The 57,671-nt window shown below is 43.6% G+C and carries 60 protein-coding genes (2 of these 60 running past the window's edge); 19 read left to right on the top strand and 41 right to left on the bottom strand.

Annotation, left to right across the window (positions count from 1 at the left end; genetic code table 11):
• The 3 genes from ilvD to AC58QC_RS18530 all read right to left on the bottom strand — a co-directional run.
• On the bottom strand, positions 1-129 hold the beginning of the coding sequence (gene ilvD / locus AC58QC_RS18520; RefSeq protein ID WP_497416595.1) for a dihydroxy-acid dehydratase. The gene continues 1,557 nt to the left of window position 1, outside the view; 129 of the gene's 1,686 nt are visible here — the first part of the coding sequence; the start codon lies at positions 127-129; its stop codon lies beyond the left edge, outside the window.
• Positions 130-278: 149 nt separating this feature from the next.
• Complete coding sequence (gene rnhA, locus AC58QC_RS18525; RefSeq protein ID WP_497416596.1) at positions 279-926, bottom strand: ribonuclease H; 648 nt, start codon at positions 924-926, stop codon at positions 279-281.
• Between the two features lies 1 nt (position 927).
• Positions 928-1,425, bottom strand: coding sequence for a hypothetical protein (locus AC58QC_RS18530; protein ID WP_497416597.1), 498 nt, complete (start codon positions 1,423-1,425; stop codon positions 928-930).
• A 156-nt stretch (positions 1,426-1,581) separates the two neighbouring features.
• On the opposite strand from AC58QC_RS18530, the gene AC58QC_RS18535 reads away from it, so the two are divergent.
• A complete protein-coding gene (locus AC58QC_RS18535; protein ID WP_056613391.1) occupies positions 1,582-1,818 on the top strand; it encodes an alpha/beta-type small acid-soluble spore protein in 237 nt (78 codons plus the stop codon).
• A gap of 77 nt (positions 1,819-1,895) precedes the next feature.
• Here the strand turns inward: AC58QC_RS18535 and AC58QC_RS18540 are convergent, their stop codons facing one another.
• Entirely contained in the window at positions 1,896-2,891 is a 996-nt protein-coding gene (locus tag AC58QC_RS18540; RefSeq protein WP_497416598.1) for an ABC transporter substrate-binding protein, read from the bottom strand.
• Positions 2,892-3,079: 188 nt separating this feature from the next.
• Between AC58QC_RS18540 and AC58QC_RS18545 the strand changes: the two genes are divergently transcribed.
• Genes AC58QC_RS18545 through AC58QC_RS18555 form a run of 3 tightly spaced genes read left to right on the top strand, consistent with a single transcriptional unit; the run spans position 3,080 to position 6,011 of the window.
• Positions 3,080-4,102: a FecCD family ABC transporter permease gene (locus AC58QC_RS18545; protein ID WP_497416599.1), complete on the top strand. Its 1,023-nt coding sequence runs from the start codon at positions 3,080-3,082 to the stop codon at positions 4,100-4,102.
• A complete protein-coding gene (locus AC58QC_RS18550; protein ID WP_497416600.1) occupies positions 4,099-5,148 on the top strand; it encodes a FecCD family ABC transporter permease in 1,050 nt (349 codons plus the stop codon). The genes AC58QC_RS18545 and AC58QC_RS18550 overlap by 4 nt, the downstream gene beginning before the upstream one ends.
• 32 nt (positions 5,149-5,180) lie before the next feature.
• Entirely contained in the window at positions 5,181-6,011 is an 831-nt protein-coding gene (locus tag AC58QC_RS18555) for an ABC transporter ATP-binding protein (protein WP_497416601.1), read from the top strand.
• A 37-nt stretch (positions 6,012-6,048) separates the two neighbouring features.
• On the opposite strand, the gene AC58QC_RS18560 is transcribed toward AC58QC_RS18555, so the two are convergent.
• Positions 6,049-6,402, bottom strand: coding sequence for an O-methyltransferase (locus AC58QC_RS18560; protein ID WP_497416693.1), 354 nt, complete (start codon positions 6,400-6,402; stop codon positions 6,049-6,051).
• A 298-nt stretch (positions 6,403-6,700) separates the two neighbouring features.
• Here AC58QC_RS18560 and AC58QC_RS18565 point away from each other — a divergent pair, with 298 nt between their 5' ends.
• Positions 6,701-7,960: a methyl-accepting chemotaxis protein gene (locus tag AC58QC_RS18565; RefSeq protein ID WP_497416602.1), complete on the top strand. Its 1,260-nt coding sequence runs from the start codon at positions 6,701-6,703 to the stop codon at positions 7,958-7,960.
• A 116-nt stretch (positions 7,961-8,076) separates the two neighbouring features.
• On the opposite strand, the gene AC58QC_RS18570 is transcribed toward AC58QC_RS18565, so the two are convergent.
• Positions 8,077-9,894, bottom strand: coding sequence for a M3 family oligoendopeptidase (locus AC58QC_RS18570; RefSeq protein ID WP_497416603.1), 1,818 nt, complete (start codon positions 9,892-9,894; stop codon positions 8,077-8,079).
• Positions 9,895-10,041: 147 nt separating this feature from the next.
• On the opposite strand from AC58QC_RS18570, the gene AC58QC_RS18575 reads away from it, so the two are divergent.
• From AC58QC_RS18575 to AC58QC_RS18585, 3 genes are read left to right on the top strand one after another with little or no spacing between them, the layout of a single operon-like run.
• Positions 10,042-10,206, top strand: a complete 165-nt coding sequence (locus AC58QC_RS18575) for a YycC family protein (RefSeq protein ID WP_497416604.1) — start codon at positions 10,042-10,044, stop codon at positions 10,204-10,206.
• 3 nt (positions 10,207-10,209) lie between these two features.
• On the top strand, positions 10,210-10,455 hold the full coding sequence (locus AC58QC_RS18580; RefSeq protein WP_497416605.1) for a hypothetical protein: 246 nt from the start codon (positions 10,210-10,212) through the stop codon (positions 10,453-10,455).
• A 27-nt stretch (positions 10,456-10,482) separates the two neighbouring features.
• A complete protein-coding gene (locus tag AC58QC_RS18585; RefSeq protein WP_497416606.1) occupies positions 10,483-11,592 on the top strand; it encodes a GGDEF domain-containing protein in 1,110 nt (369 codons plus the stop codon).
• 61 nt (positions 11,593-11,653) lie between these two features.
• Here the strand turns inward: AC58QC_RS18585 and AC58QC_RS18590 are convergent, their stop codons facing one another.
• Both AC58QC_RS18590 and AC58QC_RS18595 read right to left on the bottom strand, forming a co-directional pair.
• Positions 11,654-12,355, bottom strand: coding sequence for a DUF2225 domain-containing protein (locus tag AC58QC_RS18590; RefSeq protein WP_497416607.1), 702 nt, complete (start codon positions 12,353-12,355; stop codon positions 11,654-11,656).
• Positions 12,356-12,400: 45 nt separating this feature from the next.
• Positions 12,401-12,793: a globin domain-containing protein gene (locus AC58QC_RS18595; RefSeq protein ID WP_497416608.1), complete on the bottom strand. Its 393-nt coding sequence runs from the start codon at positions 12,791-12,793 to the stop codon at positions 12,401-12,403.
• A gap of 276 nt (positions 12,794-13,069) precedes the next feature.
• On the opposite strand from AC58QC_RS18595, the gene ylbJ reads away from it, so the two are divergent.
• The 4 genes from ylbJ to AC58QC_RS18615 all read left to right on the top strand — a co-directional run bounded on the left by ylbJ (position 13,070) and on the right by AC58QC_RS18615 (position 18,533).
• The gene (gene ylbJ, locus AC58QC_RS18600) at positions 13,070-14,308 is read left to right on the top strand and encodes a sporulation integral membrane protein YlbJ (RefSeq protein ID WP_497416609.1); all 1,239 of its coding nucleotides are present in this window, start codon (positions 13,070-13,072) and stop codon (positions 14,306-14,308) included.
• Position 14,309: 1 nt separating this feature from the next.
• Positions 14,310-16,904: an alpha-glucan family phosphorylase gene (gene glgP, locus AC58QC_RS18605; protein ID WP_497416610.1), complete on the top strand. Its 2,595-nt coding sequence runs from the start codon at positions 14,310-14,312 to the stop codon at positions 16,902-16,904.
• Between the two features lie 133 nt (positions 16,905-17,037).
• Complete coding sequence (locus tag AC58QC_RS18610; RefSeq protein ID WP_497416611.1) at positions 17,038-17,709, top strand: flagellar brake protein; 672 nt, start codon at positions 17,038-17,040, stop codon at positions 17,707-17,709.
• Between the two features lie 11 nt (positions 17,710-17,720).
• Positions 17,721-18,533, top strand: a complete 813-nt coding sequence (locus AC58QC_RS18615) for an NAD kinase (protein ID WP_497416612.1) — start codon at positions 17,721-17,723, stop codon at positions 18,531-18,533.
• Between the two features lie 98 nt (positions 18,534-18,631).
• Here the strand turns inward: AC58QC_RS18615 and AC58QC_RS18620 are convergent, their stop codons facing one another.
• Both AC58QC_RS18620 and lipA read right to left on the bottom strand, forming a co-directional pair.
• Positions 18,632-18,952, bottom strand: a complete 321-nt coding sequence (locus AC58QC_RS18620) for a YutD family protein (RefSeq protein ID WP_497416613.1) — start codon at positions 18,950-18,952, stop codon at positions 18,632-18,634.
• Positions 18,953-18,994: 42 nt separating this feature from the next.
• Positions 18,995-19,903, bottom strand: a complete 909-nt coding sequence (gene lipA / locus AC58QC_RS18625) for a lipoyl synthase (RefSeq protein ID WP_497416694.1) — start codon at positions 19,901-19,903, stop codon at positions 18,995-18,997.
• A 124-nt stretch (positions 19,904-20,027) separates the two neighbouring features.
• Between lipA and larE the strand changes: the two genes are divergently transcribed.
• Genes larE through larC form a run of 3 tightly spaced genes read left to right on the top strand, consistent with a single transcriptional unit; the run spans position 20,028 to position 22,591 of the window.
• Complete coding sequence (gene larE / locus AC58QC_RS18630) at positions 20,028-20,876, top strand: ATP-dependent sacrificial sulfur transferase LarE (RefSeq protein ID WP_497365365.1); 849 nt, start codon at positions 20,028-20,030, stop codon at positions 20,874-20,876.
• Positions 20,873-21,646, top strand: coding sequence for a nickel pincer cofactor biosynthesis protein LarB (gene larB, locus AC58QC_RS18635; protein WP_497416614.1), 774 nt, complete (start codon positions 20,873-20,875; stop codon positions 21,644-21,646). Before larE ends, larB begins: the two co-directional genes overlap by 4 nt.
• Positions 21,647-21,655: 9 nt before the next feature.
• On the top strand, positions 21,656-22,591 hold the full coding sequence (larC, locus tag AC58QC_RS18640; RefSeq protein ID WP_497416615.1) for a nickel pincer cofactor biosynthesis protein LarC: 936 nt from the start codon (positions 21,656-21,658) through the stop codon (positions 22,589-22,591).
• A gap of 26 nt (positions 22,592-22,617) precedes the next feature.
• On the opposite strand, the gene larC2 is transcribed toward larC, so the two are convergent.
• Positions 22,618-23,112: a nickel pincer cofactor biosynthesis protein LarC2 gene (larC2, locus tag AC58QC_RS18645; RefSeq protein ID WP_497416616.1), complete on the bottom strand. Its 495-nt coding sequence runs from the start codon at positions 23,110-23,112 to the stop codon at positions 22,618-22,620.
• Positions 23,113-23,228: 116 nt separating this feature from the next.
• On the opposite strand from larC2, the gene AC58QC_RS18650 reads away from it, so the two are divergent.
• On the top strand, positions 23,229-24,275 hold the full coding sequence (locus AC58QC_RS18650; protein ID WP_497416617.1) for a M23 family metallopeptidase: 1,047 nt from the start codon (positions 23,229-23,231) through the stop codon (positions 24,273-24,275).
• Positions 24,276-24,285: 10 nt separating this feature from the next.
• Here AC58QC_RS18650 and yunB read toward each other — a convergent pair whose 3' ends face one another.
• On the bottom strand, positions 24,286-25,017 hold the full coding sequence (yunB, locus tag AC58QC_RS18655) for a sporulation protein YunB (RefSeq protein ID WP_497416618.1): 732 nt from the start codon (positions 25,015-25,017) through the stop codon (positions 24,286-24,288).
• A 375-nt stretch (positions 25,018-25,392) separates the two neighbouring features.
• Between yunB and AC58QC_RS18660 the strand changes: the two genes are divergently transcribed.
• Together AC58QC_RS18660 and AC58QC_RS18665 are read left to right on the top strand one after the other, a co-directional pair.
• Complete coding sequence (locus tag AC58QC_RS18660) at positions 25,393-26,262, top strand: IS1595 family transposase (RefSeq protein WP_497416619.1); 870 nt, start codon at positions 25,393-25,395, stop codon at positions 26,260-26,262.
• 349 nt (positions 26,263-26,611) lie between these two features.
• Positions 26,612-26,740: a hypothetical protein gene (locus AC58QC_RS18665; protein ID WP_497416620.1), complete on the top strand. Its 129-nt coding sequence runs from the start codon at positions 26,612-26,614 to the stop codon at positions 26,738-26,740.
• A 22-nt stretch (positions 26,741-26,762) separates the two neighbouring features.
• On the opposite strand, the gene AC58QC_RS18670 is transcribed toward AC58QC_RS18665, so the two are convergent.
• The 20 genes from AC58QC_RS18670 to AC58QC_RS18765 form a co-directional block, all read right to left on the bottom strand.
• Positions 26,763-27,326, bottom strand: coding sequence for a 5' nucleotidase, NT5C type (locus AC58QC_RS18670; RefSeq protein WP_497416621.1), 564 nt, complete (start codon positions 27,324-27,326; stop codon positions 26,763-26,765).
• A gap of 26 nt (positions 27,327-27,352) precedes the next feature.
• Positions 27,353-27,997, bottom strand: coding sequence for a pentapeptide repeat-containing protein (locus AC58QC_RS18675; RefSeq protein WP_497416622.1), 645 nt, complete (start codon positions 27,995-27,997; stop codon positions 27,353-27,355).
• A gap of 56 nt (positions 27,998-28,053) precedes the next feature.
• A complete protein-coding gene (locus AC58QC_RS18680; RefSeq protein WP_497416623.1) occupies positions 28,054-28,662 on the bottom strand; it encodes a sigma-70 family RNA polymerase sigma factor in 609 nt (202 codons plus the stop codon).
• Between the two features lie 262 nt (positions 28,663-28,924).
• Positions 28,925-29,947 (bottom strand): ATP-grasp domain-containing protein, encoded by a 1,023-nt coding sequence (locus AC58QC_RS18685; protein ID WP_497416624.1) that lies wholly within the window; start codon positions 29,945-29,947, stop codon positions 28,925-28,927.
• Positions 29,944-30,777, bottom strand: coding sequence for an HAD family hydrolase (locus AC58QC_RS18690; protein ID WP_497416625.1), 834 nt, complete (start codon positions 30,775-30,777; stop codon positions 29,944-29,946). The genes AC58QC_RS18685 and AC58QC_RS18690 overlap by 4 nt, the downstream gene beginning before the upstream one ends.
• The gene (locus AC58QC_RS18695) at positions 30,774-31,907 is read right to left on the bottom strand and encodes a cysteine protease StiP family protein (protein WP_497416626.1); all 1,134 of its coding nucleotides are present in this window, start codon (positions 31,905-31,907) and stop codon (positions 30,774-30,776) included. Before AC58QC_RS18695 ends, AC58QC_RS18690 begins: the two co-directional genes overlap by 4 nt.
• Positions 31,880-33,295, bottom strand: coding sequence for a phosphoribosyltransferase family protein (locus AC58QC_RS18700; RefSeq protein WP_497416627.1), 1,416 nt, complete (start codon positions 33,293-33,295; stop codon positions 31,880-31,882). Before AC58QC_RS18700 ends, AC58QC_RS18695 begins: the two co-directional genes overlap by 28 nt.
• The gene (locus tag AC58QC_RS18705; RefSeq protein WP_497416628.1) at positions 33,240-34,343 is read right to left on the bottom strand and encodes an HpcH/HpaI aldolase/citrate lyase family protein; all 1,104 of its coding nucleotides are present in this window, start codon (positions 34,341-34,343) and stop codon (positions 33,240-33,242) included. Before AC58QC_RS18705 ends, AC58QC_RS18700 begins: the two co-directional genes overlap by 56 nt.
• Before the next feature lie 64 nt (positions 34,344-34,407).
• A complete protein-coding gene (locus tag AC58QC_RS18710; RefSeq protein WP_497416629.1) occupies positions 34,408-35,154 on the bottom strand; it encodes a TerC family protein in 747 nt (248 codons plus the stop codon).
• 218 nt (positions 35,155-35,372) lie between these two features.
• Entirely contained in the window at positions 35,373-35,954 is a 582-nt protein-coding gene (locus tag AC58QC_RS18715; RefSeq protein ID WP_497416630.1) for a TerD family protein, read from the bottom strand.
• A gap of 38 nt (positions 35,955-35,992) precedes the next feature.
• A complete protein-coding gene (locus tag AC58QC_RS18720) occupies positions 35,993-36,592 on the bottom strand; it encodes a TerD family protein (RefSeq protein WP_497416631.1) in 600 nt (199 codons plus the stop codon).
• Between the two features lie 351 nt (positions 36,593-36,943).
• Positions 36,944-38,293 (bottom strand): TrkH family potassium uptake protein, encoded by a 1,350-nt coding sequence (locus tag AC58QC_RS18725; protein WP_497416632.1) that lies wholly within the window; start codon positions 38,291-38,293, stop codon positions 36,944-36,946.
• A 30-nt stretch (positions 38,294-38,323) separates the two neighbouring features.
• The gene (locus AC58QC_RS18730) at positions 38,324-39,124 is read right to left on the bottom strand and encodes a sugar phosphate isomerase/epimerase family protein (protein ID WP_497416633.1); all 801 of its coding nucleotides are present in this window, start codon (positions 39,122-39,124) and stop codon (positions 38,324-38,326) included.
• Positions 39,125-39,215: 91 nt separating this feature from the next.
• Complete coding sequence (locus tag AC58QC_RS18735; protein WP_497416634.1) at positions 39,216-40,340, bottom strand: Ger(x)C family spore germination protein; 1,125 nt, start codon at positions 40,338-40,340, stop codon at positions 39,216-39,218.
• Positions 40,337-41,449: a GerAB/ArcD/ProY family transporter gene (locus AC58QC_RS18740; RefSeq protein ID WP_497416635.1), complete on the bottom strand. Its 1,113-nt coding sequence runs from the start codon at positions 41,447-41,449 to the stop codon at positions 40,337-40,339. Before AC58QC_RS18740 ends, AC58QC_RS18735 begins: the two co-directional genes overlap by 4 nt.
• Positions 41,442-42,962: a spore germination protein gene (locus AC58QC_RS18745; RefSeq protein WP_497416636.1), complete on the bottom strand. Its 1,521-nt coding sequence runs from the start codon at positions 42,960-42,962 to the stop codon at positions 41,442-41,444. The genes AC58QC_RS18740 and AC58QC_RS18745 overlap by 8 nt, the downstream gene beginning before the upstream one ends.
• A 148-nt stretch (positions 42,963-43,110) precedes the next feature.
• Complete coding sequence (locus tag AC58QC_RS18750; RefSeq protein ID WP_497416637.1) at positions 43,111-43,956, bottom strand: ATP-dependent DNA ligase; 846 nt, start codon at positions 43,954-43,956, stop codon at positions 43,111-43,113.
• 489 nt (positions 43,957-44,445) lie between these two features.
• Entirely contained in the window at positions 44,446-45,624 is a 1,179-nt protein-coding gene (locus AC58QC_RS18755) for a benzoate/H(+) symporter BenE family transporter (RefSeq protein WP_497416638.1), read from the bottom strand.
• Between the two features lie 122 nt (positions 45,625-45,746).
• Positions 45,747-45,965, bottom strand: coding sequence for a hypothetical protein (locus tag AC58QC_RS18760; RefSeq protein ID WP_497416639.1), 219 nt, complete (start codon positions 45,963-45,965; stop codon positions 45,747-45,749).
• A gap of 380 nt (positions 45,966-46,345) precedes the next feature.
• Positions 46,346-46,933 (bottom strand): hypothetical protein, encoded by a 588-nt coding sequence (locus AC58QC_RS18765; protein ID WP_497416640.1) that lies wholly within the window; start codon positions 46,931-46,933, stop codon positions 46,346-46,348.
• A 637-nt stretch (positions 46,934-47,570) separates the two neighbouring features.
• Here AC58QC_RS18765 and pdxR point away from each other — a divergent pair.
• Positions 47,571-49,004: a MocR-like pyridoxine biosynthesis transcription factor PdxR gene (gene pdxR, locus AC58QC_RS18770; RefSeq protein ID WP_497416641.1), complete on the top strand. Its 1,434-nt coding sequence runs from the start codon at positions 47,571-47,573 to the stop codon at positions 49,002-49,004.
• Positions 49,005-49,214: 210 nt separating this feature from the next.
• Here pdxR and cyoE read toward each other — a convergent pair whose 3' ends face one another.
• From cyoE to AC58QC_RS18815, 9 genes are all read right to left on the bottom strand, one after another.
• Positions 49,215-50,093 (bottom strand): heme o synthase, encoded by an 879-nt coding sequence (gene cyoE, locus AC58QC_RS18775; protein WP_497416642.1) that lies wholly within the window; start codon positions 50,091-50,093, stop codon positions 49,215-49,217.
• Between the two features lie 57 nt (positions 50,094-50,150).
• Positions 50,151-50,471, bottom strand: coding sequence for a cytochrome o ubiquinol oxidase subunit IV (gene cyoD, locus AC58QC_RS18780; protein WP_497416643.1), 321 nt, complete (start codon positions 50,469-50,471; stop codon positions 50,151-50,153).
• Between the two features lies 1 nt (position 50,472).
• A complete protein-coding gene (gene cyoC / locus AC58QC_RS18785; RefSeq protein ID WP_497416695.1) occupies positions 50,473-51,066 on the bottom strand; it encodes a cytochrome o ubiquinol oxidase subunit III in 594 nt (197 codons plus the stop codon).
• Between the two features lie 26 nt (positions 51,067-51,092).
• The gene (locus AC58QC_RS18790) at positions 51,093-53,063 is read right to left on the bottom strand and encodes a cbb3-type cytochrome c oxidase subunit I (RefSeq protein WP_497416644.1); all 1,971 of its coding nucleotides are present in this window, start codon (positions 53,061-53,063) and stop codon (positions 51,093-51,095) included.
• Between the two features lie 21 nt (positions 53,064-53,084).
• Positions 53,085-54,035 carry a ubiquinol oxidase subunit II gene (gene cyoA / locus AC58QC_RS18795; protein ID WP_497416645.1) on the bottom strand — a complete coding sequence of 317 codons (951 nt, stop codon included), beginning with the start codon at positions 54,033-54,035 and terminating at the stop codon, positions 53,085-53,087.
• Between the two features lie 636 nt (positions 54,036-54,671).
• Positions 54,672-55,580 (bottom strand): ATP-dependent DNA ligase, encoded by a 909-nt coding sequence (locus AC58QC_RS18800; RefSeq protein WP_497416646.1) that lies wholly within the window; start codon positions 55,578-55,580, stop codon positions 54,672-54,674.
• Between the two features lie 245 nt (positions 55,581-55,825).
• Positions 55,826-56,356 (bottom strand): S-layer homology domain-containing protein, encoded by a 531-nt coding sequence (locus tag AC58QC_RS18805; protein WP_497416647.1) that lies wholly within the window; start codon positions 56,354-56,356, stop codon positions 55,826-55,828.
• Between the two features lie 229 nt (positions 56,357-56,585).
• Entirely contained in the window at positions 56,586-57,353 is a 768-nt protein-coding gene (locus AC58QC_RS18810) for an ABC transporter permease (RefSeq protein WP_497416648.1), read from the bottom strand.
• A protein-coding gene (locus tag AC58QC_RS18815) for an ABC transporter ATP-binding protein (protein WP_497416696.1) crosses the window boundary here: on the bottom strand, positions 57,354-57,671 show its 3' end. 444 nt of this gene lie beyond the right edge of the window; the window shows 318 of its 762 coding nt (coding positions 445-762); the start codon falls outside the window, past its right edge; its stop codon occupies positions 57,354-57,356. It abuts the gene before it with no gap.

Here is a 57,671-nt window from a genome sequence, read left to right on the forward strand (position 1 = left end):
GTTACAAACCGCAATAAATGGTTTGCCGAAATCTTCCTCTTTAACGCCGGCTGCACGTAGTAAGCTACGGTGTGGAGCGCGGTCGAAACCTTTTTTGATCATGTCACTGCGCTGTTTTGGATGTGCCATTCTTTATTCCTCCTAGAATTCATATCTGTTATGAAAACAATGAAACTATCATACCACACTTCTCGTAATATTTCTCCCTTTAGTGTGATAACGCATCAACGTGAGAGTAAACAAGTTTACATACGAGACATCGATTCCTATTTATTAACTTACTTCCTGCCAAAATCCGCCTTGATTTCGCCCCACTTTTTCGTATCCCATTTGACGATTTTATTCGTGTAAGTATTCGTATGCAGCCATTTCAAGGCCCGATCCACCAAGGTCCAAATTTCTTCCGTAGACGCATCACGAACTAAATTTGTTGATACTTCCTTCTTGCGAATCCAGCTGAGCGCTGTAACCGAATCGGTATAAATGGTCTGTTTACTGCCCTTTTTCTTCAGGTAAGCAAGTCCATGTACAATGGCTAGAAACTCACCAAGGTTATTCGTTCCCTTCGAGATCGGTCCCTGGTAGAAAATAATTTCACCTGTCCGTGTATCCACACCCTTGTACTCCACGATGCCCGGATTTCCTGAGCAGCCTACATCGACAGAAATACTATCATAATCCACCTCTGGAGCTGACTCTGGTGTCGCTGACTTTTTGCCCGTTGTCGAGGCAGCCGTGCCTTTACCGGTAAAATTAAGAGATTTCTGCCAGCCCTTCTCCAGCGCTTGACGTGCTTCACCTTCGGATTCATAAGATTTGAATTTCGCTTGCGGATACCCGTTGGTCTGCGCTTGGCATTCTGCCCATGTACGGTAAACGCCAGGCTTATGTCCTACCCAAACCACGTAAAATTTCGATGCAGCCATATTATTCACTCCGTAATTTTAGTTGTAATTGTCCTACAAGCTCTTCCACGACCTTCACCGTATCTTGAAAATACGGGCGGTAATCCAAATCTGCAATGAATCGAAGATACGTTTCACCAATGTCTACAATTTGTTCGCGATACTCACGGCAAGGAATGACATGCGACTCAAGTTCGCGGTATGTACCGTTCGTCCGCTCTTCCACGGAAGAAAGCTCTATCTGTTCCTCCGCTAGATGACGCACAACGAATGAGAAGCCTCTGCACTCCGGGTCGCCGCAGCCGCATACGAAGAACGGCATCCGCTCCCATTGATCGGCAGGGGCGAAGCGGTTCGGTGCTGTGTCGTGCAGCGCGCTATACAATAAGGCTGGCAAGCCAACGTCAATGCATAAAGGTTCTTCAATAATCAAACTATCCGCCACTGACAGATGGACATCCGCTTGAATGATCTGTAAATCTTTATCTAGGGACCAGCCCTTAATCGCTAGTTCAAACATGCTTTCTCCCCGCTTTCCCGACTTCCATTTTCCCATTATAACAAAGTCGAAACGTTCCTGCTTTTAGGCTTTTAAAAAAAGGATTAAATTTCCAATAAAAAAATGAGTAATATTTATAAAACAGTTCATACTACCTACTACTGGAGGTGATATCAGATGGCTACAGGACAATCTCGCAGCAGTAACTCCTTAGTAGTTCCTCAAGCTTCATCGGCCCTAGACCAATTGAAGTATGAAGTTGCTCAAGAATTGGGCATCCAAATTCCTCAAGATGGCTACTACGGTTATATGACGTCTTATGACACAGGATCTATCGGGGGCAGCATCACTCGTCGTCTCGTTCAAATTGCTGAGCAACAACTTGCTGGTACAAGCAATAAATTCAGCAGATAATTACGATCCAAAATACTTAAGCAACAAAAGGGCCTTCTTCCGGGTAGATACTCGGAGAAAGCCCTTTTTTATCTCATTTATTTGATGTCGTAGATTTTATATAAATCATCCAACATGATGTTAGCTGATCTAACCCCGCCGCCTGTATTCCACGTTGCATCATTTACTTTAATTAATTTGTTTTCTTTCACCACTTTAAGATTTTTCCAAAGTGGATCATTCATCCATTCTTGCTCTTGTTTATTGCCTTTGCCATCGCCGATTTCATACGTAAAGTAGAATACGCGATCAGCTGCATCCAGCTCAGTTAAACGTTCCTTCGTAATGTCTTCGAATGACTTCTCGCTACTTTTAGCATCTGAACGAGCAATGCCAAGTTGTTTGAAGACTACACCTGAGAACATATCATCATAATAATATCTCGTTTTACCACCCATAAACCGAATGACAGCTACTTTTTCCTTCAGCTTATCGCCCGCTTTTGCTTTGAAATCATTAATTCGTTTATCGAAACTAGCGATCACTTTGTCGCCTTCTGCCTTCTTATTCAAAGCATCTGCATACAGACTGAAGTTGTTTTTCCATTCACCACGCAGTGTTTCTGAGAAAACCGTCGGTGCAATAGCTTTCAATTGCTCATATACTTTCTCTTGACGAAGCTTATTACCAATAATTAAATCGGGCTTAAGCGATGCGATGACTTCCAAATTCGGTTGCCCTTCGACACCTACTGTAGTTACACCTTGCATGTCCGCTTTAAAATGCTCAAACCAAGGGTTACCGTAAAACGATTCAACAGCGCCAACTGGTTTAATCCCAAGTGAAAGCAATGCTTCTGTTCCTTCATTTGTCAAAATTACAACACGTTTGGGATTCGCAGGGACTACAGATTCTCCCATGGCGTGTTTAATTGTGCGTGGAGCTTCTGCTTTCACAGTTTCTTGCGGAGCTGTAGAGGCAGACGACTTCGTTTCTGCTTTTTCTCCACATGCTGTTACGACCATACTAAAAACAAAGAGACATGCAATAAGAGCCCACGCTCTTCCAAACGTGAGGTGTTTTTTACTAAACATAATAATGGTGTTCCCCCTAGTTGACTTGTTTTGTGATAATCATTCTCACTATCCTAGGACACATATTACTAGAATATATCCAACTTTGTCAACTCATTTGATAATGATTATCATATTCGTTGACTTCCCGTACGGATAACTTTAAAATATACGAAGCAAGAAAGGTTGGAAGGAAGCAGGTAACTATCATGCACATATCAACGTCAGAACGCCTCTCTCATCTTTATAAAAGTATTGGATTACTAGCAGCAGTTTGTGTTCTCCTAGCATTAATACTTAGCAGCGTCCGCTTCGGACTCCATGCGTATTCCTGGGATCAAATCATGACTTCCTTTAATCCTTCTGACAAACCAACGAATGAATCGATTATTATTCAAACTGTACGTATACCTAGAGCTTTGATTGCCGCGCTTGTTGGCGGCAGCTTGGCAGTCGCAGGCGCATTAATGCAAGCGATGACGCGCAATCCACTCGCTTCGCCTAGTATCTTCGGGATAAATTCTGGAGCAGCATTTGCCATTGTCGTAGCTGTTGGCTTTTTCAATGTATCCAGCCTTACGCAATTTGTTTGGATTGCTTTTTTCGGTGCCGCTATCAGCGCATCACTGGTCTATGGGCTCGGATCACTGGGCCGTGACGGCTTAACACCAATGAAAATCACGCTCGCAGGTGCTGCGATGACAGCCTTTTTCGCTTCGCTTACACAAGGTATTCTGCTTGGCAATGGCAAAGCCTTTGAACAAGTGCTGTACTGGCTTGTTGGTTCTGTTGAAGGGCGGACCATGGCGATGCTGCAATCGGTGTATCCCTATATGCTGATTGCTTGGATCGGCGCAATCCTGTTATCTCCTCACATTAACATTCTATCGATGGGTGACGATATTGCCAAAGGGCTTGGGCAGCAAACCGTATACATAAAACTAATTACTGCACTCATTATTGTTATTCTTGCTGGTGGTTCTGTTGCCGTTGCTGGTCCAATTGTGTTCGTTGGCCTTATGATTCCTCATATTGTCCGCTTTCTCGTGGGCATTGACTATCGATGGGTTATTCCCTATTGTGCGATTCTAGGCGGTATCTTGTTGGTCAGTGCCGATATTGGGGCTCGCTTTATTATCATGCCGAAGGAAGTTCATGTTGGCGTCATGACAGCTATTCTTGGCGTTCCATTCTTTATTTACATTGCACGCAAAGGGGGACTCCTCAAATGAGTGCTTCCAAGCAATTTGTTACGATTCGAAGCAAAAGCTACTCTTTTTTAATAAACAAAAAATCCATCCTGATTACACTAGCCCTCCTTGTTGCTGTCATCCTCATGATGATTGTGAGCACGGGTGTAGGCAGTATTACGATTAAACCTTGGGATGTCGTGCGCGCAGTGTTCGGCTATGGGACAGATCCAAGTACGATGATTGTTCGAACACTGCGTTTACCTCGTGTTATTGTGGCAGTCCTGATCGGTGCATCTTTAGGCGTTGCCGGTGCCATTTTACAAGGGATCGTGCGCAATCCGCTAACTTCACCCGACACAATTGGTACAACAGGCGGAGCAACGTTGGGCGCTGTTTCTTTTTTCTTCTTTTGCTCGGATAAACTAAGTATTCATTGGCTGCCCGTTGCAGCTATTCTAGGGGCATTCTTAGCAACCTTAATGGTTTATTTCTTTTCTTGGAAAAATGGCATTACACCACTGCGACTCGTCCTCATTGGGACTGGGCTCACAGCCGCAATGAGCGCCGTATCTTATCTCATGATGCTTACCGGCCCCATTGTACTCGCCAATCAATCCCTTACTTTTATGACTGGCAGCATTTACGGAGTATCTTGGGCTAAAGCAGTGTATCCCTTGCTTCCTTGGGTGGCTGTGCTGTTACCCGTTATTTTCTTCTACGCGCGGCACATTACAATCCAATCCTTAGGAGAGGATATTGCACAAAGTGTTGGAAGTCACGTTCAGCGTCAACGTTTTCTGTTAATTATGCTTAGTGTCGCCCTGTCAGGGGCTGCTGTCGCTTTTGGCGGAGCAATCAGCTTCATTGGGCTCATGGCTCCACACATTTCACGCAAGCTTGTCGGTCCTAGCTTCGGTTCTTTGATTCCTGTCGCTGCACTCACGGGCTCCCTGCTGCTGTTGCTAGCAGACTTAGCTGGTCGTTTCCTATTCAAGCCGCTTGATATACCAGCAGGCGTCTTCACAGCAGCCATCGGCGCACCTATTTTTATCTACATCCTATATCGCAGTAGAAATCGCGGATAACCTCCCACGTCTACGAAAAGGAGAAACAGCCCATGACAACCTTAGACCAAGCACTCGAAGCCCAATCGCTTCAATTGACATATGGAGATACAACGATTTTCCAAAGCTTAAATCTGCAAATCCCTAAAGGGAAAATAACCGTATTTATCGGCAGTAATGGTTGTGGTAAGTCCACGTTACTGCGCTCCCTTGCGCGACTTATGAAACCAACCTCGGGAAGCATTCTACTGGACAGCCATGAGATTGCTAAGCTCTCTACCAAAGAAGTCGCTAGACGTATGGCGATCTTGCCTCAAGGACCTACAGCACCAGAAGGACTCACGGTCAGACAACTCGTCAAACAGGGACGCTATCCTTACCAAAGCTGGCTCCAGCAATGGTCCGCGGAGGATGAAAATAAAGTTATGAGCGCTCTCGAGCTTACCAATATGCTTGAGTTTGCCGATCGCACCGTCGATTCTCTCTCCGGGGGACAACGCCAGCGCGCTTGGATTGCCATGACTTTAGCTCAGGACACTCCTACTTTACTCCTAGATGAACCTACTACCTATCTCGATCTTACACATCAGATTGAGGTACTGGACTTATTATTTGAGCTGAACGAGAGAGAACAGCGCACAATCGTCATGGTTCTACATGACATTAATCTAGCGTGTCGCTACGCGCACCACATTGTTAGCATCAAGAAGGGCTCTGTTTATGCAGAAGGAAAGCCTGAGGATATCGTAAATGCACCATTGCTGCTTGATGTGTTTGATATGGATTGCCAGGTAACGACGGATCCCATCTTTGGAACCCCGATGTGCATCCCTTATGGCAAGGGTCGCATTTTACTCAAAAAAGAACCCCAGTCACAATTGTGATCGGGGTTCTTTTTTGAGCTATAGAAAGGTATGAGTGCTATATCGTTCTTGCATATGTAGCCATATTATAGTTACTCTCGAACATGATACTAATTGAAATAACATTCTTTCTTACCGTGAAGTCGAACAAAATTTCCCCGTGCGTCCAGCTCCTCTTGCGCTTGAGTGATTCAATTGCCATTTGGCGAAAAGATTGAAATTGCAATTCAGTCAGTCCCAAGTTAGTCACAGCAGGTAATACTCCCTCAGAGCTTTCAAATGGGAGATGCTTTATCCCAAATTTACCAATCTCATTGTTGCGAATGTGCACAAAAACTGTACCTGAATTCACATTAGAAAGCTCTTCCTTAATCTTGCGAAAAACCACATCAATTTGTCTCGCGAGTGTCATCTGTTCCAATTTTGTATTACTCCCCCTTAAATTATGTTTATTTACTAATTATGTTAATTTTTGTGACTGTAGACCCATTATACCCATAGGGTTTACATAATTCAACAGTTTATTTTGAATATTCTAACAATTCAGAATATTATTAATGTTTTCTTGATATAAATTCCATTTTTCTTGTAAATATCCAACGATTGTTGTCGAAAAACTGTAGAATGTTTCCATGTTCAGTGATATAATTTTCGAATATACCTATTTTTTTCTCCATAAGTAAACAAATTTTGCAGAGGAGTCGGTCGGATTGGAACAATTATCATCCTTATCGTTTAGAAAGAAACTACAAATTGGTTGTTTTGCACTAATTGGCTTAAATTCACTTTTCATGATGATTGTATCTTTTGCCACAGACTGGAATCGCTTACTTGGTATTATTTTCCTAGTTATTATTCTAGCTGGCAGCTATCCTTTCATTCGTTGGTTTGAAGGTCAACTGACTGAGCCAATCGATGGTATCTCTCGCATTGCACTTAACATTTCCAAAGGTGACTTCTCTCAAAAGGTTGCGATCACTTCTGATGACTCTCTTGGTCAACTAGGCCAATCCTTTAACAAGATGATTGATAAGCTCCGTGATATTTTGCGTGATACAGGCTCTATTTCTAAGCAAGTTTTCCAGACAAGCCGTGATATCTACGTAAAAAATGAAAGCTTCCGTACCGTGCTTGAGCAAGTGAGTATTTCGGCCCATGAGCTAGCAGCAGGTGCGGGACAAATCTCCGAGGAGATTTCTGGTGTATCCATCACCTCCAAAGATATCGAAGTGAAAATCGTGAACTATGCTGGATCAGCAAAGGAAATGAAAAACCGCTCGGATCAAATGATGACTCTCGTTGAGAAAGGTCGCACATCCGTTGAAAGCCAAGGCGTCGGTATGAAACGAAATGTTGAAGTAACTAGACAGGTATCGGATACGATCGACATGTTGGCTCGTCAAGCAGCTGGAATTACGAACGTTACTCGCTCCATTTCCGAGATTGCGGAACAAACAAATCTGTTGTCCCTGAACGCATCCATTGAAGCTGCAAGAGCGGGCGAGCATGGACGAGGCTTCGCTATCGTAGCGCAAGAAGTACGTAAGCTTGCTGAAGAATCCACATCCCTAACACGTGAAGTGTTCGGCTTCGTCAAGAGTATTGAGCAAGGCATTCAGGATGCAATTCGCAGCATTCAAGTCAATGAAGACGTCGTCAAGAAGCAAACGGTCTTAATCGACCAAACTGAAATTGTATTTGCTGAGATTGTCGGCAGCGTTGGATTCATTTCCGAGGAAATTACACGCTTCGCTGAAGAAAGCGAAAGCATGCTTCAAAGCTCCGGTCAAATTGCGGCAGCGATGGAAAATATTTCAGCAATTACTGAAGAGTCCGCGGCTGGTACGCAAGAAGTGTCCGCTTCCATGAATGAGCAAATTTCAACGGTACAAGGCATTGTGACACAAGCGGAAGAAATGACGCGTGTTGTGACCCAATTGCAGCAAACGATTCAGATCTTTAAGCTATAAACGATAAAACAAACAGCCCCTCTGAGGTCTACCTCAGGGGGCTGTTTAATTTATCCGATGAGCGACGCGTACGAGGCGGGGATAGCAGTGTGAGCGACTCCCTCAACCAACCCTTCCTACGCGCGAATCTTCGATTCTGTTAGCTCCATGAACTGCTTCACGTCTTGCACTGCCATGTCAACGGCACTTTGCCAGAAATCCGGCTCGGTAAGGTCCACACCCAGATGCTTCTGTGCGAGCTCCTCCACGTTCATGCTGCCTGTATCTCTAAGCAAGGAGATGTACTTATCTTCGAAGGTTGCGCCTTCCTGCACAGCTCTTGCATAAATGCCAGCACTGAACATGTAGCCGAAGGTATACGGGAAATTGTAGAACGGAACATCCGTCGCGTAGAAGTGCCCCTTCGCTGCCCAGAAATGCGGATGATAGCTGCTTAAAGCGTCTCGATAAGCAAGCTTTTGCGCATCAACCATAAGCTCGTTCAGACGAGCAACGCTCACTAAGCCTTGACTGCGTTCTGCATAGAAGTTCGTTTCAAAAATAAATCGCGCATGAATATTCATGAAGAAAGCGATAGCTCGTTGAATTTTATCCTCGAGCAGAACAATGCGCTCATCATCTGTCGACGCACTCTTCACGACAGCATCCGCTACGATCATCTCAGCGAAGGTAGATGCGGTTTCTGCTACGTTCATTGCATACTCCTGCGCGAGAGCTGGCATATCCGTCATCACATGCTGATGGTAACCATGTCCTAGCTCATGCGCCAGCGTAGAGACGTTATTCAGCGTCCCGCCATATGTCATGAAGATACGTGTCTCACCCGCTAGCGGGAATGAGGTACAGAAGCCGCCAGGGCGCTTACCAGGACGATCCTCTGCTTCGATCCAGCGCTTCTCGAACGCATCCTCAGAGAAGGCAGCAAGCTTCGGACTAAACCGCTTGAATTGATCAATGATGAGACTCGCACCTTCGTCGTATGAAATCTTCTTGGACGAATCGCCAAGCGGCGCATCGACGTCTACCCATGCCAGCTTGTCAACGCCTAACAGCTTCGCTTTTCGATTTAGATACTCCACGAAGAGACCTTTATTACGGTCAATAACGTCCCACATTACGTTCAACGTTTTTTCTTCCATCCGATTAATTGCAAGTGGTTCTTTATGTATGCTTTTCCAGCCTCTTGCCTTATAAACCTGAAGACGGAAGCCAGCCAAGTGATTCAATGCTTCGGCACAATATTCCTCTTTATCTGTCCAAGATTTTTCCCATTTCTCAAATAGCTCTAAACGCTCTTCACGATTCTCTGTATGCAGCTTATTAAAAGCTTGACCTGCTGATAACTCAACCTGCTTACCATCGACTTCAACTGTCATGCTAAATTGACCTACGGTCGAATTATACAAATCGCTCCACCCATGATAGCCGTCAACGGCCAAATCATTAATTAATGCCTCTTGTTCAGGCGGTAACTTTTCTTTAGCAAGTGAGCGACGTTCATCCAACGAAAAGGCGATGGCCTGAAAGGGCTCTTGCTGCAGCATCGTTGTCCAAACCTGATCTGGAATCCCAGTTAGAATCTGATCAAAATGTGTGAGGGAAGATAAATGCTCGGCATATAAGCTTTTGACTTGTCCACTTAGTACAGGCGCTTTCTTGTCCTTCTGATTATCCGCTTGCAAACAACCCACGAATGAATCAGCCTCATGAATATGCATCACATTGTGCTGGAGCAATTCAATCAATTGTGCCAGATCTCCGGTATTCTCCACGCTTTGAGGGGAAGCCGTCTGACTTACCTGCTCTTGAAAAGATGCAATAGATTCCTGAAGCTTCTTCAGGTGTGCAGCGAATGCAGGAGAATCACTTCCTCCAGGGAAAAATGTTTCAAGATTCCATGTTTGATTAAGAGGTAATGTTAACAATGCGATCACCTTTCCTTTCCACTTTTAATTAAATCATATCCGATAGCTAATCGCCAACTATCCTCATCTTGCTCATTGCTTCTCTTCACAAAGTATGATTCAATTATGTATAGTTCCTTCGGACTAAATTGGAACAGGATGGGTGATTTCTCAATAATGAAACCTTTGCAAATATCTCCTGAAACTGCTGTTAAGTTAGCTGAGCAGCTTAAAGTACCTTTAGAACATCTCATGCATATGCCACAACATATTCTCCTGCAGAAATTAGCTGAGCTCGCGAAGAATACTTCTTCAGAAAAAAGCGAACCGGAATCGAAGTAGACCTTGATCCCTTTTGCTAACACTTGGCCTTACGACATCATCATGAAGGACATTTACGTGGCCCAATGTCCATTCTGTCTTAGCTCAAATGTCTTACTGCCGCTCAAAATTCATGAACTCACCTCCATACATGAAGGTAAAAAGAAGCTGCTCGTCTTCCCTTGTTGTCATAACAAGCTGACGCTTGTGGATACTGACCGGGATTATTTATTAGCGGACACCGCGGTACGAAACAGACATAATTCGTAGTTCATTGCAAGGAGCAAACGAACCTTTATGAATGAGTACCTCATTCCTTTGACAAGCGCATGTACTTTAGTGACCTTAAATTATTTAGCGTTGAAAGTTCATAGCAAGATGCTGATCGATTCGCACGAACATCTATTTGCATCGCTGTTGACAGGCTTAGCCAGCATCATCATGATGCTGGTTCCACTGCCGGAAACATTTGGTTTAATCGATCTTCGCTCGTTACCTATCTTCATGGCCGGCTTGCGATATGGATTGCCTGTTGCTCTCTTCTCAACCATACTGCCCGCCGGCTCTGGTCTCATTTCACAAGAAAGTCAAGCCTGGTTCATCATCGCACAAGACCTCATTGCCCCAGCCTTCATTAGCTCCTTTTTTCATAACAAAGAATATCGTAACGGCTTCATGGACATTCCTATTCGACTTGCCCTCCAAATTTGTGGTTTCGTATTTATGCTTCGTCTAGTAACACATAGCTTCCTTACACGCAGCTTTTCTTGGTCCTATACGCTAGATCAATTGTTTATGTTTGCTATCACATCGGCCACCCTCTTCATGATTATCGTGATGGTGAATGACGAGAACAACAATTGGCGATTACAACGTAAGCTTGAATTACAGGCTAATCAAGATGGATTGACCAAACTGCCTAATTTACGAAGCTTTATGCCAATCGCCACTAGTGCCTTACATAAACGGCAAATCTCCATCATGATGATCGATCTCGATAATTTCAAGCTTTACAACGATCGATTCGGACATTTGGAAGGAGATCAACTTCTCCAAGAAGTAAGCTCCGTTCTGCGCCATCTCATTCAAGAGCAGGATTACCTTGCCAGATATGGTGGAGAAGAGTTTATCCTGCTTTGTTCAGAGACAGACCCTGCCCGACTCCTAAGCTATGGCCAAAGTCTATGTACGTCAATTGCGGAATTATTTCTTTATAAAAAGAACGGTCTCGAAGCAGCGCCTATCTCCATTTCAATCGGAATCTCGACTGCCGCATCCGCTCACACAGATCTAAGAACGCTTATATCAGAAGCCGATCACGCACTTTATCAGTCCAAACATACTGGCAAAAACCGCCCCACACTCTATGCCCATCCACAAGTACATGAACAAAAAATGAACGCTTAACCATTCGGTTGTACACCGCATCATGGCTTAGCGTTCATTTTATTGTCTGAGCAACGATCATTTAGGTAGCTTGTTTCATCTCTTCCGGTAATTCTAAGCGCATCGCCAGCATATCTTCACGTGTTGTAGCCCATTGCTCACGACTAGCTCTAATCATCCCCGCGTCCATAATCTTACGATCATTAATGATGCGTGAAAACCATTTAATCGCATCTGGAAACCTTTTCAATCTCCGATTCAGCTCTCCCATTAAATACATAAGCCTTGCGTTATTCAAATCCAAGCCTTCAGTTTCAAATACGTCAACATAGGCATCCAACGCGAATGAGAGGAATCGTTCTTCCTGCTCCCAGTCCTCTTTGATTCGGTAAAGCCAAGCCAAGTGATGCAACAGTCCAGCAACAACGCGTGACTTCTCGTTCTTGATCTGTGCACTCAGTAGTGCCAGCTTGTAGCTCAGAAGCGCATCATCCCATGTTCGTTCTTTGCAAAAATCACGCATAGACCAGTTCTGCGAGACTTTCTCATTAAAAACTTCCCTCTGTGCTGAACTCCATTTATCTGAAAAGTTTTCTGAATGTGCATATCCGCAAAACGGGCATATTCGTACAACATAGTAGTCAGGATTAATGTCCTTGAAATGTAGGCAGAAGTCAGAATCTGACTTACTCGCTTTCTTGAAGCTTGGTCGAACCTTCATCGTTTTAAAGGAATTCGTACAGAAGGTGCACGTCACTGAGATCTCATATAATGGTTCGACCACTAGAATTCCCGCCTTTTCCCAAAGTTATATAGCAGGAAGAACGGACTAGTCTTCCTCAGGTGTGTTTATGAAATGATAGGCAGAGCCTCTAAGCCGTTCAATTAGAAAAGCCTTTAAATCATCAGGCAAGCCTACATCCGCCATCGCTTCTGTCATACAAGCTAACCATGCATCAGCATGTTCTCTTGTGATCGGAAATGGCATATGCCTCGCTCGCATCATTGGATGACCATGGGCATCTGAGTACAAGGTGGGGCCACCGAAGAATTGGGTCAAAAACAATGTCTGTTTCTCAATAACGGGTCCTATATTAGCGGGAAAGAGCGGCGAAAGTAATGGATGCTGCTGTACTTTCGGATAGAAAGCCTCTACCAAACGGCTTACCGTCTCCGCCCCCCCCATTAACTCAAATAATGTTCTGTTCCTGCTCTCTGACATGCCAATAAACCTCGCAATTCGTAATCAATAGTTCTCTAAATCCTCATCCCCTGCGTGCATGAGCGTTTCTCGAATGACAAACACGAACATACAGACAACTATTCCGGCAATGACACCTGTCATTTGAATCACTCCCGACGTATAGGATTTAAGTTTACCTAGTTCTATTTTACCATAAAATTAAGGGCTGAACAGTACCAAGGACTGATAAATTCGGGACGGCATGTATGTCCAAGCTTATTCATATAGTTGAATAAGAGGAGGTATCTATCGTCTATGCCTAAACAAGACTTCACCCCTGCGTTACTCATGTCGTTCGTTATTATTGCCATTATTGTATGCTTAGTTCTGTTCCCGCATGTCGGATTTCAATCCGCTCTGCGCGGCGTTTCCATTTGGTGGGATGTGCTCTTCCCCGCACTTTTCCCATTCTTCGTCATCTCCGAAATATTGCTCGGCTTCGGGATCGTTCACTTCTTCGGCACGCTGCTTGATCCCATGATGCGTCCCGTTTTCCGTATCCCAGGTATCGGCGGGTTCGTCATGGCCATGGGCTTCGCTGCTGGTTATCCTGTCGGCGCAAAGCTAACGGCGCAGCTCTGGGAACAGAAGCTGGTCAATCGGGAAGAGGGCGAACGTCTTGTCGCCTTCACGACAAGTTCGGATCCGATATTTCTGATCGGAGCCGTTTCGATCGGTTTCTTTCATGACGCTTCATTAGCCATGATTCTAGCCGTTGCCCATTATGGAGGTTCGTTCATAATTGGCCTGATCATGCGGTTTCACGGTAGAAAAGCCATATCCACGCCTCAGCCTTATAAAGAGAGAGGGCCTGTGTGGAAGCAAGCCTTTGAGACTATGCATAACGCAAGAATACAGGACGGAAGACCCCTCGGCACTTTGTTAAGCCAATCTATTCTACAATCTCTCCGTTTAATTTTCGTTGTAGGTGGACTTGTTGTCTTCTTCTCCGTCGTTCTGGAGGTTCTCACATCTGCCCACGTAATGAATGTATTCTATATGCTGATCACTTCCCTATTAACAGTCACAGGTTTACCGCATGAGCTCTCGCAAGCCGTCATGAATGGATTATTCGAAGTCACACTAGGTGCCAAAGCAGCAGGCGGTGCCCCCGCCGACCTGGCCCTCTCGAGTAAAGTCGCCATCGGCGCCTTCATCCTCTCATGGGCTGGCATGTCCGTCCATGCTCAAATTGTTAGCTTATTAAGTCATACGAATATGCGATATCTCCCTTTTCTTTTCGCCCGCCTGCTGCATGGATTTCTCTCATCTGCTATTGTTCTCCTTATTTGGGAGCCTATGCAGCGATTTCGCAGTCCGCAAGCTGTTTTCTCGCCTCACTATGAGGCAACAGCACCCGTTATGAGCTATTTAAAGCTTATTTTTCCGATAAGTGCGATGGTCTTTGTTGGTGCTTTTGCTGTCATCATGGGTCTCTTCCTCGCATATTCCTTACTTAAACTGGTGTATGAAAAGGTTGGTGGAACAAGATAATATGGGTAACTACGATCATGTTTATAAAGGGAGAGAATATTCAGATATGATAGCAGCCGTCCCCCAAGAGGCGAAAGGTCTACCTCCATCGATTGAGCGTTTAAACGAGCTAGCCTTTAATTTATGGTTCAGTTGGAACCATGATGCTCTGCAGCTTTTTGAAAGCATGGACCCTGCTCTTTGGAAAGCCTTTGGTCATAATCCCGTTCAATTACTGCATGAGCTAGATGCAACACAACTTATTGCGCTAAGCCAGGACAGTGCATTTGTCGAGCGCTATCTTCAGGTCATGACGAGATTTGATACGTATATGAACGAACCCTCTTGGTTCCAAAACAACTATTCCGACGAAGCCTTTGTGCAAATTGCTTATTTCTCCGCGGAATTTGGTTTTCATGAATCGCTCCCGATTTATTCAGGCGGGCTTGGCATCCTGGCTGGTGATCATATCAAATCATCCAGTGACCTTGGGATACCTCTCGCAGGCGTTGGCCTCCTTTATAAAAAAGGCTATTTCACGCAAAAAATTGATAGCAATGGCAATCAGGAAACTGAATTATTTCCCTATGATTTTAAGCAATTGCCGATTCGTCCAGTCCTTCAAAATGATCAACAACTCACGGTCTCATTAAATATATCCGGTCGCAATATCACCCTTCTGGTATGGGCGGCTCGGGTAGGACGTAATTTGGTCTTTTTACTTGATACAGATCATGAAGCGAATAATGACGCGGATAAAGCGCTGACCGCACAGCTGTATGGTGGTAATCAAGACATGCGCATAGCCCAGGAAATGGTGCTGGGAATCGGTGGCGTTAAGGCACTGCGAGCATTGGGCATATACCCGAATGTATACCATATCAATGAAGGACACGCGGCTTTCCTTACCTTAGAGCGTTTGAAGGAACTGCTTCACTTGGGCCTTCCTTTTCACGTTGCGGTAGAGACCGTACGCTCTGCCACTGTATTTACGACCCATACGCCCGTTCCAGCGGGTCATGATACCTTCTCTGTCGGGATGGTGGAACATTATCTCGGTCATCTGTTTAGCGAGCTTCCTAAGCATAAACAAGGCATCATCTCGTTAGGACTCGATCATAAGTCCGGTCAATTCAATATGACACATTTGGCGATGAATACATCAGGGCTTCGTAATGGCGTCAGCAAGTTGCATGGCCAGGTTTCAAGAGAAATGTTCAAAGAATTTCATGGACATATCGATGCGAGCGAAGTGCCTATCGGTTCCATCACGAACGGTGTTCATTTGGATACTTGGACAGCGCCTGCGTGGAAGGAGCTTTTCGATCGATTCCTTCCTGGCACATGGCGTGTGGAGCAGTCCAACGAGCATCAATGGGCGCAGATCGAGGTCATTCCCGATGAATCTATTTGGAAGGTGCATCAACAATTGAAGGAGGATTTAGTTCGTTTTGCTCGCAAAAGTCTCATGGACCAGCGAAAACGTAACGGGGAATCCGAAGAACGGATCGAAGAGGTTTGGCACTATTTAAATCCTAAAGCCCTTACAATTGGATTCGCGAGACGCTTCGCCACCTACAAACGGGCTAATCTCATTTTCAATGATTTGTATCGGCTCAAGAAATTAATCAATGATCCCGAAAGGCCGGTGCAGTTTATTTTTGCAGGTAAAGCCCACCCTGCCGATTACCCTGGTCAAGATCTCATTCGCGAAATTTACCGCATCTCACAGTTGAAAGAGTTTCTCGGTAAAATCGTTATTCTCGAGAATTATGATATCAACATGGCTCGGTATCTCGTTCAAGGCGTCGATGTCTGGTTAAATAACCCTCGCAGACCCCTTGAGGCAAGCGGTACGAGCGGACAGAAAGCAGCCATGAATGGTGTCCTTAATTTCAGCGTGCTTGACGGCTGGTGGGAGGAAGGCTACAACGGTATGAATGGTTGGGCCATCGGATCTACAGGAGCCGCGGACTGGGCCGCACAGGAGAAAGAAAATACGAAAGCGATTTATCACCTTTTGGAGAATGAGATTATTCCTCTCTACTACAATCAAGGTGAGATTCCACATCAATGGATCGGACGTATGAAGCGAGCGGTTCAATCGCTCAGCCCGGTCTATAATACACACCGAATGGTACAGGACTATACGAATCATACGTATTTGCCAACGGCCAAACGCGCTCGTCTTTTTGTAGCTGATCAATACGATGTGGCTACCAAAGTCGCCGATTACAAACAATTCATCCGCAGTAATTGGCATCAGGTCAGAATTATGAATATTGATGACCATGCTAATAAATCGACGTCTGAAGTCCCGTTAGCTGAGATTCCACCCTCAACGAAAGTGATCACCGCGCAAATACATTTCGGTCCGATTTGGCCGCAGGATACGGCAGTAGAAGTCATTTATTATGCAGAAAGTGGCGAAATATGGGAGCAGAAAATCATTCTGATGGCTCCTGTTGGGGAGCTGATTGAGCAATCGCAGCGATTCCAAGCTACAATTCCATCACATCTTGTCCATGGGCCTCACTTTTCGATTCGTGTGCGCCCCATCTCATCCAACTTCGCACATTCGTTCGAACTCTCCCTTGTTACGAGTACCCTGTCTTAACAATAAAATCGGTTAACCTTAGATAAAGCCCCGTTTGGGGCTTTTCTTATTGACTTAGATAAATTATGATGAGAAGAGAATTTACAAGATGTACAGGCAGATGTGAATGTAAATCTAACGACTTGGTGATGCTATGGATTGGAATAAGGTACTAGAATTGGCTTCTTTTTCGCCAAATCAGGATTGTCATATTATCATTGTTGGTGAATGTAAAGATGGGTCGCCTTTCTGCTTTGAAGATAACTTTGCTATCGACAAAATAAGTGAGGATTCGATAACAGTGTATCTGGAGCAACTGGGCTTATACCCTTTCGACAAGCTCGAACATGTTTCTTTCGTTGAATTTTCTTTCAAAGATGGCGCCCTTTTATATTACGCTTATGTTGATTTGATTGGGCTGGAACTCAAGAAGACGATCTGTTATCTGACCTTATCTCTGCCAGAAGAAGTTTTTCAGCATCAAAACAGACGATATCCCCGTGCAAAGCTTACGCTGCGAACACCGCTTACACTACGTATCGCTGGCATACGAAGCTTATCTGCGCAAAAAGGTGTCGCTTTTACTGGACAACTCCTTGATATTAGTGCAGGTGGTCTGTCATTTGTCACATCAAACCGACTTTTCTTTCCACTGCTTCTGGAATTTAGCTTTATTCTCCCGAGTTTCTCCCAACCAATCACGGTCTATGGCGAAATTGTCAGGGTTACACATTTCAGCAATGATAGTTATCGTGTTGCAGCAGAATTTCGGCATACCCCTGAATCCATTCTCCAAGAAATCGATTCATATTGCTCTAATTATTAGGAGGAACAAGATTGAAATACAACGTCATTGAACGAGGCGATGACATCTCCAAGGGGCTGACCGAACGGTTCCACGCTCTCGCCGCTCAGCAAGGCATGCCAAGGGATGAAGAACATCCCGATATCGTCCTGTCCATTGGCGGAGATGGCACGATGCTCCAAGCTTTTCATAAATATGTGGACAAGTTAGATCACATTGCATTCGTTGGGATCCATACGGGTCATCTTGGCTTTTTTGCAGATTGGAAGCCTGATGAGCTGGATCATCTTGCTTCACTCATGTTTAATGTGGCAACACCTGAGGAGCTGCAAATCGTGCGATACCCCGTTGTCGAGATCGAAATTACGACAGATAAGGGTGTTGAAACGCATCTCGCACTGAACGAGTTTACGATTCGAGGCATCGAAGTTTCGCTTGTAGCAAGACTTCATGTGAATGATGAAATGTTCGAAATGTTCCGCGGTGACGGCATTTGCATCTCTTCCCCCGCTGGCAGTACGGCTTACAACAAGAGCTTGGGTGGTGCCATGGTTCATCCATCACTAGAAGCTATTCAAATTGCGGAGATCGCGTCGATTAACAATCGCGTGTACCGTACGCTTGGTTCATCCATGATTTTACCTAAGCATCATCACTGTGACATTTATCCGAAAGCACAGCAGAATATGCTGCTGTCGTTGGACCATTTATATATGCAGCGTGAAGATGTCGTTTCCATTCGATGCCGTGTAGCTTCCAATGTGAAAGTGAAATTTGCCCGATTCCGTCCGTTTCCTTTCTGGAATCGCGTTCGTGAGGCATTCGTTGGTCTCGAAGTGAAGTAACAAAGAAACATACATGCTGTAAGACAAAACGCGACAAAACGCCACCTGCTCTCCACAATGTTTGGAGTCCAGATGGCGTTTTTTATTGAGATTACTAATTAAACTGTCGTTGAGCTAATGACTTCTGAAGGTATCTGCTGCTTAGGCGCGTTCACTTTTTCGATAATAAAATACGCACAGCCGAAGTTGCAGTACTCATTCAAGTAATCTTGAAGAGCTGCGATAGAAGATTCTTTGGTCGCCTTCGGGTGGATTTCTTTGAAAAACCCTCTCAGTCGCAATTGACTGTATCCCCAATCGCCAACAATATAATCGTAACGCTCCAACACTTCACTGAAGCGTTCCTTGAACACTTCGAAATTCCAACCATTTTTGTGATCGGTGACAAGCTCGTATGTTTTATTTGCAATTTGAATCATGGTGGTAGGAAGCTCTCCTTTCTATGATCCGTTCAATGAATGCTACACGCTAGATGCCGATTTAACCTGTTCATGCGCATGATAGGAGCTGCGTACCAATGGCCCTGACTCCACGTGCTTGAAGCCGCGTTTCATGCCTTCTTCTTTCAACATAGCAAACTGTTCGGGTGTGTAGTACTTCGAAACAGATAAATGCGTCGTAGACGGCTGCAAATATTGCCCGATCGTCATAATGTCACAATCCACTTCACGCAGGTCTTCCATAGTTTGAAGCAGCTCTTCCCACTCTTCCCCTACTCCAATCATGACACTGGATTTCGTTGGAATGTTCGGTGCTATCCGTTTAGAACGCTGCAACAGCTCCAGTGAACGACGATATTTCGCTTTGGAACGGACTCGATCTGACATCCGCTCAACCGTTTCCATATTGTGATTGAGAATATCAGGCTTTGCCTCAAGCACGGTAGCCAGGGACTCTTCTCGACCTAGGAAGTCAGGAATCAGCACCTCAACTGTGCACATAGGCAGCTTACGCCGAATCGCTTTGATCGTTTCTGCGAAAATCATTGCGCCACCATCTGTTAAATCATCGCGTGCCACAGAAGTTACAACACAATGACGAAGTCCCATTTGCAAAGCAGCATCTGCTACGCGTTCTGGCTCTTCCAGATCAAGCTCGGTAGGAAGTCCAGTTTTCACTGCACAAAAGCGACAAGCGCGCGTACAAATATCGCCTAGTATCATAAAAGTCGCTGTCCGATTCGCCCAGCATTCATGAATGTTCGGACATTTGGCTTCTTCACAAACTGTATGCAACGTCTTGGAACGCATCATGGATTTGATTTCTTTGAAATTCTCATCGGTTTTGAGATTAATCTTTAACCAGTCTGGTTTTCTCTCTAATACTTTTCTAGGCACTGTAATTCCCGCCTTTTTATTTGGTTTCTCAATGATGTTATTATAACATGAATGACTGACAAAACAATCCACTTTGGAGGTCAGTTGTGATACACTTGTTTAGATGGACCAAAACAGCTCAGCTTACTACATAAAGGCTGTATGGGAGGATAGAAACATGAGCATACAAGAAGTAACGCGTGAGAAAGATCGCAAGCTTGGCGAAATTCTTAGAAACATGGGCCGTGTCATCGTCGCCTTCTCCGGAGGAGTTGACAGTACATTCGTCCTCAAACGTGCACAGCAGGAGCTTGGTGATCAAGTACTTGCCGTAACCGCAGCATCTGAAACGTTTCCCACGAGGGAGTTCGATGCCGCAGCACAACTAGCCGAACAATTTGGCGTTCGCTTGCACAAAACAGAGGTAAAGGAATTGGAGAACGCGAATTTCGTTGCCAATAATCCTGACCGTTGTTATCACTGCAAGACGGGGCTTTATTCCCATTTACAAGATATTGCGAAAGAACTGGGATATCCGTATATCTTGGATGGTTCCAATGTAGACGATCTAGGTGACTACAGACCAGGTCTTCAAGCGAAGAATGAACAAGGTGTACGAAGTACGCTGCAAGAAGCTGGGTTAACCAAAGACGAGATCCGAGCGCTTTCCAAAGAGCTAGGTCTGAGTACTTGGAACAAGCCTTCCTTTGCGTGCTTGTCCTCCCGTATCCCGTATGGGACACAAATTGAGAAGTGGAAAATTGACCAATTGGATGAAGGCGAATACTTCCTGTCCCAGCTTGGTCTATATCAAGTCCGTGTGCGCCACCACGAGAAGATTGCTCGGATTGAAGTGATGCCGGATGAAATTCACAAGGTCGTTGAACATCGTGATGCGATCTATGAAAAATTCAGCAAGCTTGGCTTTACGTATGTCACGTTAGACTTGCAAGGCTACCGTACTGGCAGCATGAATGAAGTGCTGTCTCAAGAAACGAAAGATAAGGTGAAAGAAGCCTCATTATGATGGACTTAGAGAAGATCTTAAAACTCGTCCAGACAGGCGATCTGGATATAGACGAAGCCAAGAAGCAAATCATCAAAGAAGGCGGCTCAGGTCCCGCCAACCTTGATCTTGGATTTGCGCAGCTCGACATCGATCGCGAGAAGCGTACGGGCTTTCCCGAGGTCATTTTCGGGGAAGGCAAGACGCCCGAGCAGATCGAGGCTATTTTTCGGCGGCTCATGGAGCACACCGATCGCGTGCTAGCCACACGCGTCGACGCGGCCAAAGCCGCTCATGTTGTTGCCAACGTGGCAGGTGTCACCTACCACGAAACCGCACGGGCGCTCACCTGGTTTAAGCGCCCGCTGCTCAAAGTCCACGACGGCTACATCGCCGTCGTGTGCGCAGGCACCTCCGACCTCCCTGTGGCGGAGGAGGCAGCCCTTACGGCAGAATGCCTAGGCAGCCACGTTGAACGCGTGTTCGACGTGGGTGTCGCTGGCATTCATCGGCTTTTCCGCCGGCTCGAACTCATTCGCGGTGCGAACGCGATTGTCGTTGTGGCCGGCATGGAGGGAGCACTCGCCAGCGTCATGGGCGGGCTTGTGTCTAAACCCATCGTCGCTGTGCCGACGAGTATTGGGTACGGTGCGAACCTTGCTGGGATCGCACCGCTGCTGTCCATGCTGAACAGCTGCTCGCCTGGTATATCCGTTGTCAACATTGACAATGGCTTTGGCGCAGGGTATTATGCTGGACTCATTAACAAAAATATGTCGAAACGAGCGTGAACTACGACCATGCGCATTCTATATTTGGACTGCTTCTCTGGTATAAGCGGCGATATGACTTTAGGCGCTCTTGTGGATGCGGGAGCAGATCGAGGTTATATTGAGGATGAGCTTTCCAAAATCACACTAGAGCCTTACACCTTAGAATGGAAACGCGTTGTAAAACGTGGTATTTCCGCTCTAAAGCTGGATGTCATACTCGACCCTGAGCATCCGCCTAAGCATCACAGACACTACTCAGAAATCGTCAACGTCATTCAAAAAGCAGAATTCAATGAGCGAGTTACGGCACTCAGCTTAGCTATCTTTGAAAAAATTGCGATTGCTGAGGCTAAGATTCACGGGACTCCTATTGAAAAAGTACATTTTCATGAAGTCGGTGCCATAGATTCCATCGTTGACATCGTAGGTGTCGCATTAGCCATCGACTCCTTGCAGATCGAGCGTATTTTCGCCTCTCCAGTACCATTAGGATCTGGAACCATACATATCGATCATGGTATTTATCCAGTTCCCGCTCCTGCTACACTCGAGATGATGCGAGGCTTACCAATCGCTTCTACGCACTATAGCTTGGAAATGACCACACCTACAGGTGCTGGCATTATTTCTGGGATTGTTGATGAATTCTCCAAAAGCTTCCCACCGATGGTCGTTGATAGCATTGGCTATGGAGCAGGTACGAGAGATTTGCCAAAACAACCCAATGTACTGCGCGTTGTAGTTGGTAAGATCGATCCTTTTATCGGCAAATGGCAAGTGAGTCATGAGCATCTGGCGCATGAGCATAGTCATGAACATACGCACACTCATGATGACCATCACCACCATCATGACCATTCACACAGCCACACTCATGATCACAGCCATGATCACGATCATCATCATGGTCATTCTCATACTCACTCGCATCATGGAGATCTCACAACTGGCACCCCTCAATAGTCAAACCAATGACAAACGCCCTTCCATCATTCTGGAAGAGCGTTTTTTTGTCTTTTCTGTTGCAAAAATAACAATCTAACTTCCTCATAAACCTTCTTCAGAGGAACTTCATGCATCTTCGCCACTTGTTCACATTCATTAAATTCAGGTGCGTATTGCACTAATCTCCCAGCATGATAACCAACCTTTACTGTTAATGGTCCCCAAGGTGTTTCCACACGCTCAAATTCTCTTGCCAATCGATGACAAGAAGCATGCAGATACCGAATGCCCAGCGTAGTTGACTCACTAAAAATAATCTCCTCGATAAGAGAGAGTCGTTCCTCGTCAACGAGCACATTCAACATAATACCAGGACGTCCCCGTTTCATAATAATGGGTATCATATAAACATCATTTGCACCTGCATCAAAAAGCTTATCCATGACATACGTCATCCACTCTGGATTCATATCATCCAAATTAGCCTGAACTAAAAGCATATGATCGTCAACGTGCTCTTCTCTATGGTTAAAAGTCACTCTTCCCACCTCTTATTGGCATCATAGCAAATATCCCTCAACAACGAAAGATCGAAGGATAAACAAGAACACATCCGTACATCCTAAGAACTAACATTTCAGGAAGGATGATAGAGATGCAAAGCAGAGCATTTTGGTCAAAGGTTCTCGTCCTTAGCCTCCTCCTATCAACAGTCACACCAATGCTTTTATCACATCTTGATGCAGCAAGTGCTATGGAAAAAGACCAAATTACGCCAACGCCAGGTTCCCAACCCACGAAATATACACAAACGGAACGTAAGGAGCTGTTTGAAAAAATAGGCTTACTCTCGGGCATCCCTTGGACGTATTTAGCTGCCGTTGATCAATATGAGAAAACCATGAATACCGTCAAGAAAAGAACGGTTCATCAAGGCATAACGAATATTTATTTCTCTGAGTTAGTTTGGGCGGGAATGCTCAACCCAGATCCACAAGACACGAATCTGAAAAGTGTCGCCTTTTTTCATGGATTAGGTCGTGACGGATCGGGAGATGGGATTGCTGACCGCACCAACGATTTGGATATCCTAGCGGCAATGGCTGCTATTTTAAGCAAAAACGGAACTAAAATAGAAAATTTGCAAATTAATCTTTGGCAATATTATCAAAATGCTCGAAGTGTAGATCGCATTCGGCAATTTGCAGCTATCTATGAGTCTTTGGGGACATTAGAAGCCAATGAACATGCATTTCCCCTTCCAATTACAGCCGATTACTCCTACCGCAGTACCTGGGGAGATAGTCGCGGCTGGGGCGGGCACCGAACTCATGAAGGTACCGATCTTTTTGCAAACTACGGCGTTCCTGTTAGAAGCACTTGCTATGGCATCGTTGAAATAAAGGGTTGGAATCCATACGGTGGCTGGAGAATTGGCATTCGAGATCTTAACAACATTTATCACTATTACGCCCACCTATCCGGGTTTCAAAAAAGCGTCAAAATCAACGACATTGTAAAACCAGGACAAACCATTGGTTGGGTTGGCAGCTCTGGCTATGGGAAACCAGGTACATCTGGCAAATTTCCACCTCATCTCCATTTTGGATTATATCGCGATAATGGCTCAACAGAGTGGAGTTACGATCCCTATCCGTCCTTGCGTAGATGGGAACGTGAAGATCGGAATAAAAAGAAATAAACCCGCCCCCTCAGGGTGGGTTTTTATTTATTGTTGGTAATGTAATACTTGGCGCACTGCCATCCTTCGAACTCCCCACTGGATTGCCTTTATTATCATAATAGTAAGTTGGAACATCCCCAACAACAAGTGAGTAAGAAATTGGAATCTCCGTTTCGACGATTTCCGTTTCTGAATCGAAAGGGATAATCACCGAGACTTCAGCAATAATGTGTACATATACTTCGAACATAACCATATTAATGCCAACATTTTGCGTACGCGTATTCAAATCCACTTTCACATTTCCAACTGGGAGCAATCTTATCGGGACATCTGGCCCAAAAGAAGCGAGGATAGCACTATTCATAGCTTGCCCAATAGGAACATGTTCTGAAATACTTTGCAAATTGTTCAACTCACCCTGGACGGTTTTTATCGCTTCCGAAGTAATTCTCATATGCTCGTTATAATTCAACATGAAACCTGTTATTTTATTGTTTTTATCCATTTTCCAATCAATTAATTGCTCAGCATTCGTTCCTCCTGCAACATGTTCGGCAATTGCACTATTAATCGCTTGTGTTGCAATTTGTTTAACTCTAACCTTGGCCAAATTCATCAAAGGCGGTCTGAGATTTCGTTCTATAAAAATAAAAAATTGTATGCAAAACAAGACAAAGATGAGCAAACCAATCACAAGTACCTTTTTACGGCTTGTTTTCACAGTTGGTCTACTTCTCCATCGTCGTCTCTGCAGCATTCTGTTCCCCCTTTCTCTGTATACCCAAATCCAGCTTAGGTGTGCCACAACTCATTTGTACTACCTTATGCGGACATGACCTGAAAAAGAAGAAAATACCTTCCTTAGTGCTGCACACGCTTTGTTAATACTTATCTGGATACATATGACCAATAAACTTATCTGGGTACATCACGAATAACTTATCTAGGTACTTCACGAAATAGCTTATCTAGGTACATCACCAAATTTTTCAGCCGCTATGCTCACTATCCCTTATGCTCAGAAAAATATATCTTCAAAAAAAACACGCCCAAATCATTGAAATAGGATCATATGTTTGGTATAATAAAAGGAACAAATGTTCTTTTCTTAAAATTTCGGAGGAGATCCCACATGGATATTTCAAGCCTTACCCTTGATCAGTTTCAAGCGTATTTTTCCTCTGACGATGCCTGTATCGATTATCTTATTCAAACGAAATGGCCAGAAGGCTTCTCTTGTCCTCGTTGTGAGCATCGACATGCCTATATAACAACCACTCGAAGACTCCCATTATATGAATGTTGCCACTGTCGTCACCAAGTTTCGTTACTCTCCGGGACAATTATGGAAGGCTCGCGAACACATCTTCGTAAATGGTTGTTGGCCGTTTTTCTGATATCACGTACACATATTGGTACAACCGCAATGGAGCTCTCAAGGCTTATCGAGGTTACTTACAAAACTGCCTGGCTAATCCTTCATAAAATCCGTGCTTCCATCCAGCAAGCAGAACGCCAGCGCCCATTAACTGGTTCCGTTCAAATTAACTCTGCAATTTATGGACGTCCGTTTAACCCCACGGTCCATAAACATCCCCAAGAACATCTTCTACTCATCGGCTCCTCGCTCAATAATGAGGGGAATTCGACTACTATCAAAATCAAACATATCATACCTTCCCAACCTAAAAATAAGCAGATAACTCGATTCCACACCTCTTCCTTTCAGCAACACCACGTTGATCCCGCCGTGAATACAATTGAAATTGTCACCGGTTTTTACACACCTAAACGACAACGCCCCTTACTCGAAATTGCAAAACAAGCAAGCACTTGGATCAATTCTACCTTTCACGGTATCGGACCTAAGCATTTACAAACGTATCTGGACGAATTCTGCTACCGTTCTAATCTTATTAATTCCAATATTCCTATTTTTGAACATCTCTTCAAACGCTGTATCATTCATAACCAATGCAGCACTCTATCCTCCATGGCATAGCTCTATGCAAAGTTATTCTGCCACTAGCTCATCTCCCCTTTTCAATTACTTAACCATCACCAATTCAGCCTCGCAGTAACGTTCATGCTGTTCAATTTGAGTTATATTTTCTAAGTCACTTCTTTTGATCTTTTTTCTGAGCTTTGGGGATAGTGCCCATAGGGAGTAGGGAAGAGATTAGTGGTAGGTGTAGAGAGGAATCGGAGTTCGGGGGTTGGATTGGGTTTGATTGGGTTGGGTTGGGTTGGGTTGGGTTGGGTTAGGTTGGCTTGGCTTGGGTTGGGTTGGGTTGGGGTTCCGCTGCTAAATTCATCAAGGACTCCCCGATGTACGCCAGATGGTCCGATCTATGCGCAGCAACTTCAAGCTGCTCGTCCATGCGCCGAAACGGGATACCGATGAGTTGCTCTTACAGCTTGAAAAAGAGGGAGAGCAAGATCTGCTCTCCCTTCAGCAAGGTGCTCGAATCGTTCTGTAACGATGAGAGCACCTTTTCTCTTTTAACCCTTCAAAAGCTCGTCAAGCTCATCCCAAGACGTAATCCGCGGCAAATCCAGATGTCGATTATACGATCTATCTTTCACACAAATGCGAACTGGCAGGTGGGACAGCGTCTCCAAAACCTTTGGTTTATCATCAAAATAATAATCCAGCTCTAATGCCTTAATGATATGTACTTTCTCGGAATCACTCATCCCACAGAAGAAATGTCCCTCTGCCACAGGGAATCCATTGTCCAGCAGCCATTGCCGTGTTCGCTCCGTGTGTTCCTTATCTCTGGCTGTAATGTAGTATACCTCGTGGCCTTGCTCCACCAACTGGTTCAAAACCTCGCGCGCGTGGGGGAAGGTTGCACAATCCGAATAATAAATCTCATCACGCAGGCTGTGCCAAAGCTTCCCGCCTTCCTCTTTGGTTAAACCAAACGCACTGTGAATTTCCATCGTTGGCAGAGCTTGGAACACCTCTAGCCCTATATTTTGCTGCAGCTTTTGATTATAAATATGAAAAGCATGCTCTCTCAGATTAATGAGGGTATCATCAATATCAAATCCAAGCTTCATCGTCTAACCCTCCATTCGCCTAGCTTCTATTCCTTTAATTTTATCCCAAAAAGACTAACAAATACGGAGGCTTGTTCTCTAGAAATGATACATCCGCGCAAATCCTCAATACTTACCCCTAAGCTTGTAAAATCACACGAGCTCAGGTCTATCCCCTCCAGCTTGGTGCCTGTAAATTGTGCTTGATCTAGCTGGCAGACCTCGAATTGCACCTTTTGCAGGGTTGCTTCGTAGAAGTCAGAACTCGTTAGGGAAGAGGAATGAAATGAGATCTGTTTGAAATTAGCCATCCGGAACGTCGCGAAGTCTCCTAAGCAATCTTGAAAGAGGATATTTCGCAGTGTTGCTCCTGTAAGATCCATGCCGATGATTTTACAATTCCGAAATTCTGTTCTGTGAATCGTCGCTTCCGTAAAGTCGACATTCGATAAGTCGCATCGGTCAAAAATGACATCCGTCAGCTCAATTTCTTTCATTGCGATACGTGTAAAGGTCACATTGCGGAAAATAATTTTATCAAAAGCAACCTTATAAGCAGATTGATTATCGATTACGCAGTCACTAATCAAGCCAGTATGGAAGCTATCCTCAGGCTCAAATTTCCTGTCATCCAAGGAAATGACGGGCAATTCTTTCGGGATTTTGGGTGCATCTAGTTTAAGATTACTCATGTGAAGCTCCTTTATCATAGGGTCATAGGCAAAAAAATAAGCCTTATCGGCTTACCTTAAAAAATGATCACAGAGGTTAAGCTGTGCAGCATGAAGAATAAGGATCCCCATTTTCTTTTGATATAATTTCGGCCGCGGAACAGCCTTGTTTTAATCGTAGAAACAGGTAGATTCACTTCTCGGCTGATGTCCTCTAAGGACATATCCAAATAATATTTGTATACAATGAGGTCTTTGTATTTATCGGGTAGATCATGAATCATTTGTTCAACTTGGCTATTGGTTTCCTGCTCGATGAGCTGAAGCTCAGGCGTCTTCTCGTGACTTACCAGCTTCTCAATCAAGGGTCGTTCATCATGGGATGGAAACGAACTCGTATCCATGGATAACTCTTTTTTCTTCTTCCTCATCAAATCAATGGTGACATTTTTGCCAATGCTAAAGATCCAGCTGGAGAAGTTTTTGGTAGCGTCATATCGATGTGAATTCAAATGTGCACGCAGGAAAGTCTCCTGAACAACGTCTTCGGAATCCGATTTATTACGAAGCATACGAAAAGCTAATCGATAAATTTTGTCCTTATACAGCTCCAGAAGTCGATTAAACGCTTTCGCATCTCCTTGACTCCACATTGTTGCAAGTTGACTATCGCTTAATTGCAGCATGTTAAATCTCCTTCACTTGTGAAACGACCTATCTCCTATTCTACCAAATCGAAGCAAAAAAAAGAAACCTTTTCAGGCTTCAAAGATGTCTATTTATCGAGAAAATTGGACACATATTCTGCTTTCTCTGCACTAGCTATCACAATTAACGTTACAATAATTCCGAATAAGATAATCCCGCCTACGGTCATACTGCGCACCCTCTTTGACTGATTGATACGAATGATCATCCTATTATCAAAGATATGATGCGCGCTACTTATTATTCACCGAGATTCATAATAACATATTGCTCAAGGTGACTAGCCAATATGCCGAAAGTCGGCTTTTGAACGTCAACCTTTTCGCCAAGAAGCGATTTCACGGCTAGATATGGGAAGTTAACACCTGAAAGGCAGCTTACTTGTAATCCACCCGACATTCTGGGATTAATCTCCAGCAGCTTTGGAACACCCTGATTGTATTTTATTTGAATATTATAATTAAATGGAATGCGATAAGTGGCTGCCACTTGATTAGCAAGCTCGATTAGCTCTGGAACTTCCTCTAACAGCCTTAAGCGTCCATCTGCCTTACGACGAGGGACAGCGGCAAGCAGCTCACCGGACGGGGATGCCAAACAATCGATGCTGTATTCGTAGCCACCCAGTAATTCCATAACCATGAGGTCATCAAAACGTTCCACAGTCGACAAGTTCTGGTACACTTGCTCTTTCGTGAGATACGGCATTACCGGTCCAAACATATCACCCAGCGCATTCCGCTTATTGCTGACAATCCGAAATCCATTGCCGCCTTCGCCATTTGTTGGCTTCATACAGACCCCGTGCCCGGCTGCCGTTAGCGCTTCATGCGCTTGAAGAAACTGCTCCGCTGTGTTCACCACATGATAGTCGGGAATCGCAACGATATGCTGCGGGCGAATGCGCTCGTAAAACTTTTGTTTTTCCATGATGCTTTCCAGAAGCTCAAGGTCACGGCAAACCGTTACCTTCGTGCCTATTTTTTCGAACTCATCAATATGCTTGGCAATAGCGTACATATGAAGCCTTGGGATAAATACATCGATACCATGCTGCTTGCAAAAGCCAAGCGCGAACTCCACATAGTCATCGTCCCCGAGAACGGGCTCGGTATCAGTGAAATCTGCCGCTCTCAGCGCCATGTGGCTGCGGTCTGGATGCGTAGCATACATCTTGAATTGAACGCCATCCTCATTGTTACGGATGCTGTTCATATAATGATAAGCGACAGAAAACCAGCGGTTAAACCACACTTTTTTCATATTGACTCCTTTGTGAGCAACTTTTTGTGCTCTCTATGTGTGGCATGTACAAATGTAGTGATATCATCTGCTGCGAAAATACCGAATTCCTCGGTAAATCTATAATTCCCAGACTGCCCCATCTGCTCTTGGCGGAATAACTCTCCGTGACCTGGCGCAATGGCAAAATCAGCGATGTCTAACAAGCTCTGATCCAGAAGCGAATCTCCGGAAGCGATAACTTTCCGTCCACCAAGGACCTGACTCAGGTGTGCAACCGCTGCACCTTTGCTCACAGCTTCAGGGACGATGTATACCTTTCTTCCTTGCACGGAAGTTCGCCAGCCCATCCCCTGCAGCTGTGTACTAAGATCGGCTATCTCCTGCAAAGGCATACGATCGCGTTCGACGATATGGGAATAGAAGAGCTCATCACAAAAGCTTGAGCTGAGCACCCAATCCTTACGCAAAACAGCGTTCATGACAGGGAGAACGTCTTCTAAAGGGGAGCTCGTCTCGCTAACACGGGCTCTAACGAGATCTCGCCATTCCGTATCCACCTTGCCATCAATCAGCATGTTTCCCCCATTGCTTGTCACCGCATATCTGGGCTTTAGGTTTTTACTAATCAGGTGAATCCGCTCATATTGTACAATTGTTCGGGTTGTTACAGGTATGAAAATGAGTTCATTCATAAGCTCTTGCAGTCGTTGATACGTGGTTGAAGACATATACGATCTTACCTTGCCATCAATAAGCTCGGCGATCATAATGCGATCGCCCCACTGCTCCGCACGCTCTGCAGGCTGGGAATAAATTAAAGTCTGATCTAAATCACTAGCATAAATCATTCGGCATCTCCTTTCACGGATTGTATGAGGCCACAACACGAGTAAGTGAGGCCGGTAACCACCTTAACCGGTACTCCGCGTGCCTCAGCTAAAAGCAGGATGTGCCGGATATGCGGATTATCCATGCGGTCTACTAAGATCCTCCACGGTACTCTTCTGAGCAGGACGCGAGTCGTTTCTCCTACTCCAGGCTTAATCAGATTAATATCTGCAATCTGGTAGGTTGTCTGAATCGCTTGTATATCTCGCAAACCATGCCAAGAAATCTCAGGTGGATGGGTCAAAATGTCTTGAGCAATCGCCTGAGCTTCCTCGGTCACCTCGCTGAAATAAGGCACGATCGTATCGATGAAATGATTAGACTGATCCTGACCTAGCCATTCCCTATAATATTTCGCACCATGGAAATCATGAGGTCCAATCAGATCGTCGCGCAGCACCGTCCGACTCATTAATCCAGAGACCGTCGAGTTCAGGCATGCGCTCGGAATGAGAAAGTCCTCACGGGTTCCGAACATGTCCGTGCAATGGCCCGGATCGGCAAGCACCGCTAGATCATCGTCCAGGATGATCCCGTATTCCGTTGCCATTTTGCAACAAGCTTGGGAAAGCACCTTACGAATGGCACCCTTGCCTGTCCACCCATCGATGAATTGCAGTCTCGCGTTAGGGTGCTTCTGCAGTATGTACAAGAGAGCGTTCTCATCGATTCCCTTGCCACGAATAATCGAAATACTATAATGGGGGAGATCTAAGCCATGAATATCTTGGAGATATCGCTTAATCAAAATACCGACAGGCGTACCCGCTCTAGCCAAGGAAACTAGGACTGTATTCGGCCCCTTCTTTGTTCGGATAAGCTCGGCCACAGCCCCTGCGGATAAAGCTACCTTCTCTGCAGACAGCTTCAGCGTGTCTTGATATAAGCTCAAATAATCGGAGGCTGGCAGATGCTCTTGCGGAAGCATTTCAGAGTAGTGCGTGCCGGACTGAATAGCCCGTTCTCTGGCATCTAATGCGACCTCCAGCTGTACCTCGCTGATATCCTTCAGTAGAAATGTCACATCTGCAGGCGAATAGCTGCCCATCGGTTGTGGCTCATCTATTGGTCTAATTCGCCAAGCTTCCATACCTTAGCCTCCTTCCAATCAACCGTCTGCGGTGAAAAGAAGACGATATGCAAGGTGTGCAGCCCCCTTGTTTGGAGGATTCGCAGGATTGGGTCCATCGCAGAAGGCGAAACTTCTCTTTCCATGAACAGAAAGAGCTCCTGATACATGCCGTACGGGATATTGTAGAAGAAGTGCACGACATGTTCATCCTCTGGCGAAGGAAAAGCATGACCAAATTTCACCGCATAGTCATCTTGTTCAATGACATGAATCGGGCTGCGCGTCGTCGATTGATAAGACACCCCTGCCCCCATTTCAGCCGCAATACGCATAGGAATATACATAAATTCTCCCGTACCCACGCAGAGTGTCTTGATCCCCGTACGGATACGTTTTAGCCGCTCAGCTGTTTGCGTGATAGAACGATCCAATTGTCGGTTATTCGGAGGTGTAAGACCGAATCTCCCACTATGCTGCAAATAAGGACGATTACCAGCAAATGGCGCGTGTGAGAATAGATGATTCACATAGGCGATTTGCAGCGTTCCTGTTCGCTCCTCTTTCAAGCGGCTCGGTGCTGGCAGGGCTAAGCTCTCGCTTGAGCCAAATACAGTCGTATTCCCTCGAATCAGTGAAATAACACGGATGGTGATGTTTAACTCCTGCTCCAATTGAGCAAATTGCAAGATGTCTTCCTCTTTACGCCAATCGAGCAATGCTAACACATAGTAGACTTTCTTTGGATATTTACCCTGCAGATCGCGAATAATATTAAGTGAGGTTTTGCCAGTCGTAATCTCATCATCGACGAGAACGAGAATTTCTGGCTGCGCAAGCATCGCAGGGTCGTCGGAATAGCCATAGTGTGCCATGGCATGCGAATGCTCCTCTTCGAACTGAAGGATGGTCGGTGATTCATCAATCACTTCACGTGTCGTATGTAAATAATGACTTCCCTGCCCAAAAGCCTCATATACCGCATGACCAATAGCCGTCGCTGTCTCAGCAAATCCGATGAAAGCGATGGGCTGTTGAAGCTGTATGCGCTCAGACATGATCGCTTTATATGCTGTTTCTGCTTTCTCCGGATATACGAGCCCCGCAATTGCTTGCTGCACCTTCTCTTCTGTCTTCGTTCCCTGTAAAGCTTGCTCCAGTAGCAACGCTAATGTAGTTCCACTTAACAGTGAAGTGTATGGATTCACCGGGATATGCTTGCCAAGCACCTTGCTCACGAACAAAAAGGATCGTTTCTTATTAATTCTCGCCGCCATCGCGAATAACGCATCAAGCGGGATGTTATGGGGATTGGAAGTCACAGTGACGTGAAGCTCCAGATCGCCTGCGATTTTATACGTACGCTCGGTCAGGTTGGATGAATAGTCCTTCAAAGGATTGTTGTTCATGCAGCACCCCATATATTTGTGATCTTAAAAGAATACGTTTCGCCCAATTGAAATGGGGTTTGAATTCATTCATCTTATTGCCGTAGGCGCTCTTCATCACCCCGAGGTCGCCGTGATGATTCATCAGAATGCTCGTGGCATCCGTATATTCTTCATGCGTGACCGCATAGAGCGCCTGAACCGGCTTAATGTGAGTGGGGTGAATAATGGTTTTGCCAATCATGCCATTTTCCTTATCCAGCATCACTTCGTGAATGAGTCCTTTCGCAGGGAAATATTCCCACACGGGTCCAGAGATCACGTTGCAAGCTTCCATACGCCCAAAAATATTAATAATATCAGCGACACAATCCCGAATAGGCGCAATGTCGTAAATGGTTCTGTCCGAACTTCTTCTCAGCCCAAATAAGCTTGAAAAATCTGTAGCTCCAATTCGGATGTTCAATACCAAATCTTTAAACTTCGTTATAATTTCATTAATCGCTAGTAAAGTAGAAGTGCGGCTTTCTTTATAAATAATCGAGGCAGATTCCAGAATCGGTAATCCGTACAAAGTCGGGGCTGTTTCCGATTTCTCATCATTGTAATTTTCTAGAACTTGAAAATAATCCTCGCCATTGTCCACAGTAAATTTCGGGAACACAATGCCCGTTAGAAGGGCCACATTTTCCTCCAGCCTCTCCAGCACATAATTCAACTGATTCACGCTTCTTACGCGAACGAATATCAGTGGCAGATTATCATTGTTTATAATACCAACATCAATCCAATGGGCAATCTGGTTCACTTGTCCGATAAGTGATTCCTCGGCAGCATGTACTTCGTTATCACCAACGGCATCCTCTAAATCAAGAACTACTGACACTAAGCCTTCGATTTTACCAAAGGCAATATCTTCTGCAAACGTACGACGGGTCGCTGGCATGTACAAGGCAGCGCCAACGGAATGAGCTAAAATGTCTTTGTGCGAATGATTATGGAAGGAATTCGGCGGTAAGTAAAATAAAGTTTTCTCTTCATCCGCTGTTAAATAATTGAAATATCGCATGCCGATTCCTCCCTCTTTTAAGAAACAATCCCTCCATGACGGAGGGATTGTCCAATAGCTTATCTTATGATTCTTTTACTGACCCAGACTTGTCCTTTTTGCGAAGCATACTAAGAATAATCGTTCCTCCGAACAAAGCAATAATGACGGAGAAGAAGATAACATGAGAAATGTGGAAACCAAATGCACCAGCAATCATTTTAAGACCGATAACAATAATCAGGATAAACGCAGTTTTCTCCAATTCCGGTATCTTATCAATAAGCTTCAAGAAGACTTGCGCCACGCCTCTCATCATGAGAACGCCTAAGATACCACCAAGGAATAATACCCACACCTTGTCACTTACTCCGAATGCTGCCAACACGCTATCCACGCTGAAGGCAATATCCATAATTTCTACGGCAAGCACCGTACGCCAGAAGGAAAGACCTTTGTTCTTGACTTCCCCGCCGCCATCATCATGTTTCTTCATGAAGAGATTACTGTAAGCGATCCAGAGAAGATACGCACCACCGGCTACTTTAATCCAGGTAATCTGTACTAAGAAAGTACCTATACCAATGGCGATAAACCTAAATATGTAGGCACCAAGTAGACCATAGAACAACGCTCTCTTCTGCTGTTCCTTCGGTAAGTGCTTAACCATCACAGCTAGTACTAGCGCATTATCAGCAGAAAGCAATCCTTCGAGAAGAACTAGCGTTCCAATAATCCCCCAGTTTACCGGATCTGTGAGTGTTGCTGAGAGCACGTCCCAGCTAAAAAAATTAAGGAAATTATCAACGAAACTTTGGAAAAAATCTGACATTAAGGTGGACCCCCTGTATTATTAGCTGTTCCTCATGATCTTGCCCCATCTATATCATTCTCCGAATACACGTACCATTTTCCTCGGAGCATTGATTTCCAATTCATAACACAACAAAGCTGGTCATGTGAACACCATTTCTCGAGTCGAATTGATTCAGAAGAGTAGGGAAGGTGATGCTTAAAGAAGCACCACCCTATTTCATTAAGACTTGAATCTTAGGAAGTTTGCAAACCGTAATCGCGTGCCAACCCTGCTAGACCGTCTTTATATCCACTGCCGATTGCGCTAAATTTCCACTCACCGCTATGACGGTAAAGCTCACCGATCACAACACCTGTTTCAACGGAGAAGTCTTCGCCAAGATCGAAGCGAATTAACTCTGTGCCAGATCCCTCGTTAAGCACACGTACGTAAGCGTTGGAGACTTGTCCAAAATTTTGCGATCTTGCTTCCGCATCATGAATTGTGATACAGAAAGCAATTTTCTCCGTTTCGGCCGGTACTGCACTAAGATCAACGCTGATGACTTCATCGTCGCCATCGCCAGCACCTGTACGATTGTCACCTTTGTGTACGATAGAACCGTTCGAGTTTTGACGATTGTTGTAGAAAATAAAATCAGATTCATTTCCAACTTTACCCGCAGCATTCGCTGCAAAAATGGAAGCATCCAAATCGAAATCCTTGCCGCCGTCGTATTTGTTCGTATCCCAACCAAGGCCAACGATAACTTTCGTCAAGCCTGGGTTTGTTTTCGTCAAATCGACTTTCTGCCCTTTAGATAATGAAATAGACATTTGAAATACCTCTCTTTATATAGGATTTGGCTGTGCCTTTACTGATATCTTTTGACTAATTGTCCAATGGTTGTGTCTGTGCTGCCTTCACCAATTGCACTGAATTTCCATTCGCCGCTGTGTCGGTAAATTTCACCAACAATGAGGGAGGATTTGCCTGAATAGTCATCAGTTAAGTTAAACTTAACTAACTCTTGTTGATTGGAACCATTCAATACACGGATATAAGCTGATTGAATGAGACCGAAATCTTGCTTTCTATTCACACAGTCATAAATATTCACGACGAAAACGATTTTGCTTACATCTGCGGGAACTTGTCCTAAATTAATAGAAATCGTCTCATCGTCACCATCGCCATCTCCAGTACGGTTATCACCAGAGTGAACGACTGAACCATCAGGGCTTTGTAGATTAGCAAAATAAATGACATGCTTCTGATTCGTTATTCTTCCCTTTTCATCCAATAAGATCACGGAAGCGTCACAATCGATCTCGACTGCCGTCTTCTTCGAGCCGAAGAATCCCTTCTTCTCTACAACAGCAGGATCCCAGCCTAAACCAACCACAACTTTAGAAAGACCTGCGTTACCTTTTGTTAAATCGATCTTTTGACCTTTGACTAAACTGATTGTCAACGAGGTCACCTCCCTTCGCTTACCTGTTTTAGTGAACTCCCTTATCTGATACGCATGAAATTCAATCACGTTTCACTTTCCTGGGTAAATTATTTGTGAATTCGACTTCTGCAGTCGAAATCCCCCAGATTTTAAAAGAAAAACAGCCTCAAAAAACTCCTAGGCTGCGTCTTCGTCTTATTATAACATTTTACAACTTATGGTATTCAAAAATTTTCCACTGGGACGTCTCCGACACACTCTTCTGACCAACACGAAGCTGAGATTTTTTATTTTCTGGGCATATATCATGTACCAACAGAAAACCGAGGCAGATCTATGATCCACCTCGGTTTATAAGCGTATGGCTGATCATCCAATGATCAGCTTCTCCTCCGGATACCGGATGAGTGGTTTCTTCTTCCCATTGGTAAATAGGGAGTAAAACAGGAACAGTCCGATGCGTCCGATGAACATGAGCACGATGAGCGTGATTTTGCTAACACTGCCCAGCTCAGGGGTGATTCCCGTGGATAACCCGCATGTTCCGAATGCCGAGGCCACCTCGAACAGGACGGCAGACACTCCCCAGCGGTTCGGCTCTGCCAGCAGCAGTATAAATACCCCTCCGAGGAGCAGTGCGATACCCGTGAGGAAAAAAACAAAGCTCTTGAGCGAGTCCTCTTGACTAATCATCCTACCAAAAACCTTCGGCTCCTTCTCCCCGCGAGCATAAGCAATAAGTGCCAGTACAATTACGGCTACAGTCGTTGTTCGTACACCGCCTCCCATACTGGATGGGCTTGCCCCAATAAACATCAGTATAGATACAAGCAGCAAGCTTGCCTCTGTAATTGTGGACATATCAATGGTAGTAAGCCCAGCGCTGCGAGATGTGACGGACGTGAAGAGTGCGCTGAGTAATTTCCCATGCCAGCTCATCCCAGCCAATGCATGTGTCCGCTCCATCAACCAGAAGCCGATGGTTCCGAATAGCAACAACACCGATGTGGTCACTAGTGTTAGTTTGGTAAATAAGGAGAATCGGAAATTCTTATTTCCCCCCCACAAGTACTCTCGCAACTCAGCCAGTACTGGAAAGCCGATACCGCCTAGAACAATCAATATAATTGTAAGCACTTGTACGAAATAATCCTCCGAATAATCAAGCAACGAATTACCGAACAGATCGAAACCAGCATTCGTAAAAGCCGAAATGGTATGAAACATCCCATAGTACAGGGCGCTCCAAATCGACCCATACTCGCCAGCGAAATAGAAATACAAGCCAAACACCACTGTGCTAATTGCCTCTAGGATCAGCGTAAAGCCCAGCACTAGCTTCATTAACTGAACCAATCCAGATAGATTGTTGCGATTCTGGTCAATCATAATCATCTTACGCTGCAGCAATCCAATCTCCTGCCCGAATAACAGCCAATAAAAGCTCCCTAACGTCATTACGCCGATACCACCGAATTGAAATGCAACGATGAGTACGCCAATTCCAAATCCACTTAACGAATCTTTGATGCCCACAGTCGTAAGGCCTGTCACACTGACAGCACTTGCTGATGTAAAGAGGGCGTCCACAAATGAGATTGTGGCGCCCGATTTTAAGCTGATAGGTAATTTAAGAAGAACGGCAATGAGAAATATACCGATCAAATAAGCGATAACAATATGTCTTGAGGCAGGCATTTTCTGTAATTTTCTTAGCATGATGTTTACCTTCAACAGTGAGTAATTGGATTAGTTACTCTTATATTGTCCTTTGAAATGTTTTCCCATCCAAAGGCAGACTTCCCATAAATCTGCAACTGGTTGGTTCGTATACGGCAAGGTGTGCAAATAACCTGGAGGTCCAAACTCTGGCGTATAGGTAATTGCCGTTCGGCCTTCCTGTTGGTGTGCTTGGACGATGCTGTCCCACCAGCTCATATGCCGCTGCAATTCATGCGCATACTCCGGTGCACGCGGATCTGGTACCTGTGGTCCCTGTGCGTAACCTACGCGGCCGTGAATATGCTGTACACGTGAGAAGGATTTGCGAAGATTCTCTTCTTGATTCTCTAGTGTGGTCTCTGTTACACAGCACCAATGGCTGTAATCCGCCGTTAGCTTGATCTCAGGAACTGCATCAAGCAGCCTTCCGGTTTCCCAAGGATTGAACAACGTGCGACCGCGGTGAGTCTCATGACCAATCGCGATCCCATATCTCTTCTCGATTTCAGCTGCTTCACGGAAAAATTCGACTTGCTCTTCAAATGGCATAGCATCCTTGCCGCTGTGTGAAGTAATACTGATGGGGCGAAAGGAAACCGCACGTGCCACTTGCTCACCAAAGGATGCGATATGGTCAGGTCCATTGGTAAAGACCATGGCAATATATTCCAATTTATACGATTCCAATAACTTCCGGAACCGATCTTCATCGGCGAGTGTCGGCATTGGTGCCTCGATTCCCACATAACCCGCTGCTGCAATTCTCTCAAACTGGTTCTCTAATGAACCTTCCATGCCCCACAACGCTTTAAATAATTTAATTTCCATCCTTTGCAACCCTCCTCATGATAATCAATGAGTCAAGCTTAAAGCATCTTACATTATTTGACTAGAGTAAATTTTTAACCTATTCATTCACCTATTGAATTTGTCCCAACCGCACGATTCGCATGTCGACATTGACATCATACGAGGCTGTTTTATACATCTCATGCCATGAATCACTTGTCAGGTTCGAGTGGTACACCCGGCTTCTGTAGACTTCTCCAAATCCGATCGGATCCGAATCTAAGGAAGTTAATTTCTTTAACAACGCATGTACAACTTCTTCGGATTTATCATTCATTTGCTTTTGCAGGGCTTGAATGACACTGGCTTGGCTGAGATCAAGCTGCGCAGAAGTTTCCGTAAGCATTCCCTTCAATTTGATATTGACCTGAAACTTAAGTGGGTTCTGGCTGATTAACTTTTTACTGCTATCGCTATATATATTCTCAATAACGACCCGCACCGTCTTATCCTTGCTATCCTTGACGATATCTCCCAATTTATTCGCGTCTAAAGATAGTTCTACACTCCCTGCTTTATATCGATCGCGAATCGTTTTAAGAAAGAAAGCTTCCCTGGGGTCTACGGTTCCTACCATTTTATCACCACTGAAAACTGCCACATCTTTAAGCTCTATAGAATCACCTTTTCTTTGTAGAAGCGGTATCATGGGATCTGCCGTGGAATATAAGGCTGAGAGAAATTCATGAAGTGTGCCTGAAACCATCTGTTCGTCGATAATATTCTGATGGATGTTATCTACAATAAACGTTCCGACATCCGGGAACTGCGGATATTTATGCATTAATAGATCTTCTGCACTGTCTTTGCTAACGGCCATATAGACGGTACTGGCAATGGAGGCATCCCGAAATAAGGTATCTACCAAAGGTAAAATACCTGCCTGGGCAAGTCTATAGTCATAAATGGCGACTCGCAGCTGACCTGAAACGACTTTCTTATTCGATTTGCGGTTCGCAGCAATACGTGCCCCTTTACTGGTCAACCCCTCAGAGGAGATCGTCAGGACAGAGGATTTGGAATTAGGATCGATCTGATGGATCACGTAGGTAGCTTTAATTTTATTACCCTCACCTTGGTCATAGCCGACCGCGATTGTCATTCCTAATTTCTCCAACACATTTGTCTCTAAACGTATGCTGATAGCCAAAATGAATACAAGCAACACAATGAAAATAAGATTGATTCTCTTCATACTATTACCTCTGATTGACTCCTTTTCTTATGCCTCCAGAAATGAAATTGGACAATTCCGAAGAGTACCACCGGATACACATAAACGATATAGACAGCCCATTTAGCAAAAAGATTATTAATATAATCAATCTGAATCCGGGAGTCAATGAAAGAACACGCGAGCCAAGCGGCTCCCATGAATATATACAACCAGTATTTTTGTTTCCATGCAAAAGTACGTTTGAGTCCCTTTGTCGCCGCCCAGCTATACATGAGCAGATTGGGTACGATCACTAACAACCATAAACTAACGCCTATATACTCAAATCGTTCCAAAAACGGAAATTTGATAATTTTCAGCATCGTAAATGTAGCCCAATCTGTCTTCAAGAGTTCACCACCGCTGAAGAAAACAATCGAAACAAACATGACGGCTGTGTACACCACGGTGACACTTATTACACCAATTTGGGTATACCGATGAACTTTGGTCTTATCTTTGGCATACGCATAAATAAAATAGAGAATTTCAAACCCTGCCATCGTAAAAGTCATCGAAAGCACCCCTTTACTCAGCTGACTGAGATCCGCCTCCAGTATGGGTAATACCCCCGTCCAGTCCGCATAAATCAAAGGAAAATAAAGCAAAAAGACTAACCAAATTGTAAGGGTCACAAATGTAAAGCATGCGCCTACAATCGTTCGCAAGCCTCCATTTACGCCATAAAATACGACACTTGTAATCAATAAAGCCAATAACCACTGCGGGGCATTAGGAAATAACCAGACCTGAATCATTTCGACATAATTGCGCATCACAATGATGGTCGCACATAAGAAATAAACCATATAGATTAGATTCACAACATGGCCGAGCGACTTTCCGTAAACTAGCAAATGAATCTCATAGAGGTCCTTATTTTCGAATTTCGCCAACGTTTTAATCATCAACCAAACCACGAGCTGTGTGATGATCCCTGCAAGTAAGACAGCAATCCACGCATCATGTCCAGCCATTTGAAACACAACTCTTTGATAACCAGGTAGCCCTACGCCCACCTGCGCGTCATGGATAATAAACATAAGTAGAAAGCTGCTATACATATACGTTTGTTGTGATTTACTCATCGATATCCGTGTTTCCCTTCTTGTCCCCATTATTGGCGAATACGGAACGTTTCGGGGCCAAATGGTAAGGGAACCTTATGAGGCCGTCTCGTTTGTTTTTATTTTCAATCGTATAGGGAGGGTAGAAGTAAGGCTGGCCCAGACTGGATTGCCGCAGCAGATGCAGAATTAGAAAAGCAATGCTTATCGCAATGCCTAAACCGCCTATGATACCCGCGGATAGGATGATCGGAAATCGAATAATCCGTATTGTATTCGCCATGGCAAACACCGGAGTTGTGAACGAGGATAAGGCGCTTAACGCCACGATAATGATCAAAATATTGCTGGTGAAGCCAGCTTGTACCGCTGCTTGTCCAATGACAATACCGCCAACAATCCCCATGGTTTGACCTACTTTGGAAGGCAGTCTTGCACCCGCTTCACTTAATAGCTGAATGATCGTTTCCAACATAAGCGCTTCAACAAGTGGCGGAAAGGGTACTCTGGCACGAGATTGAGCTAGAGGGACCAAGAATGCCTGTGGAATAATTTCATAATGATACGTAAGCGCAGCCACATACGAGGCTGTTGCGAATAGGGAGATCGCAATACCCACGATTCGCAATCCACGAAAAAACAACCCTGTAGCCCATCTATAATAATAATCTTCAATCGACTTAAAAAAATCAAAAAACGTAGTAGGACAGACAATAACCAACGGGCTGCCGCCAACCACAATAACAACCTTTCCCTCAAGGAGTGGAAATATCGCCCGATCCACCCTCTCCGTCGTAATCATTTGCGGAAAAGCGGAGCTAGGATTATCTTCCAGCCATTGCGTCAAGATCGTTGCATCCAATAGCGCTTCCAGTTCCAACGCCTGTATGCTGTTATAGATATGTGTAACCATTTCTAAATCGGCTCGATTTCTCAAATAGACGAGACGGATACTTGTTTGGGTATTTTCACCTATATTCATGGCAATTTCGCATAAATCAGGGTTCGGCAAATATTGATGGATTAGCGCAACATTGGTTTCCAGATTTTCCGTAAAAGCAATTTGTGGACCCAAAATTTGACTTTCATTTTCCGGCTTAGATAGGTTCCGTTCTCTATGTTTCGTGGTTTTAGCAAGAATACCTAATGTATAGCCGCTTATGTGGATATACGTCCAGCCTTGCAATATATGTTGCTGCATATGGTACCAATTATCGTCAAGCAACAGCTGTCCTACCGGGATTAAATTAACCAGCTTTTCCGGTGAGGGCGTATCTTCGACTTCAATTAATCGATTAAGAATTTCTTGATAAAGAATCTCTGGATCCACCAAATTGCTTAGATAATAAACACCATACGTAACGTCAGTGGTCAATTGTCTACTAACAAAGTCAGGAAACATGCGAAACGTTTCTTGGAATTGTGTATTCATTTGATCCAATTCAGCTGCGAAGTTAAATGATAAAGCATCCTTCACGATTGACTTATTGAGCTTGGGTTTGGATTTGAACAATATATTTTTTATGGAAAACATGGTTATACTCACCATAATCCTAACATTTCGATAGTATGACTATTCTGCTCTAGATCCGTGTAGATTATGTAAATGAATGGATATAAATATATAACTAGAAAAGACTGAAGTCACCCATGCTTCCCTGGTGATTTCAGTCTCTCTATGCTTAGATAACGAATTCCATAAATTCCGGTGAACGCAGTCTCCCGCTTTGGGTCCAGCTTCTAGTTTTAACCCTCGCCATAATCCGAGGCTCCATATAGGCAAAGTTTTTGTCTTCCTTGAATACTAAGCGTTTCTGCACGCTTTCTATGGCCTTTTTGTGGATTGGTGATACGCCTGATTCAACGATGCCAACAGGAAACTTAGATCCATCGGCTGCATCAATAGAGGCCAGTAATGCAAAATTATTTTTCCTATAGCCAGAAATATACACATCCGCATACGTCCAATTAATGACCTTTTGCCATTGGATGGAGCGTTTATTTACGTTGTATCTGGAATTCTCTTTTTTGGATTTAATGATAATGCCCTCTAGGCCTCGCCCGCGGACCTGCTCAAAATAGTCAACGGCATTCCCCTCAAACATTTCAATCTTTTTATAGTTCTCATTTTCTGTAAAAGCCTGCTCCAACAGCTCTTTGCGCTTCAGCAAGCTTAACCCCGTGACGTCAATTCCTTTATATCGCAAAATATCAAAAGCACAAAAAACCACAGGTTTCCTATTTTTCTTAGATAAAAACCTCGCGGACATTGCTTCAAAGTCAGGTTTCCCTTGATCATCCAACACGACTAATTCACCATCAAGTATGGTGCCCTCAGGAACTGGACATCTGAGTAACTCAGGAAATTTATGTGTTATCAATTCATTGTGTCTCGTATACACATACAGTTTATCCATATTGGAAAGAATACAACGTAAACCGTCTAATTTTAATTCCGCTATATGATTCTTACTGTAAAATGGCTTATTATTTTTGGCATTGTACATCATCATAGGAGAAATGAACATGTGATATCACCCTGTCCTAAATGATACTTCACTATGGACCTTCTGCCTAATGGAAACTGTTTCCCGAAATGATAAAGAGACCCGTAATTGTACCGGGTCTCCTTCATTTTCATACATGATATAACAAATTAGCTAAGACCTGCTTTCGTTAATCCAAATGCCGTGTCTGCCGATCCAGGTACAGTCTTAAAAGCTACGTTTATGCGGTTCCAAGCATTGATCGCCATGACTGAAAAAGTCAGATCCGAGATTTCTTTTTCAGAATTGCATTAAAGTCTAAATCCAATGTTGTTAAGTAATTCAGAAACTGATTTATTGTGCCACTGCCAAATTGCTTAAACTTCATAAGTAAGAGCGCCTCCTTGATGGTGTTGGGTATCCACCCCCGTCGACAAACCCATCATACTGAGGCGCTCCTTTTTTGACAAAGCCCATTATGCATGCAGAATATGTACAAAACGTTCAGTTTTAGAAAAACACAAATTTCATTCAGCATTTCAAATCCTTTTTTGACACTACTTCCACCATTGTCTTTTCCCTAAAAATCTTCGCAGTAACAATGCCTACTAACAATGCCCAAACAGGAGACGAAATACCTAAGAAAGAAATATTTGAGATTGCCAAAATAAACGTAAACAACGTAGAGTATCTGTAATTTATATCAGAAAATGCGGATTGAACACTATTCAACAGTACTCCGATTAGAGAAAAGCCTGTAATTAATGTGACGAACGAAGTAGGCAGCAACTCGATGATATCAATAATTCTCCAAGAAAATACTCCAAAAAACGTAACCAGTGTCCCTGAAACGATTGCCGCAAAATAACGGTGATCTCTAGGGCCCGAATCCTCTCCACTACAAAGTGCACTCATCATTCCACCTATATTGGCGGCATGGCCAGAAAATACTCCGGCAACTGATGAAAATATTCCTGAAAAAATAAGCGACTTATTCACTGGAGGATCAAATCCATTCCTTTTCAACGAAGTTAAAGCTACAACAATATCATTACTCACAATTAATATCGAAATAGGAATGGCTATAGATAGTAAAGCATCCATAGTAAATGAAGGTATCACGGGAGGAGGTATAATAAAACCTGTATGCTGCATAATTGGAAAGTGGTAACTGAAGAGCAAACCTGCTAAACCAAAAAAAAGAACGCCTATAAATGGAGGAATTTTTCTTGATAAGAAGGGCGTAATAAAGAATCCGAAAATAGCTAGCAATCCGGCAATTGGCATTTCCTTTACTGCTGGTACTATTCTCACAACATAGTTTAGGATTAGTCCGGCAAGTAGTGCATCAATAAACGGCTTTGGTATATAGTAGAGAACCTTATTCAATAAACCAGAGAAACCAAGTAAAGCTATTACCAGGCCCGACATGATATAAGCTCCAGCTAATTCATGAATCGTGAACTGAGCGGCTGTTGAAGTCAAGAAGGCGATTGCCGTGATAGAATGTGCTCCTCCAAATGGAGTCTTATACTTGAGCGTCATTATGAGGTTAAGTAGTCCGCCAAAAAAATAAACAGCAAACATCCATGTTACAATCTCACTTCGATTAAACCCAGCACTTTCTGCAGTATGGATAACTAATAGGGCACCACCGCTACAAGCTAGCAAAGCTGACATGATTCCTGCCATGATATTTTGAATATTCACAAAGAAATATTACCTCCAATAGACAAAGATTAAGTTCATAATATTAGAATACAAACGTCCATCCAAGATCATCATATAAAAAACAACGTCTTCGTAATTGCTTACGATAGACGTTGTCTTTATTATTCTATTGAAGAAATTATGAATGCTAACAAGGCTAACAAGCCAGCAGCAATTGCAATAACATAGAAAGCCGTAAGTCTCACCCATTTAACCCCTGTTTTTTGGAAATATGTTTGATCTCCTTCACGATTTTTGCGCGAAAAACCAATCATAATAGTAGAAATTAAACCAATTAATAAAATGATCGAAAATATCAGATAATAGCTATTCATATTCATTCAGTGGCCTCCTTTTTGTAGCGATGTTTTCAAAGTTATTTATATTGTCAACCTTTGAACCAAAACCTCCTCTTTATACCATTACTTCATAAGAAGTGATTAATCAAAAAGTAAAAGAGCCCTGAGAAGATTGACAAGAAGAATATTACTGTTATTAGGAGAAGACCATCCATCGTTTGCTCGTAGTTGTTTCTATGTGAATTATTCATTATTATTATCTCCCTTCAATGTTCGTTCATTCGGCCATTAAAACTACTAACGTAACTTCTTTCATTAGTATTATATAATTGAATAGGAACACTTTCCCCATCCAATCTACTGTTTTTTTTACAGTCCAATGTAAACAATGGTGTCAAATGTTGATCCATGCTTCTCATCCCCTAGTAGTTGTTTATCTTTGAAATCTCTTCAAGATGGGTATGAATTCCTTTACCAAACACTATGAATCCTTCTTTGTCTGCGTATGGATACCTAACTTCAAACTCATTCGAACCCATTAATCCAGCAATATGAAGAGATACATTTGTTTGTCTGGATTTTGTATTTAAAATTGCATTTATTGATCCGTACAAATAAACAGAGCCGTCTGATAATTTGGTTTTAGTTAATATCGAGGTGGAATTAACTAGAATAGATATTTTTTCATTCCCATGAATCAATACACCACTTCCAATAGGATGTACTTCAGAGCTATCATTGTTTATGATTGGCTTTAGTCGTAGACTTAATTGTAATCGAGCACTAGGGTTTAAATGGTTTAAAATAAGTTCGGAAATGACACCATTCATTTGATTAGAACTTATACCTCCTTGCGTGTCCAACCAATATTCTGCTACCCCGACCCATTGTAATCGTTCAAATTTACTATCTGCTTTTGGCTCTTGATGCCTTGAAAAAAAAGCTATCATAAGAGCGATGGCAAGTAGTATTCGTGCCCAGAACCAAATTGTCATATTTAATTGCTTCATCGGACCTCCTATTTTCTAGATCTAATTTTTCATATTCAAAAGAAGGCAGATCTAAAGGAGATGCCTACTATATATTTCAATATTTAGTATCTTTGATAAACTTCACTATATTTTTCTCATCCTCATTTACGTGTAGTTGGAATATATAAGGTCTGCTGTAATGTCTCACCGAATCGAAATCAAACATAATTTTACGTAAGTCATTTCTACCCCTATCATAACTAATTGTATTTATCATACTGTTCTATGACTGGTATGTGACCACCCAATTAAGTCCAAATTACCCCATCCAAGTGCATCTAATTGGAAACCAGATCGATCTAGCAAAACACCTATCTACCAGCAAATTCTCTAAACAAAAAGACGACTCATTTCCATTTTTAAATGGAAGGAGCCGTCTTTTTCTGTTCATACATTTACATATTTCGCTAGATTTTATATGCAAATTTGGGGAAGTATAAACGAGAGTCCCATCCAATTCAAAGCAAGAACCACCATCCATGTTCAACAGATTGATATTATTTCGTCATTTTATTGATAAATAGACAGGCTCTTTATTTCGGTCCAAATGTTATGATGGAAATAAATCTGTGATATATATATATCCATCTTGCAACTCTAGATAGAAGGTGATGACATGTGGAAACCTGATCGTTCTAGCGGCAAATCTCTTTATCAACAAATTGCTGATGATCTTGAACGAAGAATTTCATACGGCGAGTTTCCACCCGGCAGCTTGCTGCCTTCCGAACGAAAATTAGCCGAACAATTGGGAGTAAATCGAAGCACCGTCATCCTTGCTTATGCTGAATTACGTGCGCTCGGAATCATCGAAAGCCATACGGGAAGCGGAACGAGAGTAAGATATAAATGGGGAGTTACACCGACACATACACCGAACTGGCATCGGTATGTTGAAGGTGGGAGTTTCTTGCCTAATTTGCCTTTTTTGCGACGTATCCGGGAAGTTCTTCAACAAGATAAATCTATGATTGATTTTGCAAGCGGCGAGCTGGCATCGGATCTCTCCCCTGTGGAGGAGATCAATATTCTTATGGGCGAAAATCACTATACAGAATATTTAGGATATGACAATCCGCAAGGATTTGTCCCGCTCAGGGAAGCGCTTGTCGCATATCTTAGTCAATATCGGGACATCCAAACCACAGAATCCTCGATACTCATTACATCTGGCTCCCAGCAATCCTTATTTTTAATTACCCAGTGTTTGTTAACCCCCGGAGATGCGGTTGCGATTGAAGATCCTTCTTATTGCTACTCATTGCCCATGTTTCAATCGGCCGGTCTTCGGTTATTCCGTCTTCCCGTAGATGATAAAGGAGTCCGGCCCGAAGATATTCGCTCACTGTATAAAAAACACCGCATCAAGATGATATTTATTAATCCAAATTTCCAGAACCCCACAGGTGCTGTACTCGATGCTGATCGTCGCATTGAACTACTTGATGTTGCAAGCGAGTTGGGACTTCCGATTGTAGAGGATGATCCCTTTAGCCTTACTGCTTACGACGGGATACCGCCGCAGCCACTCAAGTCAATTGATCCTATCGGCTCGGTCCTCTACATAGGCTCTTTCTCTAAAATCGCAGCATCCGGGTTGCGAATTGGATGGATGGTCGCTCCCCATTCCGTTGTCGAGCGGCTTGCCGATGCAAGACAACAGATGGATTTCGGACTTAGCGTTGTTCCGCAGAGAGTTGCTGCACAGTTTTTAAAGTCCCACTATTTCCAGCCTCATTTGGGCCGTTTGCGCACGCATCTGCTCTATAAACGGGATTTGTTGATTGAAGCTCTTCAACATGAACTGCCTGACCTAGTCAGCTTTACGATTCCACAAGGAGGCTTGCACCTGTGGTGCAAGATTATTCCAGCGGTAAATGATAACAAGCTGTTGGAAGAATCCATCCGAAGGGGAGTTATCTTTGTACCCGGCAGCGTTTATGGTTCGGACTCCGGTTATGTGCGATTCACTTTTGCAAGGGCTAGGGCTGATGAAATCGGGTCCGGAATTTCGAAATTTGCGGCAGCTCTTCGATGCGTACTGTGTTAAAAAAGCAACAAGGTGCATGAGCAATGAAATGGGTTATCTCTTATATTAATGTCTAAACAAAGATTAGGGTTGTCCCATAAATCGTTATTTTTGATTTATGGGACAACCCTATGTTTTAATCTTCTTATTTTCTTTCTAGTTAAACGATATTGTTTTGAAAGCTGTTGTAATTGTTAATTATGTCCCCCTTCGTCATTCCTCGATGCTATGCTACTGCAGAAACCCGCCAAATGGGCGGCCAACTGTATCCAGTATCATCATGAGAAACGCAAGCATCAAGTAGTTAACCGAAATTAAAAAATTTGACTTCGCCCACTTTTCAGGATCTTTAACCATTAATCCTCTAACCGTATGCCATAACCATATTACACCTAACAGTATCGATACGACTAAAAAGATAACTCCGACATAATGGTAATAGTACATCAATACGACAACGAGCTGAAGTAGGACAATATAAGGAATCATCTGTATTTTAGTACGAAAGATGCCTTTGATAACAGGAAGCAGTGGAAACCCTGCTTTTCTATATTCTTCTACGCGGCGGATGGCCAATGACCAAAAGTGCGCCGGTTGCCATAGAAATAATAAGGCGAAAAGCAGCCATGCTCCAGCATCTAAGTGGCTAGTCACTGCGGTGAAGCCAATCACTGGCGGCATCGCACCAGCCACTCCGCCGATTGAAGTGCTCCAAGTCGATGTCCTTTTCAGCCACATCGTATAGACTACAACATAAACAAACATACCTAGCAATCCTAGCCAGCCACTAACCGAGTTTACCTTCCAGAACAACAAGTACTCGCCCAGAATTCCAAGTAGTAATGCATAAACAAGAACACTCCTTGATCCAAGTCTACCATTTGGCAATGCACGATCTTTCGTTCTAGACATTTTTTTATCAAGTTCCCGGTCCCAATAGTTGTTAATCACACATGAAGATGCCATCGTTAGTGCAGAACCAACCAGCATCCATACCATTAGAATCCAATCAATCTCCCATTTGGATGCTACCCAAAACCCACCGAACGCAGCAATCAGATTAAGACGTATAATCCGCGGCTTCGTGAGCAGAAACAGATCTGTAATCATTGTATATCCTCCCTACATCCCTCGTATTTTCGTCCTGATTTGTCGGCGTATAGTTTATTAATGAGCTACCATATTATATTTCATAATCCAAATCGATCCTATAACGATCGTTAGTAAAATAATCAGTCCCAAAATAAGGGTTATTAAGTTATAACGAGGCTTAACCTCTTCGCGTAGATGCATGAAGAAAATAAGCTGAACAACGAACTGCAGAATCGCCGCTATGATCAAAACAATGTAAGTAACGCTGCTCTCAAACAGGTTGTACATCACGATAACAAGTGGAATGATGGTAAGAATGATTGAAAGCAGGAAACCCGTTGCATAGGTTTTAAGAGTACTTTTATGGAGTACTTCTTTGATCGTACTATTTTCCATCTTACATCACCCCCATTAAGTAAACGACCGTAAGAACGAAAATCCAGACCACATCAAGAAAATGCCAGTACAAGCTGATGATATTAACTTTCCGCAGAGTAACAGGCGTAATTCCACGCCGCGACAACTGTATGATAACTGAAAGCATCCAACCCAAACCAAGTGATACATGCAGGCCGTGAGTACCAACCAATGTAAAAAAACCAGAGAGGAAAGCACTTGTACTTATAGTAGCTCCCTCATGTACCATATGATTGAACTCTGTAACTTCCATGATGATAAAACTTGCTCCCAATATAGCCGTGACCAGCAACCAGAGGATTACCCCCCTTTGGTTTCCTTTATTCATGGCTAGAACGGCAAGACCACTTGTGAAACTACTCGTAAGTAGAATGAACGTCTCCGCAATAACTCCTGACATTTTAAAAAGTTCTTGGGCAGAAGGACCTCCGTTCGTGTTTCCTTGCAATACGATATAGGTAGCGAACAATGTACCGAATAAAATACAATCCGTCATTAGAAAAATCCAAAAACCGAACTGTCGATTCGCTTCCAAATCGTGATGATCACCATTATTTGCATGGAGATTGGACATATGAGGAACCATTTTGGACGTTGCCATTATTGAACCCTCCTTGCCGCAGCTTCTGTGAGTTCTATCTCTTTTACAGGAATATAATAATCAGTGTTGTAGTTTAACGAATGTACGAGCATACAAACAACTATTCCTATAAAACCAGGAATGGCCAACCAGAGCCAATCGAAAACTAAACCAAAGCCGACAATAAACCAAAAGAACGATTTAATGAATGGAATCGGAGAATTTTTAGGCATGTGTATGGGTTCAAAATTAGAATACGTCTGTGATGTTTCAGCATTACCTTTCCGCTTCTTATTCTCCCACCACTCATCTCGTGTGGATACAAGCGGGAGAGTAGCAAAGTTATACACAGGCGCAGGAGAAGGCATTGACCATTCAAGAGTTCGTCCATTCCAAGGGTCGCCTGTCGTATCTTTCTCCATAAATTTAATACTATGGGCAATCTGCCATATTTGAAAAATAAATCCGATTCCCATTAAGAATGCGCCCACAGTCGAGATCAAATTCAATTCCCACCATCCGCTATCCCAACCGTACGTACTAATTCGCCGCGTCATCCCCATTAGACCAAGTACATATTGCGGCATGAAACAAACATAGAAACCTACATTCCAGAACCAAAAAGCCCATTTCCCAAGTCCCTCATGCAGCTTGAAACCGAAAACCTTAGGCCACCAATAATACAAACCTGCGAAGAAGCCAAAAACTACGCCGCCAATGATAACCTGATGAAAGTGAGCAATTAGAAAATAACTATTGTGGTATTGAAAGTCTGCTGGCGCAACTGAGAGCATCACTCCAGTCAATCCACCGAGAACAAAGCAAGGAATGAATCCAATTGTCCATAGCATTGGGGTTTCGAATGTTATTTGTCCTCTAAACATCGTAAACAACCAATTGAAAACTTTGACTCCAGTAGGTATGGCAATCATCATAGTTGTCAAAGCAAAGAACGAGTTAACATCCGCTCCAGAACCCATCGTAAAGAAGTGATGCGCCCAAACAAAGAAGGAAAGAATACTGATAATCATCAAAGCATAAACCATTGACTTGTAGCCAAATAATTTCTTCCTTGAAAATGTCGACACGATTTCAGAGAAAATACCAAAAGCCGGTAGAACAATGATATAAACTTCGGGATGTCCCCACATCCAAATCAAGTTGATATACATCATCGGATTTCCTCCGCCGTCAAGCGTAAAGAAGTGGGCGCCTAGATAGCGGTCTAAAAACAAAAGTGCCAATGTTGCTGTCAAAATCGGGAAAGCGAAAATTATGGCAATACAGCTCGACAAAACGGACCATACATACATTGGCATTTTCATTAATGTCATTCCGGGGGCACGCATCTTTAGAATCGTTACAATGAAGTTAATACCTGTCATTAAACTACCGATTCCTGAGATCTGAATTCCCCAGATATAGAAATTCTGTCCTACCCCAGGACTATGTGATAGTTCCGATAATGGGGCGTATGACAACCACCCAGCATCAGGCGAGCCGCCGATAACAAATGATAAGTTGAACAATAAAGCTCCCCAAAAGAATAGCCAAAAGCTAAGCGAATTCAAAAATGGGTAAGCTACGTCACGTGCACCGATCTGTAAAGGTACGATGATATTAAACAAACCAAACATAAATGGCATAGCCATGAATAAAATCATAATCACTCCATGAGTCGTAAAAACGGAGTTATAATGTTCGGGTGTTAAAAATTCCATATTGGGCACCGCTAATTGTACCCTCATAAGCAGTGCATCTATTCCTCCCCGAAAAAGCATTAGTATGGTGCAAATGATATACATGATGCCAATACGTTTGTGATCAACACTTGTTAACCACTCTCGCCATAGCCATGTCCATTTTTTGAAATAAGTGAGCGTAAAGACTACAACGATCAATGTCAGCAAGATACTAACGTCAGCGCCATAAATAAGCGGATCACCGGTGACGAAAAATGTTGATGCAAATTCTTTAATTTTATCCCACATGGTTAATGTCTCCCTTTCCAGTTAATGACCAGAATGTTGCATATGATCCATATTCATATCCATTTTCACATCTGTTTTCACATCTGTTTTCGTATTATTAGAAGGACCGTGATTATGAGATGAAGCATATTTGGTAACAATTTGTTCAAATAAGTTTTTTGGGAACGAGGAGTAGGACATAGTATTAGTTACTCCGGGTTCGGAAAGAGCTTTATATCCTTCTAACGATAAATCCTGCTTAGATTTCTTAACTTCTTGAATCCAAGTTTTGAAATCATCTTCAGTGGTCGCTTTCGCCACGAATTTCATACTCCCGAACTCACGTCCGCTAAAGTTTGCACCCGATCCGAAATACTCGCCTTTTTCATCCGCTTGCAAGTACAGGGCCATTTTCATTCCTGACATTGTGTACATTTGTCCGCCCAATTGAGGGATCCAAAAGGAGTTCATCGGAGCGTCTGCAGTGAGCTCGAAACGAATCGGTGTATCCTTTGGAAATTGCACATAATTGACTGTTGCAATCCCTTCTTCGGGATACATAAACAACCACTTCCAATCAAGTGATGCAACCTGAATGGTTATCGGCTTTTTTTCAGATGCAAGTGCTTTAGACGGCTCTAGCGCGTAGGTTGACCGCACAGTGATGACAGCAAGTACAATAATAATCAGAATGGGAACTCCCCACCAGATGAGCTCCAATTTCGTACTATGCTCCCATTCCGGTGTGTATTTTGCTTTACGATTCGTTTTTTTTCGGTAACGCCATATAATCCATACCGTCAAAATAAGAACCGGTACAATGACGATTAAACACAACAAAGTGGATATTACCATTAAGTCAAGCTGTTGCTTTCCTATCGGCCCTTTAGGATCCAGAATGATTATTTTTTCTGTACAACCGGCCGTAAACACTGAAATCATGATCAGCATAAACAAAGCCGTAATCCTTCTGAAAGTCTTGTTCTTCTTCATCTTTTTTTCATCCCCTAACCGTATTTCTTATATCAATTGCTGGCTCAGGTTCTATCTTAGAAAAAAAAGAAGATTATGTCGCCTTCCAATTACCGATTCCCTAAACCATCCATGTTCAACATAATGAAACAAATCCTTCATCAGTTTGTCACTCGTGTGGAGGCAAAAAAAAGCTCGAGGATGCCGAAGCAACTCTTCGGCATCCTCGAACTCATGTGATGGCTTCCCTTTTTATTAATTGACCACTTTTATGGTTTGCACGGTAGGATCTGGAAGCCAATTTCCAACGTAGCTTATTCTTTTTTTTCGCGCAGACTTTAATTCGTTCAGACATCGATTGATCATCATTTTGCTAAGGTAGGATTTGATATTAAGAATGTTTTCATTTAGATATCCATGGATACTTATGAACAAATCTTGCACCATATCCTACGCATCGGATCGAGAACCAAGCATACGGTAAGCAATGGAAAATAAAAGAGGTTTGTAGGTTGTATACAAGTCTTCAATGTTATTAACTGGTTGGTTAATCGATCGTATAACTTGGCATAATACCCGCCTTTCGATTCTAGAGAGAAAAAAGAGACCCTCAGCAACGGGCTGAGAGTCTAAGTTTATATTACTGCAAATTCCACCTCAATACGTCCAATAGCAATCCTCAGGGTCTTTATCAAACAAAAACCCTTTAAATATAGTCGTCTGAAGCTGATGTTGATCGGTGCGCTCTTGATATTGAATCCTACAACAAAGCTTTGGTTCTACCCAATATGTTTGCTTATCCATTCTAATTTGCAGCTGTTTTGCTATCTCTAGAAATGTGAGCTTATCATCTTCATTAAAACCAAATTCAACGATACCAACAGGTTTATACCTAACTGTTTTAAAGTGAAGCCCTACAACCAAACTAAACTGTGGTTCCGTACGATAGCCTAAAATAATGGTGTCGATCGTTTTGAAATTTTTAACTTTCAACCAATCATTCGTTACTACACCTAAAACATATTTGGAATCTTTTCGTTTCGCTACAATACCTTCCATATCATGTTCGATGCTCCAAGAACTTAAATCTTTCCCTCGCCCTTCAATATAAACGGTTGGAGTAATAATATCTGTGCTACTGATCATCTCATCGAGTCGATTTTTACGGATCATAAGCGGTTCATTCAGGTGCTCAGAAGCAGTAAACAAAACATCAAAAACAACAAATGTAGCAGGATGAGTTCTAAGCGCAGCTTTAATTTTGGCTGAATCAGAAATACGACCACGATAGGAAAAATCATCAAACACGGATCTGCCATCTCGTATACATACGCCTTCACAATCCAATATGACTGTATCGGTTTTTATTGAAGAAATAGCTTCCTTCAGTTCGGGAAATTTGCTTGTTATAACATGACCATTTCGGGTAAACGCTTCTAAACGTGTCCCCTGTTTGTGTAAGAGAATTCTCCATCCGTCCCATTTGGGTTCAAAAATAAATCCATCATCATCAAATGCTTCTTTACCGCTCGAAACAATCATTGGCTTTAAAGGAGAAAATAGCATGCAATTACACCTTTTTTATTAGACCTCAAAGTAGAATGGTAACCATTATGTCCTCAATTCCTATCCCGACATACTCCTTATGATAAAAAATCCCGAAGTACTCCGTTGTCATCCCTGTAAAGAACAGAAATAAACCCGCCACCAATTTAATGGTTAGCGGGCTCGGGACACTTTTAAATCAACTTTCACAAGCAACTCATTCGCCATCGCGGTTAAGATTGGTACTTAGCTCACATTTGTAGTGTTCAAGGAGTTGCTGTTGGTGCTGCCGTAGGTGTTGCTGTTGGTGTTGGCGTTGCTGTTGGTGTTGCCGTTGGCATTACCGTAGGTGTTGCCGTTGGCATTACCGTAGGTGTTGCTGTTGGCGTTGCCGTCGGTGTTGCTGTTGGCGTCCCTCCAGCAGGAATAGTAATATAACCGGCGTCTGCTAATGATTTGATGATTTTAATTACTTCGGCTCTTGTCAGTGCTTTGTTAGGTTGAAAAGATCCATCCGGATACCCATCAATCAGCCCTAAACTGCTTGCCCATTGAACGTTCTGTGCGAACCATTCTCCACTTGAAACATCGTTAAACTGGGTGCCCGTTGTTGTGTTGGCTACATTCCCTGGGGTAGAGGTCGCTAATGGTCTGTAATTATCTTGACTTTTGGTGATGATGTTATTATTACGATAGTTATCGTAATTTTGAGACTTCATGTTATCACCGCTACTACATCCTGCTAACAATGACACAGAAAACAATACTGCTGTTATAGGTATTTTAATTTTGTTCATTTTATATTTTCACTCCTTTTCATCAATTATGATTTGTATGAAAGAGTAAAAATAAAGGTGGAATTACTAGGAAAGCCTCCTGCCGTATGAAGAAGGAGACTGCAAAAATGAGTCGTAAGGCAAAATAAAAAGCACCACTTGGGTGCTTTAAGCTGAGCTGATAGTATAAAAGTGATTATAACGACTTTCGTATTTTTACACTGCCAATCAGTTGCGCTCTGTCCTTTTTTCACACCCGATTTTTATACACCCTCATTGCAAAGAAAAAGGCTACTAACAATATCCCGACGCACCAAGCAAGGGCGACCCATATCTCATTGCCCACCGGCTGATCTGCCAGTAGCGCACGGATGGCGTTCACGATCGAGGTAACCGGCTGGTTTTCGGCAAAGGCGCGAACGACTGACGGCATCGACTCGGTCGGCACAAACGCCGAACTGATAAACGGCAGGAAGATAAGTGGATAGGAAAACGCGCTTGCACCTTCAATCGTTTTTGCGGTCAGTCCGGAAATCGCCGCGACCCAAGTTAAGGCCAGTGTAAACAATGCGAGTATGCCTGCTACGGCAAGCCATGGCAGTATTCCCGCGGACGAACGAAAGCCCATAATCAATGCTACGAGAATGATGACGAGAAGCGATATGGCGTTGGACACTAGAGAGGTCAGCACATGCCCCCAAAGTAAGGCGGAACGTGAAATCGGCATGGTGTGAAACCGCTCGAAAATGCCCCGCTGCTTATCCATAAACAGGCGGTAAGCCGTATAGGCTATTCCGCTTGCGATCGCCATAAGCAGTATACCTGGCAACAGGTAATTCACATAGTTATCCGTTCCGGTTTGAATGGCACCGCCTAACACATAGACGAACAGCAGCATCATCGCAATTGGAGTGATGCAGACCGTGATGATGGTGTCCATACTGCGGAAAATATGGCGCATGGAACGTCCAAGCATAACGCTAATATCGGTGAAGAAATGATTCTTTGTCGTCTCCATTTACTTCACCTCCTTTTTGCCGACGATTGAGAGGAAAATCTCTTCTAATGTCGGTTGTTTTTCGATATACTCCACCTTTGCGGATGGAAACAGCTTTTTTAGATCCGAGAGCGTGCCGCTGGCGATAATCCTACCCTCATGCAGAATGGCAATTCGGTCGGCAAGCTGTTCAGCTTCCTCCAAATACTGCGTGGTTAGGAGTACAGTCGTGCCTCCGTCCGCAAGCTCCTTAACAATCTTCCAAACCTCGATGCGCGCCTCGGGGTCAAGCCCAGTCGTCGGCTCGTCGAGGAAAATGATCTGCGGATTACCCACAAG

This window comes from Paenibacillus sp. J22P51 (assembly GCF_059692215.1).

Bases quoted from the DNA above. Each gene is read 5' to 3' on its own strand.
- AC58QC_RS18685 (WP_497416624.1), bottom strand. From the start codon at position 29,947: ATGAAAAAAGTGTGGTTTAACCGCTGGTTTTCTGTCGCTTATCATTAT.
- AC58QC_RS18800 (WP_497416646.1), bottom strand. From the start codon at position 55,580: ATGCTATTTTCTCCTTTAAAGCCAATGATTGTTTCGAGCGGTAAAGAA.
- cyoA (WP_497416645.1), bottom strand. From the start codon at position 54,035: ATGAAGAAGAACAAGACTTTCAGAAGGATTACGGCTTTGTTTATGCTG.
- pdxR (WP_497416641.1), top strand. From the start codon at position 47,571: ATGTGGAAACCTGATCGTTCTAGCGGCAAATCTCTTTATCAACAAATT.
- AC58QC_RS18650 (WP_497416617.1), top strand. From the start codon at position 23,229: ATGCAAAGCAGAGCATTTTGGTCAAAGGTTCTCGTCCTTAGCCTCCTC.
- AC58QC_RS18810 (WP_497416648.1), bottom strand. From the start codon at position 57,353: ATGGAGACGACAAAGAATCATTTCTTCACCGATATTAGCGTTATGCTT.
- larB (WP_497416614.1), top strand. From the start codon at position 20,873: ATGATGGACTTAGAGAAGATCTTAAAACTCGTCCAGACAGGCGATCTG.
- AC58QC_RS18725 (WP_497416632.1), bottom strand. From the start codon at position 38,293: ATGCTAAGAAAATTACAGAAAATGCCTGCCTCAAGACATATTGTTATC.
- AC58QC_RS18730 (WP_497416633.1), bottom strand. From the start codon at position 39,124: ATGGAAATTAAATTATTTAAAGCGTTGTGGGGCATGGAAGGTTCATTA.
- AC58QC_RS18670 (WP_497416621.1), bottom strand. From the start codon at position 27,326: ATGAAGCTTGGATTTGATATTGATGATACCCTCATTAATCTGAGAGAG.
- AC58QC_RS18575 (WP_497416604.1), top strand. From the start codon at position 10,042: ATGAAACCTTTGCAAATATCTCCTGAAACTGCTGTTAAGTTAGCTGAG.
- glgP (WP_497416610.1), top strand. From the start codon at position 14,310: ATGGGTAACTACGATCATGTTTATAAAGGGAGAGAATATTCAGATATG.
- AC58QC_RS18805 (WP_497416647.1), bottom strand. From the start codon at position 56,356: ATGAACAAAATTAAAATACCTATAACAGCAGTATTGTTTTCTGTGTCA.
- larC (WP_497416615.1), top strand. From the start codon at position 21,656: ATGCGCATTCTATATTTGGACTGCTTCTCTGGTATAAGCGGCGATATG.
- AC58QC_RS18530 (WP_497416597.1), bottom strand. From the start codon at position 1,425: ATGTTTGAACTAGCGATTAAGGGCTGGTCCCTAGATAAAGATTTACAG.
- rnhA (WP_497416596.1), bottom strand. From the start codon at position 926: ATGGCTGCATCGAAATTTTACGTGGTTTGGGTAGGACATAAGCCTGGC.
- ylbJ (WP_497416609.1), top strand. From the start codon at position 13,070: ATGCCTAAACAAGACTTCACCCCTGCGTTACTCATGTCGTTCGTTATT.
- AC58QC_RS18700 (WP_497416627.1), bottom strand. From the start codon at position 33,295: ATGAACAACAATCCTTTGAAGGACTATTCATCCAACCTGACCGAGCGT.
- AC58QC_RS18760 (WP_497416639.1), bottom strand. From the start codon at position 45,965: ATGAATATGAATAGCTATTATCTGATATTTTCGATCATTTTATTAATT.
- AC58QC_RS18735 (WP_497416634.1), bottom strand. From the start codon at position 40,340: ATGAAGAGAATCAATCTTATTTTCATTGTGTTGCTTGTATTCATTTTG.
- AC58QC_RS18745 (WP_497416636.1), bottom strand. From the start codon at position 42,962: ATGTTTTCCATAAAAAATATATTGTTCAAATCCAAACCCAAGCTCAAT.
- AC58QC_RS18710 (WP_497416629.1), bottom strand. From the start codon at position 35,154: ATGTCAGATTTTTTCCAAAGTTTCGTTGATAATTTCCTTAATTTTTTT.
- AC58QC_RS18695 (WP_497416626.1), bottom strand. From the start codon at position 31,907: ATGGAAGCTTGGCGAATTAGACCAATAGATGAGCCACAACCGATGGGC.
- AC58QC_RS18715 (WP_497416630.1), bottom strand. From the start codon at position 35,954: ATGTCTATTTCATTATCTAAAGGGCAGAAAGTCGATTTGACGAAAACA.
- AC58QC_RS18620 (WP_497416613.1), bottom strand. From the start codon at position 18,952: ATGATTCAAATTGCAAATAAAACATACGAGCTTGTCACCGATCACAAA.
- yunB (WP_497416618.1), bottom strand. From the start codon at position 25,017: ATGCTGCAGAGACGACGATGGAGAAGTAGACCAACTGTGAAAACAAGC.
- AC58QC_RS18610 (WP_497416611.1), top strand. From the start codon at position 17,038: ATGGATTGGAATAAGGTACTAGAATTGGCTTCTTTTTCGCCAAATCAG.
- cyoD (WP_497416643.1), bottom strand. From the start codon at position 50,471: ATGGAAAATAGTACGATCAAAGAAGTACTCCATAAAAGTACTCTTAAA.
- AC58QC_RS18665 (WP_497416620.1), top strand. From the start codon at position 26,612: ATGCGCAGCAACTTCAAGCTGCTCGTCCATGCGCCGAAACGGGATACC.
- AC58QC_RS18790 (WP_497416644.1), bottom strand. From the start codon at position 53,063: ATGTGGGATAAAATTAAAGAATTTGCATCAACATTTTTCGTCACCGGT.
- AC58QC_RS18595 (WP_497416608.1), bottom strand. From the start codon at position 12,793: ATGTCAGAGAGCAGGAACAGAACATTATTTGAGTTAATGGGGGGGGCG.
- AC58QC_RS18765 (WP_497416640.1), bottom strand. From the start codon at position 46,933: ATGAAGCAATTAAATATGACAATTTGGTTCTGGGCACGAATACTACTT.
- AC58QC_RS18690 (WP_497416625.1), bottom strand. From the start codon at position 30,777: ATGATTTATGCTAGTGATTTAGATCAGACTTTAATTTATTCCCAGCCT.
- AC58QC_RS18550 (WP_497416600.1), top strand. From the start codon at position 4,099: ATGAGTGCTTCCAAGCAATTTGTTACGATTCGAAGCAAAAGCTACTCT.
- AC58QC_RS18660 (WP_497416619.1), top strand. From the start codon at position 25,393: ATGGATATTTCAAGCCTTACCCTTGATCAGTTTCAAGCGTATTTTTCC.
- AC58QC_RS18555 (WP_497416601.1), top strand. From the start codon at position 5,181: ATGACAACCTTAGACCAAGCACTCGAAGCCCAATCGCTTCAATTGACA.
- AC58QC_RS18680 (WP_497416623.1), bottom strand. From the start codon at position 28,662: ATGCTGCAATTAAGCGATAGTCAACTTGCAACAATGTGGAGTCAAGGA.
- AC58QC_RS18540 (WP_497416598.1), bottom strand. From the start codon at position 2,891: ATGTTTAGTAAAAAACACCTCACGTTTGGAAGAGCGTGGGCTCTTATT.
- cyoE (WP_497416642.1), bottom strand. From the start codon at position 50,093: ATGATTACAGATCTGTTTCTGCTCACGAAGCCGCGGATTATACGTCTT.
- AC58QC_RS18585 (WP_497416606.1), top strand. From the start codon at position 10,483: ATGAATGAGTACCTCATTCCTTTGACAAGCGCATGTACTTTAGTGACC.
- AC58QC_RS18535 (WP_056613391.1), top strand. From the start codon at position 1,582: ATGGCTACAGGACAATCTCGCAGCAGTAACTCCTTAGTAGTTCCTCAA.
- AC58QC_RS18705 (WP_497416628.1), bottom strand. From the start codon at position 34,343: ATGCGATATTTCAATTATTTAACAGCGGATGAAGAGAAAACTTTATTT.
- AC58QC_RS18675 (WP_497416622.1), bottom strand. From the start codon at position 27,997: ATGAGTAATCTTAAACTAGATGCACCCAAAATCCCGAAAGAATTGCCC.
- larE (WP_497365365.1), top strand. From the start codon at position 20,028: ATGAGCATACAAGAAGTAACGCGTGAGAAAGATCGCAAGCTTGGCGAA.
- cyoC (WP_497416695.1), bottom strand. From the start codon at position 51,066: ATGTCCAATCTCCATGCAAATAATGGTGATCATCACGATTTGGAAGCG.
- AC58QC_RS18560 (WP_497416693.1), bottom strand. From the start codon at position 6,402: ATGACACTCGCGAGACAAATTGATGTGGTTTTTCGCAAGATTAAGGAA.
- AC58QC_RS18545 (WP_497416599.1), top strand. From the start codon at position 3,080: ATGCACATATCAACGTCAGAACGCCTCTCTCATCTTTATAAAAGTATT.
- AC58QC_RS18740 (WP_497416635.1), bottom strand. From the start codon at position 41,449: ATGAGTAAATCACAACAAACGTATATGTATAGCAGCTTTCTACTTATG.
- AC58QC_RS18750 (WP_497416637.1), bottom strand. From the start codon at position 43,956: ATGTTCATTTCTCCTATGATGATGTACAATGCCAAAAATAATAAGCCA.